The following is a 57,671-nucleotide window of genomic DNA, read 5'->3' as shown; positions in this document are numbered from 1 at the left end:
CCTGTGCCAGTTGTCCCATGCAGTCAGGGGTAAGATCAGGGCGACTGGCAATGGCACGGCGCACGGCATCTGAGGTATCTTGTGCAAGCTTGGCCACCAGCGCTGCTGGCAAGGCCGGATGTGCGGCAATCGCGGCACGCACTGCATTGTCTGGATAACCGGCCAGTTTACGTATGCGGGCCACCGACAGTTCCGGACGCTTGGCTACTGCACGCAATAACAGGCGTTCATGCGCATGCGCGGCCAGCTCTAGACAAGCCCGTGGACAATGGGGATTGGCAATGATCGCTGCCCTCACCACCGTACCACTCGCAGTATCGGTATGCGCGGCATAGATATCAGCCAGCATCCCGGCAGATGCTGCAGGATGCATGGACAGCTCCTTGTCGAAGCTACCAGGAAAGCGCTGATGCAATCTCTCCAGCGCCTGCGCTGGCGTATGCTGGTTACGCACCAGGCACTTGAGTACCACGTGGTCTTGCTCTTCCGATGCCATGCGCAACAGCAATGCCTGCGGTGCATGAGGATGTTGGGCCAGCAGGCCGGGCAATGCTGGGTCTTGTTGCGATGAATAATGCTGGGACAAGGTTTCGCCTGCGGTATTGCGATGCCTGACCACGCGCCGGGTCAACGGCATGTGAGGTAGTTGTGACAAGGCATCCAATACTTCCGCAGGCGTATATTCCCAGCGCGCCAGCATCAACACATCGCGACGTGTAGAGAAAATGCGTGCCCCCAATGAATTAGCCACGGGGTACAACGCCACAGCCGCATGAAAGTCATCGCCCGCCAGCACATGCTGCACCAGCTCAGGCAGCGTCGCGGGCACCATGGCCTCAGGCTTGCAGAGATAATGCAGCTGGCTCATCGTACTCCACACATTCTTCTATCAACTCGATCAGTTCGCGCACAACGAATTTACCTTCATAACCAGCAGTTTTCAGCGCATCCTCATACATGGTGAGATCCTTGGGGCAAGACACCACAAACACTTGCAAGCCCTCAATGCGTGCTGCCTCATGCATGCGGTTCTGCGATGGCTTTTCCGTGCCCGGCGGATCAGGAATCCAGATCCGGCCACCACCAGCGCCACAACAGAAAGAGTTGTCGCGGTTGCGCTCCATTTCCACCAGTTCGCAGCCCAGCATCTGCAAAATGTCGCGCGGGGCATCAAAACCGCGGTTGTAACGCCCTAGGTGACAAGGGTCGTGGAAAGTCACGCGACAATCCAGCGTCTTGCGCAAGCGCAAGCGGCCTTGTTGCAATAGCTCGCGCACCAGCGTGGTGTAATGCTGTATCTCGAACTCGCCACCAAAATCCGGGTATTCATTGCGGATGGTGTTGTAGGAATGCGGGTCCGTCGTCACTACGGAATTGAATTCGCAATCAGCTAGCGAAGTGATATTGGCAGTGGCAAGAAACTCATACAGCCCCTCCTCGCCAACACGGCGCACGTCGTTGCCGGCATTAAGCTCGCCCTCGAACAGCAGGCCGAAATCAACCCCGGCCTGATTCATCAACCTGGCGAAGCCGCGGGTGACTTTCTGGTTGCGCGGGTCGAACGAGGCATAGTCGCCGACGAACCACAGCAGGTCTACCAGCTCCTTGCGCGCATCCTTGATGGTGAAAGGTAAGTCCTTGGCCCAGGAGGCACGCTTGCGCTTGGATTCGCCAAATGAATTGCCGGTCTTATGGATGGTTTGCAGGGTTTTCTCCAGCAACGGCTCCATATTGCCGTCCTCCACCAGCTTGCGGCGCATCTGCACGATGATGGGCACATGCTCCACAGCCACCGGGCAGATTTCGACACAGGCCAGGCAGGTGCGGCAAGACCATAAGGTTTCCATGAACACTTGCCCTGGCCCCTTGCCATGCACGTCCAGCTTGGCCTCTTCTGGCAGGGTCTTGGCCTCCAGTGCCTGGTTGGCAAACTCCCGCAGCGAGAGGATCACGTCGCGCGGCGACAGCGGCGCACTCACAGCATTGGCAGGGCAGGCCTCATGGCAGCGGCCACACTTGGTGCAGGCATCCAGGTGCAAGAGCTCCTTCCACTTGAAATCGGTGATGTATTGGTAGCCCGCGCTTTTTTGCTCTTCTGGCACCTTGGGCAGGCGACGGCCAGCCAGGGGGTCGCGCAGCATGAGTGAGGTCGGCGCGGTGAAGATATGCTTGACCTTGCTGTAGGGAATCAAAGCGATGAACGTCAGCGCCAGCAATCCATGGAACCACCACAGGCCGCTACGGAGCATGGCGGCGGCATCCGCACCCATGCCCAGCCCCTGCATGCCATGGGCGAGCACAGCGCCCACCGGTGACCAAAAACGCACTGACCAGACCTCAGGCTGATCCGCCAACCACACCAGGCGCACGGCTTCCAGCACATAGCCGGTAATACCGATGATGATCAGGGTCCAGAGAAAAGCCCAATCCTCGCGCTTGTAGTCACTACGGTTGTAATCCGGGTCTTCCGGGCTGCGGTCTGGACGGGCATAGTCCAGCTTGGGCGGCTTGATCCAGCCGCGGCGCACCATCATGAACAGCAGGCCGGCAATCAGGCCGACGCCAGCCAGGTCTAGCACGAGGGAAAACCACAGGTAGAAATCACCATGCCAGAAGCGCCAGCCGAATAAAGGTGCCAGGATGTCGTATTCCAGGGTGATGGTAGCAGTGCCGATAAACAGCAGCACGAAGCCGAAAAAAATCAGGCCATGAGCGCGCCCAGCAGAGCGATCACGGCGCACCAGGGTGCGATGACTGGACAGGTCTTTCAACATGCGCTGCACGCCTGCCTTCAGGCTGGCCATGGCAAATGGCTTGCCGCGCCTGTATTTGCGCACCTGCACATAAACACCGTGCATGAACACGCCAATGGCGGTATAGCCCAGTAGATAAAACAGCGTAATCGACCAGGAGGCAAAGTCCTGGAACAAAATACGGGTGACGAGAGAAGAATCCAGCATAGCAGTCTCGATGAAGAAAAAGGTGATGGGCAAATGCCGGAGAGGGTGACCTCCCCGGCGCGCGTTATCAGACCTTGTACTCGATCTTGAACTCACCGCCCGGCATGTGGGCAGCGCCCCATACCGCTACCTCACGCTTGTAGGGCAATGGGTATTGCGGGTTAGCTTCCTCGATTTCACGGGCCAGGCGATGGCCGGTGAAGGTGGCATCCGCGATCAGGCGTGGCGCTTCTGCATCACCGATGAGGTAGACGGACTTGATGCCATTTTCCTCCCACTCAGATTCACGCGCTTTCAGCTCATTGAACAATCCACACTCTGAGTGACGGCCTGTGACCAGGATCAGCGAATCGAACTCCAGCCAGCGATGGGTCTTGTTGGCATCACGCGGAGAAACGCCAGGGCCACGATAGGTACGACGTGAGCCATCACCCCAGATGTTGTAGATTTCCAGGCGGCCAGGCTCAATACGCGAACAGAAATGGTCGCCCAGCTCTTCCACGCCCAGTTCGTGCAAGCGACGCATCATGTTCGGGTACTCCAGCGTGAAGTGCATGTAGTTGGCCAGGTGCACTCCAGAGACAAGCGTCACCTCATGCCCGGCTACAGCGAGCTTCTCGGCCAGGCTGGGGGCCATGAAGTAAGTATCCGCATTGAGGATGACCACGCGCTTGCCGATCGGCTTATTGCCCGCGAATACCTGTTCTGGCGTGAGCTGGTCGGCACGCGAGGCATCGGCACCGGGAATGGCTTCGTGGCTCAGGCAGTTGGTGCCGTCAGTATTCCAGCTAGCCCCGGTCGCGATCACTACCTTGTCCGCGCCATATTGCAGGATGTCATCTGCAGTCAGGCGTTTCTGCCCCAGGGCGATGACGGAATCCTTGTTCTTTTTCACCAGCTTGTTGAGCTGGGTTTCGCGGTAATCGCGGTGATAGCTCCACTCGCCCAGGCCTGGCAGGGTGGAAATGGTATTCAGGTGCCCGCCTATTTTCTCGGCGCTGTCGTACAAGTGCACGGTATAGCCGCTTTCCATCAGCACACGTGCGCATTCGGAGCCGGAAGGCCCGGCACCGACCACCAGCACGGCATCGCTGGACTTGGTCTTGCGGAATTTCTCCGGGTGCCAGCCACGACGGTACTCTTCGCCAGCGGTGGCGTTCTGGGTGCAGATCATGGGAGGCCCACCGATTTCCCAGCGCGAGATGCAGACGTTGCAGCCTATGCAGACGCGGATATCGTCGTAGCGGCCTTCTTCAATCTTCTGCGGCAGGAAGGGGTCGGCGATCGAGGGACGCGCTGCGCCTATGATGTCGGCATAGCCCTTGGTAACAATCTCGGTCATTTTCTCGGGGTCGGTAAAGCGGCCCACGCCCAGCACCGGCTTCTTTGACACCTGCTTGACGAACTTGGTCCAGGGCACTTGGTGGCCTTGCTGGTAAAAACGCGATGGGCCAGCATCCTCACCCCATTCGGCAATATCGCCGACATCGACGTCCCACAGGTCGACTAATGGATCAGCCAGCTCGATGAACTTCATGCCATCGACTTCCACCTCGATCTGGCCTGGGCCATAGACGGTATCCACGGCAAAGCGTGTGGCAATGGCACAATCATCGCCCACGGCACGGCGGACTTTTTCCAGGGTTTCCAGCCAGAAACGTGCGCGGTTTTCCAGCGAGCCGCCGTATTTATCGGTGCGCTTGTTGTAGTAAGGGTTGAGGAATTGCAGCGGCAGGTAAGAGTGGGCGCCATAGACGTAGACGATGTCAAAACCCGCATCACGTGCACGTTGGGCAGCTTCCACATAGTATTGCTGCACCATGTTGATGTCGGTCTGGTCCATTTCCTTACAGTAGCTCAGCGTTTCAAACTCGGAAGCATATTGGCTGGGGCCGCGCGGCGTCGCTCGGGACTCCATGCACGGCGCATGTGCACCGCCGTACCACATCTCGATACCAGCCAAGGCACCGTATTTATGCACCTCGTCGGTCATGGCACGCAGGTTGCGTACGTCGCCTTCATCCCAGATACGGGCAGACAAACGGTGCGTATCATCGGATTCAGGGTGGATGGAGCAGTATTCGGTATTCATCGCCGCCCAGCCACCTTCCGCCTTGACGGAACGATGGGCAGCCTGGAACCCGGGCTTGTCAGAACCAGCACCTATACAGTGTGGCACTTGATAAAAACGGTTACGCAGGGTTTTGGGGCCGATCTGGATCGGCTCAAACAGGATATTGTGTTTAGGATCTCGTGCCATTCTGACTTCCTCTCTTTAAACATGGGTTATGTCTTGTTGTAGGTTGAATTCTTCATGAGCGGCAGGATGGCTACAATTCTCCTTAGGGCTTACCACCTACGGAGTACCAAAATAAATTAAGCCATTGAATTAAATAAAAAACGGGCCGCAATAATGCGGCCCGCACTGGTCAAGTTATCAGTAAGATCGTGGTTTAGAGGCTATGGAAGAAGGCCACCACCAGCACACCTGCAATCAATGCTAGGTAAGGCAACACACCCGCACGCTTACCACCACCATCGTCATTGGCGATATACATATCCTCCAACATGGCTTTGGGGAACTGTCCCTTATCCTGGAAGTAATGCCGGAAGATAAAGACCGGGATGATGAGTGAGGCAAAGAACAAGCCTGTCTTCAATGTGCCATCACCCCAGATATCAGCTCCAAGGCCCATCAGCGCCAGGTTGACGAAGCTCAGCATGGTGCCCAGTGCCAGCAGAATGGTAGGTGCCTTGTAGGGGCGTAGCCAATCTGGCCGATCCAGACGGTGTATCCAGCCAGAATTGAGGTTGAGGAAGTTGAAGATGATGTAGCCCACATTGGATGCGGCCAGCACGAACACATAGTCTGACATCAGCAGTAATACCAGGTTAAAGCACAGGTCTGTCCACATGGCTGGCGTTGGTGCGCCATGCTCGTTAACGCGGGACAGGTACTTGGGCAACCAACCATCGACAGAAGCCTGGTACAAGGTGCGTGAAGAACCCGCCATGGAGGTCATGATGGAGAGCATCAGCGCCAGCACCAGCATGATCATGAGGATATTACCGATGACCTTGCCACCACCAATCATGTCGGAAAGCGCAGCAGCCACGCCCATACCACTGTAGATTTCCGGGGCCAGCATGCCATCATAGACAGCCGGCGTCACCACATTCCCTGCTGCATCCAACACGGCGGGCGTCACCAAGTGGCCCAACCCAAGGTGAGCCTGGAACGCAATCGGCACAAGAGTAAAGACGGCAATACATAACAGGCCTGAATAGAAAATGGCTTTGAAGGTATCGCTCTTGGGATTCTTGAATTCGCGTGTATAGCACACTGATGTCTCGAAGCCATAGGTTGACCAGGCAGCAATGAACAAGCCACCAGCCATCAGCTTCCAGCCCTCTATGCCCCACAAGCCGTCCACCACGTTGCCTGCATCGTCATAGGACAATGGTGCGATAGGCAGGAAATTCAGCTGGGCAACATCACCAGTGATGATGGGAATCAGCCCGATCAGCATCAATGGGATCAAGGCAGTAATACCCAAGACCATGGTCACACGTGCAGAACGCAGAATGCCTCCGTGCTGTACCCCAAACACTGACAGCAACACCGCAGCACCGACAATGAAGGTGGCATTGATACGCAAGGCCAGGTCGGACTTGATGAAGCTGAGATCAAGCAAGGTGATCTGCCAGGTATTGATCACGGCATCTGGCGGGAACATAGCATTGAGGATATAACCCGCTGCCAGCCCCGAGCCTATCGCCAGCACCGGCGACCAGGCAAACCAGTTACACCACACCGACACCGGCGCAATAAATTTGCTGTAGCGCACCCAGGCCACTGCGCCATACACCGATGCACCACCAGACTTGTGCGGAAACAGGCCGGCAATCTCGGCATAGGTAAACGCCTGGATAAAACCGAAACTAATCGACAACATCCACACCAGCCACGATGGCTTGCCCACCGTGGCCGCAATCGCCCCGATGGAGAACAACACCAGGGCAGGCACCCCACTCGCCACCCAGAATGCCCCCTGCCAGCCGATCTTGCGCAGCAGGGTGGAATTCTGGGCGGCTACCACATCGCCGGATAAATCGGCGGAAATAGCATCTACAGATGGATTACTGTTCACTTTGATTCCCCTTAGTCAAATGTCCTGTCGCTTGCCCATGCGATTCCAGCATGGCATACCAAGCCACAATGGAATGCATTTCATCCTGTTGAGCCATCGCCCACAATTCTCCCTACGGATTACTCCATAGTGGGTAGTCACTCACACCCAGCCACTCTCACCAGACTCACCGGTATTTTCTTGATACATCAGCAACCTGGAGTACTCCACAAGGAGTATGGCAACTCACCCACATAGCTGATTACCATGGCCAACATCTGCCATCGCCACCCTGGATACTGAACACTCACCCATGGAATACACTGCCTCACACCTGCCAGATGCCCTGCACAGGCATTACGCACGCAACCAGCGCTGGGGATTTATGTGGGCCTTGTGGACAGCCGTTCTATGGGGTGCATGGTATGTGCCGGGTACTGCGCTATGGTATGAAACGCCATATGCCGACATTGGTGAACACCAGCTTGCCCTCAGGCTGACAGCCACATCGGTCATGACCTGGATACACGCTATCGCCGTCTTCATATTCCTGCTCGTGTGGAATCTGGTGTTGGGCAAAGTGCGTGATTATGGACGCACCATCGTGCGCTTTCGCAGGATTTCAAAATGGTATGCCCTGGCCTCCCTGTGCGGCGGCCCCATGGCCATTTTTGGTTCCTATATGGCAATGGGCTTTGTCGGGCCAGTATTTGCCGCCGTCAGCTCTTTGTTTTACCCAGTGATCGGCGCGGTGGTGGCACGCTTGTGGTACCGCGAAAAGATTTCTGGCCGCACGGCACTGGGCATGGCCGTCATCATGATGGGTGGCTTGGTGGTCTATGGCCCTGGTTTGTTCACTGAAGTGGGAGCGGATAACAACCAACTGTGGTTGGGCTATCTGGGTGGCGTAATGTCGGCCATTGGCTGGGGCACGGAAGGCGCAGTTGCCGCCAGGGCGATGGACGTCACCGACCCGGACGTAGGCATCCACTGCCGTTTCACGTTTGAAATCCTGTTTTGGGGAGCGTTGATATTGCCAGCGCTGGCGCTGTTTACCTCGTTGCCAATCATGAGCCTGTTGCACGATACGCTCACCAACCCGGCGGCGCTATTGTGGATTACCCTGGCCTCGGCCTGCCATGCCTATTGCTACACTGCGTTTTATAAGAGCTTTAGCCTGATTGGCGTTGGGCGGGGCGAGGCCATTGGCAACCTCTATGCCGTGTTTGCGCTGATATTCATTGCCATGTTTACCTTGCAGATCCCGCCCTGGTATTTCCTGCTGGGGCTAGTGCTCACGGTCGGAGGCAGCTTTGTGATGTTCAGCGAATCGGCAGAAAGCGTGGCAAAACTACGTGAACATTAAACCAATCGCCATACCCAGCAAAACCAAACCATGAAACTATACCTCAAGGGATTTCTCCTGACGCAACTGCATCATCTCGGCGGCATGCGCGATACCCACTTGCTGGCGCTCACCATGCAAAGCTATTCGCTCAGCGACCAGTTCGCCCGCAATAGCCTGCGCATTGCCCTGGATGAACTATCATCGGCAGGCCTGGTACAGCGACAACACCCCGCGTTGATGAGTGAACACGGGCAGGAGATATTATCGTTTCACTACCAGCTCAGCGCTTTTGGGCTAGAACGCATGCACGATACCGGCTTGATCACCACCTCTTGAAACAAGGAAGAAGCAATGCAGACTTTTTGGGGATACGCAGGCGCAGACCTATTAGCGGTGGTAATTATCGGGCTAGCTAGCCTGGCCTGCCTAGTGTCTGCCAGGATCTTTGTCAGCCATATGTTCAAGCAACGCTAAGTAACTGAGCAAAACACACCTAACAGACACTAAGTCACCTGGTAAAGCTCGCGATCAATAAACCATAGCAAGGCTGCCGGATAGCGTGTAAACAGCTTGTGGTCATAGCCACGGTGTGCCGCCAAAATTTCATATAGCCGCACACCGTTGACTTTGGGATTAGCCTCCGTGATCACGATGGCTACCTTCTGCTCCAGAGAAACCCCCAGTGCCTGATTAATCTCCGGCAGGCTGACCGTTTCTTGCATACTCATGCCTAGGCTGGCATGACGCAGGTCAACGATGAGTTGAGCAGTGCCGTGCACTTGCATATCAGCCAAGGCTGCCATGATCATGGGCTGATATGCTTCATGGTTCAATACACCATATACCTGTAACCGGGTAACACCATGCTCCTGGAGATAATCCAGTTCAAACCGCATGCATCACCCTTACATCGTGCCAATCACGTTGATGAAGAAGCCACGGCTGCGGTAAGACAGGTTAGTCAGGTCATCAGAGTAGTTGGTGAAGTTGTAACCCACACCCGCCTTGACGCCCTCTGCCATATGCCTATACACCGCCAGCAATGCACCAGCCCGCGAATCCTTTGCCTCGGTTGCACGCAGGTTGCGCAACTCGACCACGGCATCCCACTCTTTCACAAAATGCCAATCGGCACGCAAGATCATGAGGTCAGCACGACTGGAGAACCATTGGCCATCTACCTTGCTATCCTTCAGCTCGCCAATGCGGAAGGCATACTTGGCACCCAGAGATAACCATGGCTTGACGTCATAGATGGTATCCACCGACAACACTTGGCTACGCTGCGCGTAATCCGCAGTAAAGCCAGAGGGTGATACTTGACCAGGAGACGGCAAGTTGTAAAAGTTGGTGTACTTGAACAAGGTGTTCCAGCGATCATTGTCGATCGGGCGATATGCCGCACCGGTGACAATTTCGTGGTAATCGCCGTCATAGAATGCCCCACGGCTGTTGTTGGACACCGACCAGTTGAGCTTACCCAGCAAGCGCCACTCTGGCGTGGCCTGATGGCCAAAGGTATTGCGGATCAGCCAGGTGTCGCGGTCGCCCGTGACATTGCTGGTTTCATCGCGGAACTCCAGGTTGCCGCTGTATTTGGTGTTGTCACGCTTGTAGGCCACCGAGAAGCTCACTGCCTTGCGCTTGATGTCGCCCGATAATGGATGTGACACCTTGCCTGCCTCGCCCTTGACGCCAAAATTCCAGAAATCGTTGGCGGCATAATCCAGGCCAAAGGCATTGACCAGGCTTTGCACACCAGAGCCATCCATGGTGCGGGTTTCGCCAAATACGCGCACTTCATCGCTGACGCGATATGAGCTACCCGTCACCCAGCTACCCTGACGGCCACGCCAGGCATTGTCCGGACGTTCATTTTCCACCAGATAATTGGTGTAGGCGTTGCTGCGATCAGACAAGCGGTAATCCGCGCCTATCTTCACACCGGGGCCGAGATTACCCTGCGAGCCTTCGGCAATCAGCTTCAGGCGGTCATTCACGCGCCAGCTCATCCCCATCCCGGCACGGTTGTTGTCTTCGCGCTCACCATCTCGCGCCACAGTACCCTGGACATAGCCATAGGCAGCCCAATCCTTCTTTGGCAATGGCTGACCGTCTTCCACCTCGGCATCGTGATCCACAGGGGTGTAATCCATGCGCACCTGCACATCGGTACGGTTACCATTGCGCGAAAGCACGCTGCTGGCGTTGGTGACATGCACGTTGCGATCGTCCTGACGCACGGCAACACCAGCCTGCCATTCAGAGTTAAGCTGCTGACGCACCCCGACTTCAACCGCTGTGCTGTCTATCGTATCGGCCTTGCGTACATCGCCCTTGGCATCGACAAAGGTATTGTCGGAGACTTGCACGTTAGCCTTGAAGCCATGCTGCTCAACTGCCTCGCCTGTCGTGGTGATCTGGCCTGGGCCGGAGAAACCACGCTCACGGTTTTGCATGTATGCCGTCACCTTACCCTTGGCCTTATCGGTCACATCGGCAAAATCAACCGAAGCCTCGACACGATATGCCTTGGCTGGCTCACCACTGGTGGTGAGGCCATTGAAGGCAAAGCCGCCATCCAGCGAGGTCTGTGCCCCAGCGCCAGCACCTTCGGAATGTGCAGCCTCCAGCTTGATGAAGGTGCCCGGGGTATAGCGCACTGTTGCATCCAGGCCGTTGAGCTTCTGCTCCAGCAAGCCCTGGCCCTGCTTGAAGCCAGTGATACCGATTTGCAGGTAATCATTCACCCAGTGCGAGACGCGGCCACCGGTGGAGAAATTATCCACGCGGGTCAGGCCAGGTACATATTCATAGTTCGCCACCAGGTAGAGCTCATTGCCGTTAATGGCGGCAGTGCTGATCATGCTGGGTGCAGCGCCGGTTGAACTCAACGCCTCGTTCAAGACGATGCGGCCTTGCAGGTAGTTGATTTCATAATCCTGCGCAGGTGTCAGCAATTTACGCTCAATCACCAGACCAGAATCACGGTCACGCACTTCCACCCAGACACGCTCAGAACCCATGGTCAGGGCCTGGTTGCGCAAGTAGTAGAGCGAACCGCCAGTGCCGCGGAACTCGTCACGCGCACCCAGGGTACCTGGGTCAGCCGCAAACGCATCTACCGTGGTGGCTTTCTCGCCATACTTGGTGGTGCTGTCAGAACGATACTTGGCATTGGCACCATAGAGGCCTCGCGAGTATTGCAATAGCTCGGTGCCGCTCCAGCTGGTCTTGAAGTTACCCCACATCACGTGCGAGTCGCCACGTGCCAACTTGACGTAGAACTTGCCTTGCGTTGGCGCATCATCCACGGTGGTGCTGTCATCGCCATACACCGGGTAATACAGGTCGGGGTTGATATTGCGCAACAGGTAGCGCGGATCCTTAGACGAGAAATTGGAGAACAAGTGCTCCAGTGGCTGCTCGCGCGTATCGGCCGCTGCCGTCAGCAGGTATTCTCCCTTGACCTTTCCCTTGACGTAAAACGCACCACGACCATCAATATGGCTGGAGCCGTCGTAATGCTGAGTATCGCCAGTCACCAGTTGCGCTGGGCCACGCACATTGTTCTTGCCTGCGGTGATGTCACCAACCGCAATATAGAACCAGTCGTCATCGGCAATGTTCAGATTACGGCGGAAGCTGGTGAACTCGCCATCAGCCTCCACCAACTTGACCTCAACGCTGTTAGGGCCGGGTGGCATGATCTGCTTGATGGCAAAGCGACCATTAGCATCCACTGGCACGTTAAGACCCAAGGTCTCGATACGCTGGCCAGGCTGAATGAAGCGGCCATTGACCGTCACCGTGCCACCCTTGACCGGGATATTGCGCAGGCTCAGGCTGTTTTCGCCATAACCTATCAGCTCTTCCTTGCCGGGTTGCAGGTCGCTCTCGATACGCGGCGTGGCATGGGAAAGGATTTCCAGCGGTTTCATCACCGTTTCATCGTAGCGCTCCTGGGCATCATAGACACGCAGCAGATACATCACCTGCCCGGTGCCTTCGACCTTGGCCTGCCATTTGGTTACGCCATTCCAATCCACGGGCAACACTGCCAGCGGTTTTTCCTGTGGCTGCTGGCCCGGCATGAACACGCGGATTTCAGCTCGCTTGATCCAGGGTAAGTAATTCGCCCAGGTGCGGAATTGCGCTTCGTCACCGCGCACCACGCCACGCGTGGTGTTCCACACGTTCATCTGTGGCAGGGTGGCGAGGTTATCGTAACGCACCTGGATATCAGCCTTTTCCAGCGCAACATCGGTACAACGCTGGCGATCAGCCTCCAGCGGGCCATCTTCAAGGCTCACTGGCTCACCATCAATACTGATGCGGAACGGCGCACCCGGCTTGGCAACAGTTGTTGCCTCGCAAGCACTGCGCACCGGTGGCGCAACAGCCACTGGTGCTGCCGGGATGATCTCCTGCTCGTCAAACCAGACGCGAATAATCACGCGACGATTTTGCGCCATACCTGCCGGGTTATCATTACTGGCAACCGGCTGGCTTTCGCCATAGCCGCGGATACTGAACTGACTATCTTCCAGCCCGAGCTTTTGCTTGAGGAATGCAGCGACTGCCAACGAGCGCGCCTCAGACAAGCCCTGGTTATCAACAAAAATCTTCTTGGCATTTAGTGACAACCGCTGGCTATCGGTATGCCCGGCAATGTCGATACGCACATTCTGCTTGCCCTGCAATTGTCCGGCCAATTGTTCCAGTTCAGCCATTGAGCTGCTGGTGAGATCGGCCTTGCCGGATTCAAAGCGTGCAGCGCCATTATCTTCCACCAGTCGGCTGAACACCTGTGGCTCTACCTGCGGCACATTAGCCGCAGCAGCCCGCATGCGTTCCAACGCACTACTGCTGATGCCGGAGGGCAATGGATATGATGTCGGCCCCTGACGTTCACTTGGTGCAGGCATACCATGAAAATCCACACGGCTGTTATCGATACGTTTGCCGGTTTCCTGCTCAAAGTCAGGCGTAGGCCTGTCTTTGGTTGGCAACATGGTCGCAGCGTAGCCTCTATCACTGATCAATAACGACTCTGCATACGCTCCACCACTCATCATCACGCTTACGGCGATAGCAATTGCTCGCTTCTTCATCATGGCTGACCCTCCACTGCTGTCTCGATGATCAGCGGGAAGGCTGCTTCATCCTTATTGTTGTTATGTGTGTCTTTCCAGAGCTTGCGTGCAGCCTTGGCAACGCTTTCCAAGCGCTTCTTGGCAAGGTTTTCCCCGCCACCGCCCGGGTCATAAGCCACTCTCAATACCGAAGGGCGACCATCCAGCTGCTTGACCATGTCGGCGAATGCCTGCTGCCATTGGACCTGTAGATCAGTACCACCGGGCACGAATGCCTCGTCATTCAGGTCCAGGCGTACTACGCGATGCACGGTGGCACCGAAGTTCAGCTTGACCATCTTGCCTCGCGTGACACGCACATCCCGCGGGTTTTCAGTCGTGACGCGATAACCGGATGGCAAGGTGCGCTCATCCAGCTTCATGACGAAGTTGGCACCTCTATCCATATTGGGAATGTCGGCACAAGTGACATGGAAGCGACCTTCAGCATCGGTGGTGACCAGCAAGCCACGTGCTGTTACAACGCGCACATTGGCAATGCCTGGCTCACCTTGATCTTGGTAGCCGTTGGCATTCTTGTCGTCAAACACCTTGCCGATAATGTCGGAACAATCGAAGGTTGGGTCTGGCGTAACCTTGACCGTGGCAGAGCCGATATTGGACAGGATGCCACCAGTGTTCTGCGCCCAGGCCTGGTTAACGTACTGGCCTTCTCCCACACCGGTACCCACCACCAGGATCAGCTTGTAAACACGGGGTACATTGGCCTTGAAGAGCTGGCCCTTCCAGGTAATGTCACGGCCATTCACTTCAGGCTCGATACGCACGCCATCCGACGAGGCAGAACCGCCTCGGTACTTGAAGCCTGGCGGCAAACGGTCGGTCACATCCACACCGGCCGGGATGTCAATCGAGCTGGTGGCGGTAACGGTATAAGGTACCAGGTCGCCGCGCACGACATTCACTAGCGGCGTGACTTTTACAATCCTGATCAGGCCGCTACTACCAGGGTCCAGCGGGATATGGTTATTGATAACGTTGGCAGAAGCGCTATTCAGGTTAAAACTGTAGTAATACCTGGTGGCCGCATTTGCCAATGCACTACTGGCGTTGGCAAATGAGCCATCCGCACTAGTCACCGCACATGTTGCTGGATCATGCGGCGGGATAGTCGTCGCTGGCGCAGCATCATTCTGCTGCACCATGGCCGGATCAGGCGTAGCACCCACCTGCAGGGTGGCATTACACACCGGGATAATGCTGGATGACTGGTTCAGGTATCCAATCGGGGCAGTGATCGACAAGGTATACACACCTGCTGGTGAACCAGGGTTAAGCAGGAACTGGTAAGCACCATCATCTCCTGTCGTCTGCGAACCATTGCCGCTCACCACATGGATGGCTGGATTAAAGCCCGCAGGGCCGCTGATGGTTACAACAGCACCACGCACCGGCAAGCGCGTCACGGCATCATAGACAACACCAGCTGGGTCTAAAGGCAAACTGTGCTCGGTAACATTGTCACCAGCTTGCAGCGTAATGCCGCCCAAGCCACCTTCTGTCCTGATTGCACCCTTGGGGTTGGCTGTAGCATGCACGGTTTCATCGCTGAAGGGCTCGCCACGCTCGTTGGGACGCGCTTGCCCCCAGAGCAGGTTACCGACGGGATCGCGGAAGCGAACCTGGTAACCAGAGCCAGGCTGCAAACCGATAAAGCTGTAGGCACCGGCGCTATTCGTGGTGGTTTCAGCTATCTTGTCACCATTACGCAACAGCTCAACCGTCCAGCCAGCCTTGGGCTGGTCAGCAGTCGCAGGACTACTGCTATTAAATTGGCGGTCATGATCGCCATCCAGCCAGACATGCCCACTGATGCTTGCCGTACCAGCGGAGGTAGGAATTTCACCAAAGTTGTAGCCACTGCCGCTAGAGGTCAACACCACATTGAAGTTATCGGTACCGGCAGGCAGGATAGTGCCTACCGCATAGCCCACTGCACCCTGGCTACCCACCTGATCCTTGCCATCGTTATATCCCGTTGGCTGGGTTTCGGTAATCGTATAGCCAGCACTATTGGAACGCGGCAGGCTGGTAAAGATGTAACGACCATCGGCGTCTGTGGTCACCACGCAACTGGGTAAGGTACCGCCGCCGTTCTGGGTGCGAATATTCTGCAATACGGTACAAATATCCTCACCGGCCTCGGTCGTCCCTGACAGGGTGATGGTCACACCCGCGATGCCAGCCTCAAGATTGCCAGCGCTGCGGTCAAACAACCCATTATTATTGCTATCGACAAAGACATTGCCGGATAGCGAGAGGTTATTCGGTGCAGAGAGGTTGACCGTGGTCGTTTCACTCTCGCTGTTGTTGCTATTGTTGTTGTCATTCTCGTTCGCCATCACCGTCGCGATACTGTTGTACACATCCCCTGAAGATGGAGGTGCACTCAACATGCGTATAGTGAGGTAACGGTTACGGCTTTCAGCATTGTCGAACTCGGCCTCTGCACCACTATACGTACAGGTGATAGTCAGCGTGCTGGGGCCAGTCACACTGCTGCCAATGTTGTTACAAATACTATTGCTCAAGCTGCCGCCCATCGTCGCACTATCACCGATGAAGCGAATCGTCTTGCCCGCTGGCGGTGTAATGGCATAGGTAAATCGCACACCCGTTGCCACTGACGGTCCGTTGTTGACTGTGTTGATGGTGTAGATCACGTCATTTTGCGCATTATCACCACCATTGGAGCTGTCATATCCCAACGGATCAACGTTATCGATATTGTTCACCAGCAGGTCCACTGCTGCTGCCTGAATGGTCAGGGTGGCATTCTGGCTGTTATTGCCGCCATCGTTGTCATTGACGTTTTCTTTTGTAGTCGTCGTGATGCGGGCGATATTGTTGATTGCCCAGCTTTGACCTTCCGACTGGCCGGCCTTCCAGTTGGGCCTGACCAATACGGTGATCGTACGCTGCTCACCATTATTAAGGTTACCGCCCTGGCAAGACAGGGTAGGGTTGGAGCCGGCACCATAAGTCTGGCCAACGACCAGGCCGCTACATACCGGTGCACCCGAGGTCCAGCCAATTGGCGTAATACGCAATACGGTAAAACCAGGATCACCAGCCGCAATCGTAAATGTATCGCTTACCAGCACATTCGCCGCAGTGGAGGGTCCGTTGTTGCGGAAGGTTAATACATAGCTGACATCAGTACCGGCTCGTGCATTATCCGGCGTGACTATCTTTGAGACCATTTGCACATCGGCGATCGGGTCGATAATGACATCGACACCGGCAGTATTATTACTGGTGTTGGTATCACCCTGGGTTGTGGAAGACACTGTCGCGGTATTGCGATGGTTACCTGCACTCAACGGACGGCTGACCGGAATAACAAACCTGGCCACATCACCTTGCTTCAGCACCCCGGCACTCTGGGTACACTGCAACACAGAAGTGTCCACCAGCACACAATTAAACGTGGCGTCCGAACCATTGGTACTACTGACAGTAGCGATAGTCGCAAGTGTGGCTGTAGTATCCGCGCCTAGCGTAGTGCCTGTGTGCCAGCCAGGAATAGGATCGCGGACAACAATATCCACAGCATCCACGGAGTTGTTGTTGCGCACTTCCAAGGTATAGGTGAGTGTGGATTCGTTGAACTCCAGCCTCGTCACCTCATCCCCTGCTGTTGCAGCTGTTTTTGTGATCACGAGATCCACAGAGTTGCTTGGTGCCGTGACGTTTACAGAAGCCACTAACGCTGCAACTGGGAAGCAAGATGCACCTGACGTACAAGACACGGCAGCCTGATTACTTGTTGTGCCACTGGCTTTTGCACGCGTCACGATCACCAGATCCCGGCTGACGGCACCGACTGCGAGCGCTTGCGCATAGGTACAAGAGACTGAAGTGACCGTACTATCCAATGCAGGTATGGCAGCAGAGCCTCCGGCGACAGCATTGCTACAACTCCATGCACCACCATTGGTCTCGTAGCGAACAAACTCCTCATTGGCAGGTGTCTGTAGCGTATCTGTTGCAATAATCGTACTGCCTGCGGCAGCTACCGGGCCATCATTCGTCACACGGATAACATTCCTGATCAATGCGCCTTCTGCGACCACAGTTCCTGGATCTCGCTGCTTGGCAATGCGCAGCACCGAGCCATCTGGACCCACGCGCACATTGAGCGTTGATTGGTTATTTGAAAGATCAGGATCTGCTATCGCACCACCGGTTGCAGCAATCGTTGCAGTGGCAGGCAAATCGGCAGTAATCGCTGAATTTTCTGTCGGCGCCTTGGCGACAATCGTCAAACTGCTGGATGCTCCCACCGCATACTCACTTGGGTGCAAACAAGTCACCAGCCCTGCAGACTCGCTACAACTCCATCCGGCAGGCTGGGTAGAAGTGACAAAAGTGAACCCTGCTGGCAATTGATGCGTGACCGTCACACCACCACTAGCACCATTACTCGCTGGTACAGGACTAGGGCCTGCATTGCGTGCCTGCAAAGTAAATGTGACATTTTGCTCAGAGATCACCAGCAGGGTATTGGCAGTCTGGGTAATCTGTAAATCAGCCCCCGGGCTGATGGTCACTGGCGGATTGGCTGGCAATTGGTTGTTGTTGACATCCGGGTCAGCCGTGGAAGATGAAATACGCGGCGTGATCATGACATTGCCAGAAGTAACATCGACGACCTTAGTGACCAGGCTCAACCCACTAAATGTCGCACCAGAAGCCATGCTCCCAGCATAACGACAGCTCACGACCTGACCGCTGATCGTACAATTATTGAATCCACCGCCACTGCCTGAGACAAACTGCAGCGAAGGCGGCAAAGTCACCGTGACGATAGGATTCACCGCATCATTGGGACCGGCATTGTCACCGTCAATCGTCCAGGCAAAACTGCTACCTCCCACCACAGGGGTAGATGGCCCGGTCACACTGGTGATACGGACATCGGCGCCATTATTAATGGTGGTGTTTTGAGTAGAAGTATTATTGCTGGTACTGCTACCGGCGCTCTCATTCGTTGCCGAAATCGTGGCAGTCAATGCAATAGTGCTGGGCGTCGAGGCCCCGGTCGCCACTTGCAGTACGATATTAGAAGCGGCAGCGGCAGGGAAATTGCCCGTATACGTACACTCCATGTCGCTACCATTCAGCGCACAGGTGCCTCCTGCCATCGTCGCGCTTGGGATTGTTACCCCATTAGCAGAGGGGAAGCTCATCGTGACCACAACCCCGGTGGCAGCCTCACTGCCATTATTATTCACCTGGATCTTGTACTCGATGACTGCGCCACGCGGCGATGGGTCATACGCCGAATCATCAATACTGGACACCAGTACATCGACATCCGCCAATGCTGGCAGCGCCATCAGCGCCAGAATAATGAATAACATCTTCTGCCACATGAAATGGGCGGCCACAGATAAGCGCCTCAAGGCGCGACTGTCCGCTGCCGCCATCCAGGCAAATATATTGATCCACGATGAGTTTGCAGCCGACGCGACGGTAGGCTGCCATTGATTGTTGTCTTGCACAGATTTCTCCCAGATACCGCATATCTGTTGTTGTTTGCAGGCGTCTTGGCGACACCTTTTAAGGCTGGGAGAATTTATCGCTATTTAAAACAGGGTTCATTGACATTAACTCACACAAACTCACATTTTCTTGCTATTAGTCATGATGAAAAATTCATCAAATCCCTTTAAATTCAGCACTACTGCAGGGAATGAGCACAACAAGATACTGCGAATGCAATGTGAGGAAAGATTGTCAACAATAGTCAACGCACAAAATAGGCGAATTTATCCGCCTGGATCGGCGGATGGAAGGAGCTAGAAAAAGATATGGATCAGGTCAGCGTGCAGTCTGCGGTAAAAGAAAAACCGAAGCCTGGCAAAGCCTTTATAGGTAGTAACTCACCGGTAATGGCCTTGCCTTTGCGGCGAAGGCGCGAAATCATGACTTCCACGCGATGAAAATCAAAGTCATCCAGGTCACCGCCAAATGCATGAATAATATGGGCCTTGGGCACCGGCTGACCGCACTTTTCTACCAACCGACTCAAGAAAGCATATTCCTTGGGAGTAAGCGGGATAGAGGCATTGTCAGGAGATACCAGTGTCCAGTGTGTTTTACATAGTTTCCATGTAGGCAATGACTGTGCCGTTGTGAGCTCCACTGATGGTTGTGGTTGCCTTCTACGCTCGACCATCTTGGCCTGTAGACGTCGTGCCAGCGAGTTCACAACAGACGCCAACTCTTTCAGATCAACAGGCTTGACCATATACGCATCTGCACCATCGTTTAAACCTTGCACTCTATCATCGATCGCGCCACGCGCAGTCACCATCACAATGCCAATCTGAACTGAATTCCGCAAATGCTTGAGGATAGAAAATCCATCCTCACCAGGTAATCCCACATCGAGAATCACGATATCGTATTTTTTATTGATCAATTCACGATAAAGCGCTGTTGCATCTGCTACCCCCGTAACATCTATGCCGAGCGCACGGAGCCCCAACTCAGTCTCCTCTCGGAGATCAAGATCATCCTCTACAATAATGACGCGTAAATGGCTAGAGTAAGTCAATTGCGTATAAAATCCATCAATGTGCCTGTATGCAAACCAGAGTATCTAGACTCTTGATCAAGCTGTTATTACGACTGTTCATCACCCTGCTACTGATGCACTCATCAGTGGGCTTTGCCTTTCAGGTGCCGCACCCCATGCAAAAAGGTATCAACCTGGAAACAACAGGAGCGATATCTTATTTCCGTGATGCCTCTGGCAGTCTTACTTTGCAGGACATCATTGCCAAAGACAAAGCAGGCTCTTTCAAGCCATTGCCTCAGTATTGGAATGCAGGGTATACCGCAGACACTATCTGGATGAAGTTTACCCTGGATTTTCCTGCCACCGATAATAAATACTGGCTTGAGATTTCCCCTGCCACCCTTGATGATATTGTGCTGTACTCCCCACAGCAGAGTCATGGTTACTCCCGTATCCAAATGGGTGACCATTACCCAGCAAGTGAACGCCCCATTCTGCATCACAATTTCATTTTCCCGCTATCGCCAGATCCTGCGCACTCTGCGCAAACGTATTATGTCCGACTCAAGTCCACAAACACCATAACGTTTCAAGCCACATTGTGGCAGCCGCATATTTTTGTCAGCGATCACAGCCGTCCTGACAATCTCGTGGGTGCATATTATGGTGTGCGCCTTTTCCTGGCATTGTTTGCGTTCATTTTGTGGCTATGGCTGCGACATAATAGTATTTTCATACTCTATGCGCTGTATCAATGCATTGTCTGCTCTTCACAAGCATTTATTGGAGGGATGGCACAAATCACGCTACCAATCGCCCCTTTAACCATTGATGCATTACAAAAATCCACGAACTTCCTGCTCATGGCCACTGTATTATTCTTTTATGCTTCATTGTTTCAGCTTAAGCAGTTTCTTCCGGGCATATTCCGCTTGATACAAGGGCTCACTATTCTTGAGCTAGTGATCTTTACAGGCATCGCGACCCAAATCCTGCCCTTTAGTGGCCTCATGGCCAATATCTTGGCGCTGCTCAATATTGCCATTCTGATTTATTGCAGTATATGGCTGATCTACCATAAACATTTTGATTTCCTACTGTATGTCCTGGCTTTATGGGCAGGATTTGGTGCTTATGTTTTCATCATCCTGCAAAACTTCGGCATTGACATCGGCCCGCCCACCACCATGGTCAACCTGCCTATTGCCTGGTCTCTTCTATCCCTCATTCTGGTTACACTCGGCATTATCAATATTGCAAAAAAAGAGACGGAGAAAAAGCTGCAGGCAAAGGAACTCGCCCTTGAGCTATCTCAGGAGAGCAAACGAATACTTGATCAGCGGGTACATGAACGAACCCAGCAACTGGCACTCATCAATAGCAAGCTGAATGAAGAAATTACAGAAAGACAGGCCTTGCAAACGATGCTCGAAGACTCCCTACAGAAAAAACGGGAGCTGATACAGGCACAACATGATTTCTTTGCCATGGCATCCCATGAGTTCCGCACACCACTTGCAATTATTGACACCACATCGCAGCGACTTGCATTACTACAATCCCAACCAGGATTAGATACAAGCAACATTCTAGCCCCGGCACTACGCAAGATCCGGCGCTCCAGCCAACGCATGAGCCGTATCATTGATAACTTTCTCAGCACAGACAAAATTGAAGCAATCCAAGCCAACGATGGTTTTAGCCAGAAAATCCTCAACCTAGCCCAACTGGCCAAAATCTCAGTAGAACATTACCAAGACTTTAGTGACCGTCATATCACTCTGGAGCTTATCTCAGATCCTGCGAATGTACTGGTTGATCAGTATCTGATCAACCTGGTCATTTCCAACCTGATTGATAATGCACTTAAATACTCTCCCAGCGATAGCAATGTGATTGTGCGAGTGTTTCAAGGCCAACATTACTGCCACCTTGAAGTACAAGATTTTGGCGAGGGCATTGCGCCAGAATTACAAAACAAGATTTTTGAAAAATATGTCAGGATCAATGACAACACAACCGTTCATGGCACAGGCCTGGGCTTGCATGTTGCGCGCAGCATTGCAGAAAATCATCGGGGACAATTGATAGTACGCAGTACAGTGGAGGATGGCTCCTGCTTCCGCCTGACATTGCCACGCTATAACGACGAGATCACTTCAAAGAAAAACGGCGCTCAATGAGCGCCGTTTTAAACCACTTCAGACTACTAGCAATTACAGCTTGGTCTTGCGACGACGTGCAACAGCACCCAGAGCAGCAAAGCCGATCATCAGCATAGCAACACTGCTTGGCTCAGGTACAGCAGCCACAGCGATGGAGCCGCTATACAGACCACCAACAGCACCGTTAGCCACACCACTGACAGTCAGGTAATAGTTACCAGCAGCCAAGCTCGCGAAAGAGAACTCGCCACCAGCAACAGCACCAGCTAACCAGTTGTTGGATGCATCATACAGCTGGTAATTCAAATTGCTGATGTTGAACACGGAAACACCACTATTGCTAAGTGGAGAATTGGTCAACGAAAAATTCGCGGTGCTCAAATCAGCCAGAGAGAAAGTGTAGGTATTGGAGAAAGAACCAACAACAACACTGTCTACATAGGTGTTAAGACCATTGTTTAACTCACCAAGGTCAACCGTTGCTGCATAAGAACTAGAAGCTGCAACTAAGAACGCTGCAGGAACCAGGACGTTTTTGAGAATATTCATACAAACTCCTTTTTATGATTCATGTTGATGATATTCCCCCCAACACCAATTATACATTGATCAAGCAAATTTGAAAGAATTTATAGTTATTTTTATATGCACTATACATATGATTTATAAAATAAAAATGGCGCCATTGGCGCCATTTTTATTCTTCAGAACTCTAAAAACTGATCTGCAGAATTACAGAGTCTTGCGACGACGTGCAACAGCACCCAGAGCAGCAAAACCGATCAGCAACATTGCAGCGCTGCTTGGTTCTGGTACTGGAGTAACATTAACAGCAAAGCTGTAGCTTCCTCCAAAGTTACCAGCAGTAGTTCCCGTAACTTTCAGACTATAAGAACCAGCAGCTAACGCAGCCAAAGAGAAAGTTTCACCAGGATTAGCACTAGCCAACTCACCAGCAGTATTCCAAAGGCTAAATTTTGCGTCCTTGATATCTAATACAACAGCGTAAGGAAATGCCAAGTAAATATTATTGAGCGTTACATCAGTATCACTCAGACTTGGTAATGTGAAATTGAAAACATGATTAAACAAACCAACATCATTCACGCCCACATTGTACAGATTTACACCTTCTGTAATGGTAATATCTGTAGTGTTATTAGCACCTACACCCTGAAAATTACCCGTAGCAGCATTTGCACTGGCGGCCGCAACTATGAGCGCTACGGAAGCCAGAAAGGTCTTGATAAACTTCATGGTAAATCCCCTATTAATGGTCAGAGAGAAAATTTATTGTTCTACAACGTGAGCAAATTATATCAAGCTCATTTTTTTTGTCTTGGGCCCGAATGGACTAATCCAGGCAATATCCTGGAATAAGCTTATACAACTCAAACATATACAAAACAAAAACGGCACCTTGCGATGCCGTTTCAATTCATCCGAAAATGAATTACAGGCTCTTGCGGCGACGTGCAGCTACACCCAAAGCAGCAAAACCAACCAACAACATTGCGATGCTGCTTGGTTCTGGTACAGCAGCGATGGTAATGCCACCTGCATACTGACCACCAAAGTCACCATCAACAATGCCAGAAATACGGATTTGATAGATACCAGCGCTCAAAGAACTCAAGCTAAAATTATTACCAGCTTGTAAAACTGTACCTTCCTGCAACAATTCATGTTTGAACTCGCTGATATGCAAGAAATTATCGACACCCACTGTATAGTTGAGCACACCAGCACCTACAGCAGCGCTGTAGTCACCACTCAATTCAAATGTAATCAAATTGGTGAAGAAGCCAGGAGTATCAATAACACCTGAATGATAAGCTGTCTTACCAACTGCTAACACACCAAGGTCTTTATCAGCAGCCTGTACACTGGAAGCCGCAACTATGAGCGCCACGGAAGCCAGCAAAGTCTTAATGAACTTCATAAAATCCCCTAAAAGTGAACAATTAAATTATTGCTTTAAAACTGTGCTCATTATAAATGATGCACTTGCTTGAAAGCACCGTATATTGGTGCTTTCACGATAGTCCATTAGGACTAATCCTCTCAACTACGATCCAGATTAGAGCTTGAACTTATCCCTGCGACGGCGATAACTGACAAAGCCCATCAGGATGAAGCCTGCCATGAGCATGGCGTAAGTCGATGGCTCAGGCACTGCCGCAATTGCCAGGCGATACAAGGATGTGGTTGCCGTCCCTTCACTGGCAATCACGAGATAGTATTGTCCATCATGAAAATACCCCTTGAGCCCTTCCGGTGCCACATCGCCATCAGTGATGATCATGTCTAGATAGCTCACCTTGAGCGGATCGGTAATGTCATAAATGGCTATCGCTGATTTGAGTGTGCGTTCCAGGCCAATGAATGCAATCGTACGGCCATTGATCTCGAGCAACTCGACACCCTCAGGCTCCACGCCCTTGTCATCGCTGCGACCATCGTCATACAAACCAAGCTCAATCGCCTTGGCATCCAGTTGATTTCCACTATCAAATACCAGGTTGCCGTATTGATCACGGATCGAGAAAGAACGCGCGCCGAAGGTTACGACATCATCTGACTTGGTATCTGGAACGGCAATATTCAGCCGACTGGCATCTGTTGAACCTCCTAGACGCTTCTTGTCGGCTTCATCCTCACGTGTATCACCTTCATTTGCCAATACCACAAAGGTTGTCCCATTTGCGTCGTAGGTGGCAATGCCATCAGGTTGATATAGCCCTCGCGCATTGACTGGGCGTAATTCAACCCGTCCGTCACGATCTGATGGATCAATGTAATTGCCTGGCGCACTGAAATCTTTGGTGCCCAAGCCGATCACATGCTCAGCCTGATTGGTATTGAGGTTAATCACGCCTAGGCCATTCGCCTCCTGCAAGGAGACAAATGCCTTGGTGCCATCGCGACTTACTGCAATGTACTCAGGCTCATAATCCATTCCAGCAATCGACTTAGGTCGCAGATCACTACCGGATACCGGTGCCGTATTGAAATTAACGGTAGCGGCAACTGTACGATTGTTCACATCAATGATGCTGACGCTACCAACCGGATCATAACCCTTGTAGTTGGTAGGTGTGCCTTCATTTGCTACCAGAAGTCGCTTACCATCAGGGGTAAATGTCACCATATCGGGCAAGGCACCTACGGTGATGGAGTTCACACCACTGCTCAATGCTCGTGTAGTGGTATCAAATAACTTCACTGTGCCAGGCTGAGTGCGGTCAGCCGTATTTTCGATTGCAAAGGCTGCGAGACCATTATGGATAGCGACGCTGTTGATGCTACCGTAAATACTGGTATTGATATGTTGTAGCAAGCTACCAGTAGTCGCATTGAGCACGTCGACTCCCTTGACGCCTGCGACCCAGACCGAATTGGTCAAATGATCAAAAGCAACGATTTCGGACGACTGACCAGCGACACCAGTATTGGCATGGTTGTATGTCCAGAGTTTTTCCAATGCATTCAACGGACTTGCGGCACTGCCAATTGATGGCAACAATGCCAGCGCAATCGCTGCGGATATCATGCTTTTCTTCATTTTTGGTTCCCTATCATTGACTTGAATAGCTGCGCAGGCAGCACCGATTTCTTGCCAAGTATTCTAGAAACTCAATATGACAGTTGAATGTGGCGCCATAGTCCGATTGGACAGGATAGATACTCCACGCCTACAGATGCCACCATGCTGATGATCGATGGCAAAAAAATCCCGGTCAACGCCGGGACAACGCGTTTGCTCTGAAATCTTGCTTGATTATGGCGCTAGATCAGCGTGGCCCAATTTGGCTTCATCAATCTTATCTTTGTAGTCTTGCAGGATATTCTCGATTTCCACACGTTTAAGCTGAGTAAAAGGCTCGTCACGCATCACCTTCTGGTAAAGGCTGGGCTTTTCATAAATCTTGATCAATTGCAGCCCAAAGTCATACAACTTGTCATTTTTCTCTCGACTGGCAGTCAATTGCTGCTGCTTTTTCACAATCACGGCCTGCATATTGCTGCGTTCAGCCTCTCCCTTGCGGATCACGTCTTGCGCACTGGAAAGTTGTTGTTGAATATCCTCCAGCTTAGCCTGCAAGGCTTGGTTCTGTGATTGTGCCTCTACCTTTTCCTTACGCAGCGTCTCTAGTTCGCTACTCAATTGTGAATTGCGTCGGTTAGCACTCGCCACACTGCCTTTCAACTCATTGCTTTTAGCCTGCTCGGCTTCAGCTTCTTGCTTAAGCTTGATCTTTTCCTGCTCAAACTGAGTTTGCAACTGCTCTTTTTCCGCCTGCACCTGCTGCATCATCTGGCGCATGCGACGCTCTTGTTGCTTAGCAGCCTTATCTTTGTCGGCTGCCATCACTGGTAAAGCCATAAGCACCAATAGGAACAAGGCAAGCCAGCGGGTATATGGTGACTTCATTAAACTAAGCATGATCAGAACCTGGCTGTCAGGTCAAAGAGGAACACATCAATGGACAGCGGCAAACCGCTTACCTCACGGGTGCTGTACCAGCGCGCTGTAAACGAAGTGTTCTTGTCTAGGCCATAGCTGCCACCCAGAATAGTACCCTTGGCATTGGTACCGCCCAGGTTGAAGTCGGAGTCGTTGAAGGAGTCCATCACTGCATCGGCCTCGATGCGCTTATAAGCACCAAACACTTGCCAATCGTGACGGTTAGCCACATCCGGCATACCCACCGTCAGCTTGACTTGATAAGCATCGGTTTCCTTGTCATACAGCCTGCCGGTACGGTTGTAGATCTCCTGACGGTCAAACGCGATGTTGCGAGCATAATCACCTTGCAGGATGACATGCACGGGATCAAAGGTTGCAAGGTCAACCTGACCAGTCAGGTTAAGCACCTTGAACTTGGATGCCAGGCCACAACCACTACCACTGTAGCCTTGACCACCATTGGCAAGGTCTACCAGGCCGCAACTGGCATCGCCATTCTGCAGCACATCAAAGGTGTTGTTACCCTTCTGGCGCCAGGGCATTACGCTGGCGTTGTAACGCGTATCCACACCATCCTGGTTATTGCGTATGCCCTGCACTTCCTTAAAGTCATACAGTGCCAAGCCAGCCTTGACGCTGGACTTGTTAGGGCTAATCCACTCCAGACCAGCTTGGGCACCCATGAACCATTTATCCTTGGCCTTATTGAAGGAATTCTTGTGCACCTGGTCAATCGGGAAAGCACCAATAGTACCGAAGCCTGTCACACTGTCATTCAGCTTGGGCGTAAAAGTCACGGCCGCACCATCAAACGCCAGCGAGCGATCCCACACCATATCGGTTGAGAAGAAAGGATTGGCAAAACGGCCAGCGGTAGCCGTCAACCAGGAATATGGCTTGGCCGTGACGAATACCCGATCCAGGCCCCAGTCGAGCTTGGCCTGACGAATCTCGATAGACTGGTTGGGAGACAGCGGGTTATCCATGTGACCAGTCGTCATGCGGATACCGGCCGTGAAAGTATCACTCAGCTTGGCATTGATGCCAAAACGCGCACGCACACGGTAGCGGTTCTGGTCGTCAGTACTGTTGGCAATCATGGCCTGGCGACCCGTATTAAGGCCATACTGAAACTCCGGCAAGTTACGTGCAGAGAACCTGTCAGGCTCATAACGCAGGCGCACATCACCCTCGAAAGAAATGCGATCCAGCCAGCTTGGCAGTGCCAGGCGTTCGCTTTCTACATGATAGTTGAGCTTGGCCATCACATCCTTCTCGATGTCGGCGCGCAACTGCTGTTTTACAAACTCCGGCACATACTGCACACGCACTACGCTACCATCCTGCGCCGTGGCATCAGCCACCCCTGCCACGGCTGGCTGAGCGTTCGACTCTGCCGGAGCCTGCTTGGCTGCCTCAGCCTTGCGGATCAGCTCATTCGCTTTTTCCTTGGAAAGTATGCCCTCCTGTACCAACGCCTCAATCAGCCCTACCGTGGTACTACGCAACTGTTCCAGAGATTCGCGCTCCCCCGCGCCTGCATTCGATGCCAGCAGCATCAAGCTCAAGGCCATGGCTACCGGCTTCATCATACGTACTTCTGTTTTCATCTTGTTTGCCTCAATCTAAGCCTGTATGGCTTGTCAATTCCCTAGTTGCTGCCTCAACCCATGTTCTTGGCAGTAATCCGCAACTTCACTGGCTGCGGCATATCTTCCGGCGGTGCCTCTGGCATGCGTTTGATCGACTGCAAGGCTTTGCGCAACAATCCATCCTTCTTTTCCTCGCCACTGCCGTTCAGCAACTCGATCTTTTCCACGCGACCATCCTTGGCCAGCCATAGCTCAACCACGATGCGGTACTGCTCCTTGGCCAGCTCAGGCTGTTCGGCAATGGCATTCTCGATGCTCGACTTGATCTGGTTGGTATACCAGGCATAGGCCGACAATCCCTTGCTGCCGCCGATCTTCACACCCACATCGCCACCGCTGTAATCACTGGTGACCTTGCCCGCACCGAAGGCACTGGGCGCATCACCCGCCTCCCCTTCCATCTTGAGGTTTTGCGGCTCAGGCGGTGCTTCCACCGGCTTGGGCTGCTCCACCTTAATTTCCTTCGGCTCTTCCTTGGGTTGTTCCTTCGGTGGTTCCTTGGGCGGTGGTGGCGGTGGCGGAGGGGTATCCGGCAATAATTTCACCGTGGTAACGGGTGGCTTCTTCGGGCCAGGCTTGCTCGATAACAGGCTGTAAATCCCGTAACCCAAGGCCAACATCACCATCACCCCAACAACGATCCACACCCAATTGGCCTTGCCCTGCTTTTTCATCTCAGCCATCAGGTACCTATCCTCGAGGTCACTAGGCCTACGTTCTGTATTTCCATACGCGTGACCAAATCCACCACCGAGACAATGCCGGCATATGGTGCACGCGCATCGCCCTTGATCATCACCGAGAACTTGGGGTCACGGGCACGTGCGGCGTTAAGCTGGCTTTCCAGCTCAGTCAGGTTGACGCCTATGCCATTGAGCAACAGCGTGCCACCCTCCTGCACCTGCACGATCTTGACCTCGTGCTGCTCGGTACTCGGCTTGTTCGAGGGCTTGGGCAGGTTCATGGTCAGCCCCTGCACCGAGGCCGTGGTCATCAAAATAAAGATCACCAGCAGCACATAGGCCAAATCCAGCATCGGCGTAATATTGATGGAGTCGTAGGGTTTGCTGTCGTCTTGAACCTGCATGGCTAACCCTCGGCTTTCTTGGTCACCAGGCCCACTTCCGTGATGCCCAGCTTCTTGCATATTTCCAGCACGGCGGAAACCTTTTCGTAATGCGCAGCGGCATCGCCCTTGAGTACCACGGGCAATTCCGGATTGTTGGCCTTGTACTCACCCAGTCGCTGTTCCAGCGTCGCCAGGTCAACCGGGTAGGCATCCAGGTATACATCGCCCTCACCGGTGATGGTGATGCCACGTATATCCGGCTTGGCTAGATTGCCAGTGGCGCTGGTCTGCGGAATTTCCACCTTGACGCCCTGTACCGAAGCTGTGGTCATGATGATGAAGATCACCAGTAGCACATAGGCGAGATCAAGCATGGGCGTGATGTTGATCTCGTCATAGGGCTGGTTGTCTTCCTTGATATCGGCCATGTGCGCTCCGCTTACTTGCCGTAGAGCTCAGCCACGCGGGTGATGTATTCATCCACGAAGATCTGCATGTCGGTATTGATGTTCTTGATGCGGCTGGAGAGATAGTTGTAGCCAAACAGCGCTGGAATCGCCACCGCCAGACCAGCAACCGTTGCCATCAACGCTGCAGCAATACCCGGCGCAATGGCGTTGACGTTCACGTCACCCGCAGCGGCAATTTCCGCAAAGGTGATCATCACACCGATCACGGTACCGAGCAGGCCCAAGAAAGGACCGCCGGAAATCGCGATGGTCAGCAGCACGATATTGCTGTTGAGTTTTTTGTTCTCGCGGATCAAGTCAGCATCCACCGCAGCCTTGATCGCATCCAGCGAAGCACCACTCAGGGACAGTTGACCGGCTGCATCATAACGCTTGCGGATCTCACGCAGGCCAGCAAGATAGAGCCGCACGACCGTAGAATTTTGCGTATCGGCGCCCTGATCAAGCTGCAGCAATTCAGCATGGCTCGCATCATTGAAACGCTCAATAAAGGCACGGTTGGCTTTGTCATTACGCGTAACCTGGCGTGCCTTGGCTACCATCACGGCAGCACTGATCGCAAACATGACCGCAAGGATAATAATGACGACCCAGGCATCCACCGTCAGGCTGTGGAAAAGCACCATAAAGTGCGAGCTACCGCCCTCTTCTTCCTCGTCACCTTCGGCGGCACTGACCTTGATCAGCTGACCATCCATGCTCTGGCCGCTGGCAGCTGCTTTGATCCAGGCGGCGCTACGTGCAGCCGAGGCCAGCTCCAACTCGTCCAGTTCACCCTGATAGCCATTGCCTATATTCACAGCATCCTGCACTGCTGGCAGGGCAGCCGCACCGTTGGCAACTTCAGTACCATCGATATACAGGACAGCCTTGCCGCCAGCCACAGTTACAGCAACATGTTGCCAAGTCCCAGGCTTGAGTTCACCACCCGCCACGACGGCGCTACCATTGTTGAATTGCAACTTGCCAGCCGCCAGGCTGATGGTCACAGCACCTTGCTGATACAACGTACCTTCAGCCGCACCAGGCTTGAGCCAGGCGCTAAAGGTAAAACCTTGCGTATCATTGAGCGCGAGCGCCGGATTGGCAGCCAGCACCAACTGCTCGCCATTCAATATGGCTGCTTCACCGATCAGGGCAGCCTTCTGCACCGCCACATTGCCTGTCGCCACCAGCGCACGCTTGCTATCCTGCAGCAAAGTGCTTTCGGCAAAATGGAATATGGCAGCGGTCACAGCATCGAAACTACCCGCCGCATCAGCAGCCGAAGTTGCGGTTTCGTTACCGGAGTAAAGCCAGATATGCGCATCCTTGGCGGCAGGATCAAGCTTGGGCAGCAAGACCCAGATCACAGCCAGTTCATTCACTGAATCGAACTTCTCGATATGGAATTTCAGTTCGGTCTTATCATCACCTGCCACTACACGCAGATCGGAACCATCAAGATTGGCACTAGAGAAATCGAAATTGCCGGAGTGCAGGCGCAAAACCACAGGCACTTCGGATTCGGCTGCAGGGATGCCTACAGCATTGATCGTGACTTTGGCGCGGCTGCCCCATGCTTCATTCCCGCCTTCATTCCAAGCGGCATAGACCATGCCAGGCAGCAACATCAGCAGAACTACTAACTTTCTCAACATCGAACCGCGCTCCAGGACAAAGCGCGTAATATAAATTTCATGTGTGACTTGCTAGTGACTTGTACGTTAAATTGCTGTGTCACAAGAATGTAAAAAGGACTAGGAAAACCTAGTCCTTTTGACTTGCTCCATCGCTTAACTACTTCACGATATTGCCAAGGCCGAGCACTTCAACCGACACAAAGGATGGCAATATATTCTTTGGCGAGAAGTCCTGGTTTTGCGGCAGATTCACCATATCTCCCAAGGAGGCGGTTGTAGCAGAGGCCACATTAGAAGTACCTGTCAACGAGCCTGCCAGCGTTCCCATCGAAGCCAACGGTACACCTACAGTCGTGGTACCGACGATATTGCCGGCATTCAGCACGCGATCAGCCACCGCCAGGATACGACCACCGGCAATACCCGCTTCACCGGCATCCAGCGTACCGCGCGGTGTAATCAGCGCAGTGGTGACATTCTCCAGGCTAGGCGCTTCCAGCGGGCCGCTTGGGCCATCCGGGTCATACGATTGCACCTGGATACCGCTACCGGCAGAAGCCCCCTTCATGCGGCGCGTCATGTTGCCCCATGCATCGGTGAAGATTTCCTGTTCCGGCACCGCCACCGCACTACGCGAACCCTTACCTGCATCGATATTGCCGTTGTTGACCCATATCGTCATATCGTTGGCAAACTGGGTAACCACGCGCGACTGGTTGACCTGGAAATTGGTCTCGGCGAAGGCGCGTATCTCGCCACCATTCTCGGTGACGATACCGTTGCCCGCACGCACCGCACGGCCCGGGATACCCACGTTGACCATGCCACCCGGCACCAAGATGTCGATGCTGCCATCGCGCAGGGTGTTGATCTTGCTGTCGAACAGCGTGAGGTCACCCTGGTATTCAATATCCCGCGGGAACAGCATAGCGACTGCATCATCGCCACGCTTGTGGCGCACCACGCCAGCCAGGCTTTCGCCAGATGCCTTCAGTGCCGCATCGGCCTCACCGGATGCCAGCAACTCGGAGGAGTAATGGCGGTAGGCAAAGATGGCCTGCTTGTCGTGATCCAGCGCCAGGTATTTCGTCATGGCCTGTTCTTCGGTCATGCCAGGGGTGTTGTCACCCAGATCGCGTACATACTTGGCCACGGCCTTCAATGTCGCTTCACGATAGGCTGCCATGCCTTCAGCATTACCTGCCAGTACCGCAGGGCCATCACCATTCGGGTTAATGTAGGCATTGATATAGTCTGCCAGTTTCGGCCCGCTGCCCACGCCAGCCAATACGGTAATAGAAGCACCAGTGTCAGGCAGATAGCTATTGATGGTGTTAGCCACACTATTAAGACCACCGCTGGCACCCAGATTGAAATGACGCCCAGCCTGGAACAGGAAGTTACCCGGGCCAGCCAGGTTGTAGCTGGATTTCACCTGTGAGGTTTGCAATATGTCGCGCCCTGCCTTGACGATGGTCAGGTCGCCAGCTGACAGGTTCTGTAGCTGCCCCTGGAAAGTCAGGGTGGTACCAGTATTCGTCATGATCTCGCCAGCGCTAAGGTTGAGGATATCCAAGCCAGCAATAATGGAGGCAGCCTTGGGCAGGCTGATGTGGGTCGCCACATCTTGCTTGCCGATAGTGCCATCCCTGGCCACGATGACCACTTCCTCACGGTTGTTGGTATGCAACGGGATTGTCGCGTGATTGAGTTGTACATAATCGGTCAGCTTGCCAAAACTGTTGGTAGCATCATTGAGCGCCCTAACAGGTGAAAGCACCCCAGGCAACTTGGCAGGATCTGCATCCGACATGATGATGAACTTGGATTGAATGTCGTTGGCCGCCAGCAAGCTGAGATTACCCAGGGACGATGGCATGAGGATGAGGCCCGAATCAGTGAACGCAGAGATTCCACCATTGTAGGCTGTCACACCCAATGTTCCCGGCAACAAGCCTAGACTGGCACGGGCGGATGCCATATTGGTGGAATTCAAGGCCGTGCCGGTTGCAGTCGTTGCAATACGACTGGTGATCGCGGTTCCCACGAAGAAGTTGCCAAAGCTGACATTACCGGTCAATGCAGTAATGTCCAGTGCAGCACGATCAGAGTACGTATTGAAGAAGGCATTGAGGCCAGTATCAGAACCTACCTGGGTGCCAGGCGCGTTCAGGTTGGCCTGGACAAACAGCGTGGGATTGAACACAGACTCGATGAAGACATTGCCAGCTGCTGCTACCGTCGCCGTTGCATCCTGCAAAGCAATCACCGTACCAAAGGTGTTGCCGGTATTGGCAATATCTCCACCAGCTTCCAGCGTGATGTCACCACGGCCTGCGTAGTACATACCATTATTGATATTGCCTGCGGCACGGACATTGATGTCACCACCGCCATCAATGCGGTAATGCGTAGCGTCCACGTAGCGGCCAGTCGTGGGGACGGAGACCGAGAGGTTAGTGATATTGCCACCCGCATTGACGTTGACATTACCACCACCCAGTGCCGCCACACCCTGCCTGAACTGGTCAGGGCGCAGCCACCAGCTGGATTGCAGGTTGTTGATGCCGCCGCCCTGACGGAATAGCCAGTTATTGACCATCTGTTGCTTGCCCATGGCATCTAGCAAGGCACCGGTAATATCGCCACCGGTGTTGATGGAGATATCACCACCATTGGTGAGATAGGCATTGCTTGCAGTATACTCTTCGCCCGCTCTCGGAGGAGTGAAAGTGAATCCGGTAAGTGTGGGTGCTTGCTGACCAGCGGTATAAATCACCGAGGTAGCATTGGCCAAGGTCAGGTTGCCTGATGCAGCAATCTGAATATCACCAGTCCCATTACGTATCATTTTGCCGCTGGCCAGATTGATGTTGCCAATACTGCTGTCAGTCAGCGTCGTCATGTGATTGACAGCATTCATGTCGGCACCCGCCACCAGGTTGATACTCCAGGATTGCCCGGTTCCCACTGTGCTAGTTGTTGCCACACCATTGAAGCCATCGCTGATCGTGCCATTCACGTTAAGATTACCAGTGCTGCGTATGGTCAGGCTGCCATCGCGCCCTTGCGACAATGTAGCCAGGTTCAGGTCACTGCCTATCGTCGTGGTACCAGTGGTCCGGATCTCGGTATGCGGCGCGACAATCACCGCCAGCCCATCGCTGGTCGCCTGGTAGGTATCTGCGGTAGTGGCTGCCCCACTGTAGAATGCAGTGGTGTCCGCACCCACTGTAGCCAGCGTGGCGGCATTGATCGTGCTGCCACTATTGATAACCTTGAGCGACTCCAGCACCACCTTGCTGGCACCGGTAATGGCCGCAGGAGCATCGGTCGCCACTTTGAGGCCGGATGCACCTACACGCTCGGCGCGCATGGTGACTTCACCCTTGGTATTGCCGCTGACATCAATCACGGCGGCATCCGCCAGGCGCTGGCCGCCGGAGAAGACTTCAGCATTGATGGTGCCGGTATCGGATGAGAGCAGCACATCGCCGCCCTTGCCATCGCTGGCTTCAGCCTTCGCCAGCACCTTGCTGCCAGCCTTCAGGTTAAGGTCATTGTGCGCAAACACCTTGACCTTGCCACCCTGCTGACCGCTGGCATCCAGTGTGCCGTGCAGGTTGAAGCTGCCATTGTCGGCGCTGAGGATGATGTTCTGCGCTTTCACCACATCGGCTGCGGCAATGTTGAAATCACCATCGCGCAGGCGCAGGCTGCGGGTAGCATCAAAGCCACCCGCATTCAGTGCTGCATTTAGGGTGGAGAAATCGGTAATGCTCTTGCTATCCAGCAGGAAGCTGCCGCCCGTATTGCCCTCGGCAGCCTGGCCCTTGAGGCTGTTGGCTGCCACTTCCACGCTGCCGTTCCTGGCGGTCATGGAGATCGTACCGGCATTACCGCCGCTACCGCCGCTCACATTCACGACCGCACCATCCATGACACGGATATTGCCCTGGTCGGATTGCAGTGCCACCAGCCCGCTCGGTGTATGCGCAGTGTACTTGTCAAAGGCCACGGCCTTGGAACCGGCATTGATATTGGCACCTGCCACTACATCCAGGTTACCCTGCGTGGCCTTGGCCTTCAGCTGGCCTGCCAGCAGCTCGATATTGCCGCCCAGTTCCATCTCTCGCGCCGTGAGGTCCAGCTTGGCACCTATGCCGTTGCTGGCCTGGGTAGGCTGGCTGCCGTTACCCGCAAGGCTGAGGCTGCCCTGGCTGGCATTGACGGCATAGTTCGTACCGGTTGCCGCTGTTACACGCTGGCTGGACAGGCTGACCTGTTGTGCCGAGATCGCCAGTGCACCGTTACCGGAAAACACGGTATCGCCCTCGCTATTCATCGCCACCTGCTCGAAGCCACCGATATTGAAATTGCCGGCCCCGGCTGGCGAGGCTGCACCCTTGCCCTCGATGGCAATGCTCTCTGCATTGATGTTGAGCTTGCTACCCGCGACATCGCTGGCTGGCGTATAAACCGCACCCGTGGAGTTTCTCAGGGTCAGCTGGCCGGTGGTCAGGGTAACATCGGCGTTGCCTGCCACTGCATGGCCGCTGATGCCGGCGGCATTGATGGTGATATCCAAGTTTGCGTTACCCAGGCTGACATCACCATAGAAGTTGAGGTTCTGGCGGCTGTTGAGCGTCACGCGCCTGAGATTTCCGAAGCTGGACAGTAGGCTATCATCCACGCGCAAACCATCAAGGGCGGGATCAGCATCCCCTACTAGGATATTGTTGGCACCCAGTGTCAGGCTACCATGCGGTACCGGCTGACCATTCACTTCATGTGCAAAGAAGCCCAGATTGCCTTCCACATCGGCAGTGCCTGTGGCATCCAGTACCAGCGATTCATGCGCTGTGATCTGGCTACCGGCGGCAATGTCCAGCGTACCGCCCAGCGTAGAACCGGAAGTCGCTACGCGGTCATACACCAGGTTATGCTTGCCCGAGATACCCAGCAGGGCACCATCGCCACTCACGCGCACCACGCTATCAGTCACCTGCCCCGATGACTTGGTGCTGATGCGTACATCACTGGCAACACTGACCTTGTCGGTGGCGGTTGCCAGCAGCTCTTCCACCTTGAGTTCGTGCTCTGCACCCGTGTTGGCAAAATTCACCTCGCTCGCCACGGTGGTGATCTCCAGGCCTTCCTGGCCCTGGTTGCGTCGGCCACCGAGCAGCAGGCTTTCGGCATTGAGTTTGTTCAGTGCATCAGCAGTCACCTGCAGGGCACCGTTATCCGGCCCCACGCTGGAGACCACATTGATACGGCTGGAGACAATATCCACCAGTGCGCCGCGTCCATTCAGGCCTACATCGGTCTTCACCGTGCTGCCCAGGCTCAGGCGCTCACTGGCCGCAAGCACCAGTTGCCCGGCATCCACTGCCAGGCGCGGTACTGCGGTGCCATTCTTCTTGGCTTCATTGGTAAAGAATTCATTGCCGCTCGACAACAGGTATTCAGCGGGTACCTTGATGCCGGAGTTTTCCGGGTCGCGGAATACCGCACCACTGGTCAGGCGGAAGGTGCTCCAGTTGGTGGCGCGGCTGCTCTGGTTGACGTTGCTGAAAAAGCCGCTGCTGAGGATGGATCCATCAAACGTGGTGGTCGATACACCGGGTAACAGGCCCTTGCCGGATTGCAGTTCCACCATGTATGCCCCTTCCAGCAGGGCATAACGTGCTGGCATCAGGGTGTAGTAGCCAGCGGCAATACCATTGCCGCCAGAGATATAGATGCTGGAACCAACAGCCGGGGCTGCTCCACCGCGCTCCACATAGTTGTAGTAATTGTAGTCATACGGGGCGTAGTCGCCCTGCAATGACGGCAGGATGGCATAGGTGTTCGGCTTATCAATCAGGATATCCTTTGAGCCACCCAGGCCATCGATGAATTCATAGGCGAAGGTATCGCCGCTGCCGGAAATATCCACCACGGCATTCGAGGCCGACATATCTACATTCGGTGCACTCAGGGTAATGCGCTTCTCCATGGGCTTGCCGCCTATGGTGGCGCCACCCGGCAAGTCCCACAGCGAACCGCCATCGCGTGTCACGCCATAGGGGATCAGCAAGCCTGCTGCCGAGGTGGACGTCAGGCTGCCTGCACCCAGGGTCAGGGTATCAGTGGCTTCCAGCGCCAGCTCACCCAGTGGGGCCAGCACCACGCCATCCTGCTCAATATCCTCGGCCTGGATGGTGAGCTTGCCGCCTGCACTGAACACCGGCTTGTACTTCTCGCCACTAGATTTCACCGTGACGGTGCTGCCTGCACCATCGGCCTTGATCGTATATTCACTGTTGGTGACGGGATACAGCTGCCTGCCGGTCATCACCAGCGAACCAGGGGTGACCAGTGAGCCCTTGTTATCATCAATATGGCCACGCATACGGATATCCAGGCGGCTGGTCAGCTCGGCACGGTTGATACCGGAGAAATTGAGGTGACCGCTGAGGTCTATCCAGTCTGCTGTCGCGCGCAGCAGGCCATTGCCAGCCACGATGTCGTTACTGATGCTGGGCGAACTCATCATAATGTGCGAGGCCTGTAGGTCAACCGTACCATCGTTCATCACGCTGAGGCGCGGGGTTTCCAGAGATAACGTCTCACCAGCCTTGAGCCTGACACCATCTTCGAACTGAATACGGTCATGCTGGGAGGAGCTGGGGTCGCGACCCTCGCTCTTACTGGCCAGGCTGACATGGTCAAACTGCGCCTTGTCGAGCTGCTCAGTGGAAATCTGTGCCTTGCCCTCGAACGCAGCCAGGCTGTCACCTGCATTGAGGCTGCCCGCCTGCACCTGCTTCTGGCTGGTCACCGTCAGTACACGTTCGCCAGTAGGTGGTGCAGGGTTGATCGCGATGGGAGTAGCGTTGGATTCAAGACTGAGGCTGAACGAGCCACGCTGGCCCGTGCCCTGTACATCGGCAATGAAGTCACCATCCAGCAGCGCACCTTCACGCGCTCTGACGATGATGTCACCTGCCGCGCCGTATAGCGTGGAGCTGATATAGCGACCCTGTGCATTCGCACCCAGATCAACCTGGCCGGAAACACCTGAGACATTGATCTTGCTGCCCTCCTTGGTCACTACGAAACCGAGGTTGGCATTGAAGGTAACGCTGCCCGCATCATAGACACGCGCCATCAGCAGGTTATTGGTTTGTACTGGCGGGCGCAGGTAATAGCCGGAAACATCAATCACCGAGCGCTCACCCAGCCAGATGGCCTGGGTGTTGTCGTAACCAACTGCACCCGGATTGCCGTTGAGGTTTAACTCCACATTACCTGCCGGGGTGATGATGCTGCCCAGCATGTGCAGGCCCTTGCCTGCGGTCAGCGTCACCTTGCCCACATTGCCAGCCGCATCAGGAATGTCGGTGCGTATCGTGGTGTTCTCCAGCACCGTCAGGGTGCCGAAGCTGAATTCATTGTTGTAGGCCGCGAATGCCAGGGTAGCCGGGGCGCGCAGACCCTCGGCCTTCATGACCGGGGCCGCGACAGTACCCGTCAGGTTATTGGTAGAAGCCTGTGCGGCATAACCCGGCGTAATTTGCAGTGTCTGCATCTTGGGATGAATCACACTGGCCTTGCCCGAGGTATCACCCACCACGAACTCGCTGTTGCTGCCAGTCGAGGTAATCGCATAGTGCGAGAAGCCACCCTGCTCGAAGAAGTCGGCGCCCAGCCAGAAGCCGCTACCGCTATCCTGCCCACCGATATGGACATTCTTCAGGGTACTGATCGCAAGTTGGCCACCCTTGGTGAAACCATAAGCCTGCATCTGCGTCGGCAATACAATCTCGCTGCCACTATGCAGGGTAATATTGCCGCCGTCCCCGGTTGCCAGTTCACCCTTGCTGTTGAGCCATGCACCTGCACTGGTATCCAGTTTCGTATTCTGGCCAAAAGTCAGGTGGTTGCCTTCCAGCGAGATATTACCGCCATCGAGGGCCACCGGCATCTGCTGTGCACCCTGCATGCCACGCGTGTCATTGGCCCAGGTACCGGCAGTGCTCAGCGTCACGTTATCGGCCACGTGCACATTACCGTTGGCTGTCTGCGTGGTTGCGGTGATGTCACCACCCGGTGTGGTGATGTTCCTGTTGATGCTGACGTTGTCACCCTTGAGGCCCACAGAACCGTTGGCCGCGGTGGAGATGACCTTGTCGACAATCACATCCCCCATGCTGGTGAGCTGCACATGGTTGAAACCATTGTCCAGCATCTTGGTATCAACCACCGCCTCGGTGGCGGTATTGTTGCTGCCGAGCTGGAAGCTGGCATCCAGGGTATTGGCACGATCTGCCACACGCAGTGTCTGGGTACCTACGGTCAGGTTGAACTTGCCACCGTCAGGCAACTGGCTGCGCTGGGTAATGTCATGGCGCGTATTCGCCACCATGCTGCCTTCCAGCACGGGCGCGCCGCCACTGCTGGTGATGTTGACCGTGCCAGCATCCTTGCCCTGGCGATAAGCCTGCTGGTACTTGCCGCCCATGCCGAGGTCAAAGCTCTCGCTCATCCCGGTTTTCGGGTCGGTAATGGTGAGTACATCAGCGATGGAGTTATACGGTGTGTTGCGGTCTGCCTTGGAGATCGCCACGATCTTGTTGTTGTAGACCAGGTTGCTCTCGCGGATCACGCCTGCGGCATAGTCGATCACGCCACCGGAGACATCAATCACCGAGCCACTCTTGGTGATGACATCACCCGCCGAGGTGATGTTGACCGTACCACCAGCACTCATGCGCTGGGCGATGGTCTGGGTCTGGCCTTCAAGGTAAGGGGTAATATCAAACAGGTCGGTACCCTTGCGCGCGTCTACATACAGGGTCTGGCCCAGCAACGGCGATCCCTTGAGCAGTGGGGTATCCTTGGACTCCTCGGAATAGAAGCGGATCACCAACTGATTCTGGTCCATGGTGCCTGTAGTATCCACGCCGGAAACATCAATACGCGCGGTATCACCCAGCAGCACGCGGATAGGCAGGCCACCACCCACCGGGTTGGCATCAGCCAGTGCGTTGATGTTCACCACGCCGCCCTTGGCGAGTAGTTTGCCCTGCACGTCTATGCTACGGCCCTGCACCGTGATATTGGAGGCGGGCAAGGTCACCTTATTGCTGATTTTTTCGGGGTTGCCGGTTTCCACCTCCACTTCGGTCACGCTGTTGGCACCGATATTGACGGTACCAAAACGCTCGGCCTGGAACACGGCGCGAGTACCACCGCCCTCATTCGCAGGGATGGATACCTGGCTGGTGCGCACGGAATCACGCGCCAGCAGGTGGATGGAGCCATTGGCCCGCACCGAGGTAGTGGCCTTGATGGTGCCCATCTGGTTCACTGCCAGGCCGATCAGGGTGACATTGCCGCGCTCTGCCAGGATCTCGCCGAGGTTGGTGGCAGTACCACCGCCATCCACTTCCACCAGCATGTTCGCCGTGTTGTCCTGTGATTTCAGGTAGACCTTCTCGCCGGCCGCGAGAATGGTCTGGCCTTCCGGCGTGACGATAATGCCGTGGTTTTCCACATCCTTGGCCAGCAGCACTACCTTGCCACCTGTGGCAGCCGTGAGCTTAGCACCGGCTTCCACCTTGATGAAACCACCAGTATTGCTGAAGGTCTCGCCTGCCAGGTTATTGATGAAACCCTGCGTGAACAGGGTATCGGTCATGCTGCTGGATGTCATCGCCCAGATCGAGCCCAGGTTGACCTGGGCCGTGCCGGCAAAAATGATGCCGTTATTGTTCAGGAAGTAATTGTTACCCTTGCCGGTAATCGTACCGGCAATGATGCTGGGATCATTGTCATGAATGCGGTGCAGCATGCTCCAGCCAGCCTGCTGGTTGATGTCCAGCGTATGGCCTGCCGCCAGGTTGAACTTGAGCCAGTTGGCAATCGCCTGCGGCGCGCTTTGCTGGATGGTGGTCAGTACCGGGGTTGCCCCGACAATCTCGGCGCCAACCCAGTTACCGCCGCCAGGCACCAGGCCAGAAGATGGCAGCGGAATGATCTCGGCCACCACCTCGCCAGAGACCAGCATCGCCATGATCATGGCCAGCAGTGCCCGGCGCCGGCTGCGTGCGCTTGAGGCGCTACCTGCGGTTTGCGCAGTCGCCACTTCCGGTGCAGGCACGAACATGCCCAGATGCTTGCTGAAAACGAGACGGAACAGACCTTGATTCATTTTGATACCCCTTCAACTACCAGTCATAACCCAGGCGGAAATGCACCAGCGAATCGCCCTTGTCGATAAAGCCAGCCGAGCCTTCCTTGCCCTTGGTTTCCTTCAGTGCCCAGGCCAGGTCGAGGTTGGCATATACACCGCGCCATTTCTTCAATTGCAGCCCCATGCCCACCGAGGCGAGGTCCAGTCGCTCGCGCTCACTCGGGCCGGGGTAATACACCGAGGTATAACCCGCGCTGTAGAACAGCGAGGCATACAGTTCACCCGTGCTCATGCCCAGCCACGGTGCCAGTGAGGGAGTACGTACTTCGGCCACGCCATACAGGCCCTTGTCGCCCACTGCGGTGGCTTCGTAGTAGCCACGGACAGAATCGGCACCACCGAGGAAGAACTGTTCATTCGAGATCAGCTGCCCGGTGGCAGCCTGGCCTGCCAGCTTGCCGAACAATTGCCAATCCTTGGGCAGGCGGTAGGTATGCTTTAGCTCGCCGCGCAGGTAGGCAAAGCTGCTTTCGGTATGCAGGCGATTCTTCTTGTTGAAGAAATCCTCTTCATCCGACATCACGCCGCGAATGGCAAAGGTCAGCCCCAGGTTCATCTGCGTAGTGGTCTTGGTAGTTTGCAGCGTGCTGTCATAGGCCATGCTGAATGGCATATAGCTGATCGGCATGCTGTCGACGTTGTTGCCATTGAGGCCGATCACCTCGTCGAAATCCTTGTAATCGACGCCCACGCTCAGGTTGTGGAAGTAGCCGGAAAGCAAGGGAGCAGGCAGAGGATGGATATAACGCACACCGAAGATATTGCCGTTACCCACCACATTGACACCGCCCACACCGCTGACCACATTCACATCACTGCGGGAAATCACGCCATACATGGCCCAATAATCGCCTTCCTGCGTGGGGATCAAGTAATTGGCGGACAGCACGCGGGTTTCGTCCGTACTTTCCGGCGTGACCTGAAAACTCAGCGACAGGCTGTGATCGAGCTGCCACAGATTGTCATAGCGCACCGATCCCACCAGTCGCGACTTGGTGGTATTGGCCATGTAGCGGTTATTCACTTCGAGGTTGGCATGCAGTGGCAGCTTGTCCTCCACCTTGAGGTCGATCTCCACCATGCCTGGCGTCTTACCCGCGCGCATGACCGGGGCCACCTGCCTGTCCTGCTGTCCATTCAGGCTGGCCAGCTGGCGTTGCACATTGGGGAAGTAAGGCACCTTGCCCTCGGCCAACTCGGGTGCGCGAGACTTGATGACGCCCAGCGAGTAGTACTTGGCACCCACCACACGTAGTTTCTCGATACGTCCTTCCAGCACTTCCAGGCGCACGGTCTTGTTGAGGATTTCCTGTTCGGGCGTGTTGACGAATACCGTGGGGTAACCCAGATCATGGAAGGCCTTTTCCAGTGCAGCGCGTGCACCTTCTACATCATCCACGGTCTTGCCCTCGCCAAGGAAGGGATAGATCGCCTGCTCGATGCTTGCAGCTGGCAAGACGGTATTACCCTTTACCTGGAATTCCATGATGTCGAAGGTTTCGCCAGGCCCGGCTTCTGCACCAAGCTCCGTCGCTGCATCGGCAGGCGTGGCTGTTCCAGGAGCGACTGTCTCCGGTGTGGCATCGTCAGCGACGGTGCCTACCTGTGGTTCAGCCGCCAGCACAGGTGACAGGCCAGTCACCACCATCCAGGTGAAAATCAGTAAAGAGGTTACACGCACGCTTGATACTTTCATGAACTCAAAATGCACATAAAAAAATGGCAAATAAAACAAGCGGAGCATCATTGATGATTTCCCCATGTTTTACTGGCCACTCTCGGTGAGGGTTCTTGGTGTTTCATTACCCCAACCGTAGTGGGGCATATCATAGAAATGACTTATGACATGTCCATGACGAATGAGAGTAAAAAGCACTTTCCTGCTTACGCAGGAAAGTGCGAGTGCATCACAGGGTATTCACCCTTGTTATTGCTGTATTAGTTGAACAGTTGCTGTGCAGCGCAGTTGTTACCGAAGCGTGTACCCTTGGCAACAACAGCCAGCTCGCTAGAGCTACCTGTGCTGCAGCTGGAGCCGCCCAGTGGGTTCAGTGTCAGACCACGTGGTACGTCAGCGCAGTTATTAGGGTTACCCAGTGCGGAAGTGATCGCTGGGATCAGGTTGCGACCGAAGGTATCGGCAGTGTTAGCCACGAAAGAACGCATTTCGATGTGGAAACCGTAGTTGCCGTTGATGGCGGATTCGCGAGCGAATTCCAGGCCATCAGCAGTACCGTTGGCGTTAACGTCAACTGTACCGGCTTCTGGGTGAACGCCATCCAGCTTCAGGTAACGGTAACCAGCGTTAGCAGCAGACTCAGTGCGCCAGTTGTTTTCCATGGACAGAACACCGATAGCGAACTGGTTGTTGGTACCACGAGTTGTCAAAGCAGTCTTCACGTTACCGGAACCGCTGTGCTCAGTGACGAAGAAGCTACCGCCGCTATCAGCCGCTGCAGCTGGCTCCAGACCTGCTGTGGAGCATGGGTTCTTCAGGAAGTAAGCATTGGAGCTAGCTTGTGTACCGGAGCTGGCAACACGACGCTCCAGGTAAACAGCCTTGCCTGCACCTGCATCACCAACCAGTGGGGACCAGTCGGACTGGTAACCAGAGAACTGAGCCACGATGGATGTGTACTGAGAGGAAGAGATGTTAGGGGCATTGGCCGGGCTGAAAGCAGCGTCAGCAGCGTTGGCAGCAGCTGTAGAAGCGTAGATGCCTTGTGCAACCTGCAGGGCACGGTACAGAGGAATAGTCACGGCCACACCGAAGGTTTGACCTACGTTGGCTTCAACTTCAGTACCAGCTGTAGAAACGTCAAAACCGAACAGGGAAGCTTCAACGTCGGAGAAACCACCAGCTGGCTTGGCAACAGCACCGTCAGGAGTAGCAGCTGGGTTTACCAGTGTGCAGCTCTTGTAGTTAACGTGACCAGGGAAAGCGCTGGTTGCAATTGCGCAGTTAGCGTTTTCCAGGCGACGCAGACGTTGCAGTTGAGTGCCATTGATGTGTGGAGCGTAGGCATTCAGGGAACCGTCGAATACCGTGTGGTAAACCACGGAAACGCGGCCGCCACGTGTACAGGCGTAAGCAGCGTAGTTACCCAGGGAACCAGGGCGAACGCTGGTGTCGGAGCTGGAGTTGGAGAACAGGGATACGGAGTTTGCATCGCAACCCAGTTCAAAACCACGGAAGATGTTGAAAGTAGGAGCAGAAGCGCCAGAGATCCATGTCTCTTGCAGGGTACCAGCTGTACGAGCAGCACCGATCTGCGCAGGGGTTACAGGGGCAGCCAGTACGGAACCAGCAGCTAGGGTGGCCGCAACAGCCAGAATCATTTGTTTTACTTGCATTTGAAACTCCCAGTGATCAATCTTTATTGGATATTTCCAAGGAATGGTTCCCACCCTTGTGGGATGGGAACCGACTGCTATTAAGCAGCCTTGCGACGACGTGCAGCAGCACCTACCAAGCCAAGACCTGCCAACAACAAGGCATAAGTTTCTGGCTCAGGTACAGCAGCAACGGCATAAGTTAGAACACCATTGGCATCCAGCTTGAATGAAGCATCGTATTCAGCGAATGTCAGCTTACCCAGGGAACCAACTGCGCTGTAGTACTGAACGACACCCAGTTCGTCACCGATAGCGCCAGTTACCAGAGGGCCAATGCCGTAGAACTTGTTACCAACGTAGAACTGACCACCGTAGGAATTTAAGGCACCACCACCAATGCTGGCACCGTTTTCAACGGAACCGTGGTTACCCAGAGCGTTGTTGGCGTTAATGTAACGGTCAAATTGAGCTTGAGGAGCGCCGAATTGAGCCATGCGCAGGCTGTCTGGCAGAGTTTGGCCTTCACGGAAAGTCGTGATGAAACCCATGGAGCCAGCTTCACTGATGCTACCTACATAGTCAGTTGCACCAATCGCCCAGGAAAGACTGCTGCCGGAGCTAGTGATCGCATTCCATGCATCAGCATAATCCCCGGAGGCCAGGTTCCAGCTGAAGCTGGAAGCAGAGGAAGCACCACCTACAGAGAAGCCAGCGTAGTCAAAGCCCAGATCAAAAGCAGCAGAAACATTGTTACTAGCATCAATAATGGTCAGCACCAAGCTACTACTGCCAGTCTTACCATCCACCATTGCAGCACTTGCAACACCAGAAACACCCATCACTGCAACAGCGGCAGCTACCAAAGCCTTCATCTTGAAATTCATGGTTATTACTCCCGAAAAAATTTAAAAGCAGAACACTTACGAAACATCTTTGAGCCGCTACATTCGTCACGCTGCACACTACCGAACGTACCCAACTGCGCCTTCTCAAAATTCGCGACTGGGAGCATCTTAGAAATGGAATATGAAGTAGGTATGGTCTCGTTCTAGTTCTTTAGGACTAGGTTGAGCGGGTGTTGAGTTGGCAAGACTCATAGAGAGACAAGCAGGCAGGTACGCCGCTTGTCTAAGGCAAGGAAAACTCAGGCTTAATGGCGAATCAGGCCGAGACGCGAGGCCTTGGCTGCCGCATGACTGCGGTTTTGTACATCCAGCTTGCGCAGGATGTTTTGCATGTGGTTTTTTACCGTCAATGGGCTAATTTCGAGGATGGTGGCAATTTCCCAATTGCTCTTGCCGGTATGCACCCATTGCAGGATTTCTTTTTCGCGAGCGGTGATTAAGCCTGCTGTCGCACCATCGCCCAACACCTCATTGATATTGGCCATCCCTTCACTCACACGCATGAGTACAGAGTGCAAATAAGGCACCAGCAACTCCAACATGTAGGCATGATTGGCACTAAGCTCACCAGCCACGCGTGAAAAACAGAAGAAAGAGGAAATACTGCCATCAGCGGAAGACAAGCCGTAGGCAGCCAGATTACGCAACTCACTTTCCTGCAGATTGCCAGCATCGATTTTAGGCACGGTAAAACTGCCGAAATGACCATCCTTCAGATAAGGATCTACCAACACCGGCTGCGCAGTATGCTGCCAAGACTGAATTGCCTTCATCAGCACGCCTGACTCTTCATCCATCGCGATGGTCACATGCGCATCCGTCACATAGCGCGTGCTGCTGAATGTCTCCAGCGAAAATACGCGCCCCGCACCAATGGCAAAACCGCAGAGTAATACTTCGTGCGGTAGCAAAAACTGAAAATGTCCCTGCAACCAAGAAAAAAACTGTGCCTTCTTCTTGATCCGCAATGATGCATCAACCACCTCCAGAAAAGCACTAGCCTGGTCTGGCGTGAGATCCTTGTTATAGTTATCCATAACCCCGAATGATTGTTGTTGCAGCAAATGACCGTCCTCCCCTGTGCACATTGTCTGGCACTCAGGTTTCAATCCCATGAAAACGGTGTGGCATTATCATTGCAATAGCGAGCAATATTCGCTCGAATCGCAGGTTTCGTTTGTTCCCATAGTGTTATAGCAACAACACATGACAAAAGATCGCCTTACCCTAGTCCCAAAGAACTAGTCCTGCACTTTCCAGCCTTCATGCGCACGTCATACCCATGCGTCACGCTCATGGTCATGACTAAACTTGGTTTGATCTTCATCTTGGCTTTCTGGACCTGGCTGTCACTGATCCCGGAATCGCGTGCCGATATTTGCCTGCACGATGACGGCGACGAAGTAATGCATATTTCCAATACCAGCACCGCACCTGAGTGCGCCTGGCGCATCATTGAAGCTGGGGCTTCACCCTCGTCCCCAGGCACCCGCACATTGCCTTTCCATGAGGTAGTCACCACCGCGGCACAGGCCAACCAGCTAGACCCTGCCCTGCTGCATGCCGTCATCAAGACTGAGTCAGGCTACCAAGTGCATGCGGTTTCCCCACGTGGTGCCGCCGGGTTGATGCAACTCATGCCCGCCACCGCGCGCCAGCTAGGTGTTAGCGATGCTTATGACCCCGTGCAAAACATCATGGCTGGCGCACGTTACCTCGGCCAACTGCAACGCACTTTTGATGGCAACCTCAGCCTGACCCTTGCTGCCTATAATGCCGGGCCGGGTGCGGTGAAGCGTCATGGCAATGTTATCCCGCCATTTGCGGAAACTCGGGCTTACGTTCCCAAGGTATTACAGACATACCAACGTATCAGTAGCACCTATTAAACCCACTGCATAACATCAGCTGCTCTTGTGTTGTTTAGCGCAAGCACTGTCGATAACTATTGAACGCCGAGCCTAAGCAACTCTGGCAAGCTGGCGAGGTTAACGCGCCACACCCGCTATGACAGGCCAGATTGGCAGCATCTAGTGCAGCGCCACAACTGGCATATTTCTCTGGGTTACCCGTGCTTCCACTCTCTGCAACGGCAGTGGGGATAGATGAGGCAGCAGGTGCCGATAATGCTGTTGGAGACTGGGAGGTATTGGACGGGGTGCCAACATTGGCACGGCTGACACCGCTATCCGCACCCTGCTTGGCCGAGAACTGCCAATCCTCGTAGCGCTCAGCGCCTGCAAACCCCTGATACGCCTCGCTGAAACCATCCTGCTTGAACGGCCTGGCAGTGGAACGACTATACACCCCCACAATACGTTCCTGCTCCTTGATCAGCCCCCACTCCTTGCTGGCCGTCATCGGGTCGATGTAGATTCTGCGCAAATGATGTTGTGGCTTGGGGCCGCGTTTATCTAGCAACAGGGCTTGCAGGGTAGCGGGGTATTCCTTGATCGGGCTGGGTGTTTGCTGATAATACTGTTTGATGGCAGCCTGCATTTGTGCCCCAACGAAAAGTAGCTCTTGCTCTTTGTCACGCTGCGAAGCTGTATGCCAGGCCTCCCCCAACGCCGCGAGGCCGATGCCGCTGACAGCAATCATCATCAACAAGCCGATGTAGGTAAAGCCGCCTTGTGCTTTACCACTCGGCATAGAGCGAGCCATCCGCTGCCTGGCCTTCTGCACCACTGTGCAGGTCATATAGCTCGCCTGGCATATCTTCCTCAGGCGCCACAATCTGCCATGTTTCACTACTTTCGGTGATCGGGTCCTGCGGCACGGTGCGAATATACTTGCGCTCGGCCAGCTCTTCCAGCGACTCGGGGTAGCGCGCATTGTCGGCGTGGAATTTATCGATGGCATCACGCACCACCGTCAGCGTCTGCTTCAAGGCCGATTCCTTGGCGCGCTCTACACCATTGAAATACCGTGGCGCAGCAACGGTAATCAACAGCATGAGAATCGCCATGACCACCAGCAACTCCACCAGAGTAAATCCTTGCATACGTTGACGCTGCATCACCACTCCCGGTAGGCAATGCCATTTAGGCCAGTGCCATTGCTGAGGGAATACACATCGAATACATCTGCGCCCGCCTGCGGCACATCGGGCGGGCTGGCATAGCTGCGCTTGCCCCAGGTATCCTGCGCAGCGACATCTTTTTCCGGAAACATCGGGTCGCGGGGCAAGCGACGCAGGAAGCGTATCAGGCGCTTCTTGTCACTGCTGGCATCCGGTACACCATTCGCGAGCACGCCAAGGCTAGGTGGGTAACCCGACGATTCAGCACTGCCGATCACCTTGCCATCTTCCACCGCCTTCTTGTAGGCATCTATCGCCGTGCGGATATCACGTAACGCCTGCCGCAACTCGGCCTCCTGCTGGCGCTTGACGCTCCATTGCCCAAGCGGGATCAAGGCGCTGGCGAGGATACTGACGATGGTCAGCGTCACCACCAGTTCAATCAGCGTAAACCCAAGCTGGTATTGCCTCACGTGACTGGCCTTATTGCGTACTGGTCTTGGGCACCACGACTTCCGGTGTCACCAGTGGTACTACAGGCTTGGGCTGCGATGACATGAAGTTATCCTGCGCAGGCTGGCTCTCCTCGGCTGGGGTTGCTACAGGCTCTGGCTCAGGTGTCACCGCCTCAGCAGGCCGCAAACGTTGCAGCATCATATCCCGCATACTCATATTGCCTGCCACGCCAGTCCCCGGCACATTGATCTGTGGATGGTCACTGATACCGCTTTCGGTGCCTGACCAATACTCCATCACTTCGGATTCAGGGCGGCTGATGTTATTGACCACACGTGGCGTAATCGCCAGCACGATTTCTGTTTTCTTGCGATTGTCTGTTTGATTAGAAAATAACCGACCTAAAAGAGGAATGTCACCTAAACCAGGAAGGCGACTAGTAGTTTTACGCTCCTCATCATTAATCAAACCCGCAAGAATCTGAGTTTCACCGTTTCGAAGTCGCAACAGCGTACTCGCATTCCGAGTGCCAATTTGATATACGACACCCCCGCTTTGACCATTCGAGGTTAATGGGGTTTCTTTACCTAAAGAAGATACCTCTAAAGCTATTTTAATATTAACGAAATCATCTAATGTAATTCGTGGTTCTGCCTCTAGCTTCAAGCCAACATCAAGATACTGTACAGTTTGAGAGGATCCCACCCCTGCTGTCGCAACCGTAGTAATCACCGGCACTTTATCGCCCACCAGTACCTGGGCTTTTTCGTTGTTGCGCACACGTATGCGTGGATTGGCAAGGATATTGATATCACCGGTAGTTTTCTTAAATCTTAAGCTGGGATTAGTGTTAAACAAATACGTACTAGAGTTATTACTACGCATTGCCTCAATAGATAGTCCAGCCGAGGCAGTCAGTGAAGTGGGATATTCAATTCCCAGCTCCTGCAAACGCTCTCGTGCCACCTCCATCACCTCAATCTCCAGCATGACTTCTGGATCAGCCAGGTCATTGGCCGCAATCAGCTTTTCAGCGATACGTACCACTTCCGGCGTATCACGGATCACGATCATATTGAGCCGCTCATCGGTGTGTATATCCTTGGTCTTGAGCATGGTCTTCACCATCGCCGAGACATCCTTGGCCTTGGCGTTGGTAAGGTAGAAATTGCGGATCACCAGATCCTGGTAATCCTTGAGCTTGGCCGTGGTATTGGGGAACACCAGTGCGGTGTTCTCGGACAATACTTTTTTCTGCAAGCCGTTGGTGGCCAGCACCATCTCTATCGCTTCATCGATAGGCGATTTCTTGATAAAGACCGTCGCCTTGGTCTCAGGCTTGATGTCTTTATCGAGGATAAAATTAATGCCCGTGGCACGTGCCAAGGCCTCGAATACCATCTTGATATTGGCATCGCGCAACTCCAGGCTCACCGGCTTGTTGAACGCAGGCTTCAGCTTGGGCGGTTCCATCCGCACATGGCTACGCTGCTGTCGGATTTCGCGTTGCAGCCTCAGCGCATCCTCGTCCTGAGGCGCTTCCAGCAGCACTTGGTGCAATACCTCACGTGCGGCATCGGCATCACCCTTTTCCAGCAGTTGCCGGGCATGCTCCACCTGCTCGGCATGTTTGCGTGTGCTCTCGATCAGCAATTGCCCGGATTGCGCCCGGGGATTATCAGGCTCGATGGCGAGCACGCGGCGGAACAACTCCCCAGCATCTCCCATACGCCTATCGCGCAAAGCTGCTTCCGCTTCCGCTAATAATTGACTGACCCCTTGCTCGGCCGCGACACGTGCCCGCTGGCGCTCGCTCACACCTTCAGGCTTTTTTGTGCGCTCGGCCTGTGTGTTGGCAATCTTCTCTTCCGGCGTATCACCCGGAAATCCAGGCTTGGGCCAGGGTGTCAGTGCACAAGAAGACAGCACCAGTAACGCAGCAAGCAGGCTGCTCATGCGCCATGCAGAACTCAACAACATTTAGAGATTCCCCTGTAAATCATCCGGGTCTACCGGCAAATGGCTGGCAGGATTCATGGTCGCCGCCAGCTTGCTTTTCTTGAGCAAGGTTTTGGGCAAGTTAAGCGGTAAATAGGTCAGGTAGAGGTTTTGCTCATCTTCCTTGTCCAGACGCCAGCTACGGTCGACATTGTCGCCAACGGCAATGGAATACACCTGGCTGGCACTGGCAAGCAAGATCACGGTCCCCTGGGGGCCATCTTCCAGCTTGCCGATATAAGCAAAGCTTGGCTGCGGTGCGACTGGAGGTGGTGGTGCCAACTCGGCTGCAGTTTTCACGGGTGGCACATACCAATGCTGTGGTTTAAATAAATCAGCCTGGGCATGTTGAGCCTCGGCATCCACATGGCGGCCTTGCAGCAAGCCCCAATCCAGATAGTGCTGACTTGCCTCTGCATCAGCAGCAGCGCCCGTCACGGCTTTGGTAGCAGCCACGGAGCGAGTGCGTGCTGGATGGGAAGCCGCCAATAGCTCGTCATCTTCCTCATCCTCCATGCTGAATACCAGCGCCAATGTCAGCAATAAGCCCAGTACCAGCAGCCATGGCCGGGTTTTCCCCGCAGAAGTTGAAGGCATACTCATACAGCCCGCTTCCTGATAAAGAACACTAGGCGCAACCGTGTCTTGATCTCCGCCTCTACGGCTTCACCACGCTCAAAACCCAGCTCGGCTAGCGCTACGTTAGGCAAGGCATCCAATATATCCAGCACGAGCGCCTTCACCTCCTGGTAATTACCTTGCACCGGCACGCTGGCTTCAAAACGCCTGACATTGCCTTGTCGTTTTTCCGTGAGTGAATACTCGCCTTTCACCACCTGCAAGCCATGCCCTTCTGCCAGGCGGAACAATACGCCCAGCTCATCCGGTAAGCGCTGGATATCAGGAAAACGTGCATCGAATTCAGCCAACTCCTGCGCCAAGACTTGTTCGGGCGAGCTCACAGGCTGCTGTTGTGGCTGTGGGTTGAGGCTTGATGCAGCTTCCTGTGCCTCTACATTCTGCTGTAGCTGCGATAATTCACGTTGCATGGGTAACAGCCACACCACCACCAGATAAACTGTCGTCAGCAACATAGCTACCAGGGCTAGGCCTTGCCAACCCAAGCGGTATTGCACCCGGCGCACAAGCCATTGCAGGCGCTGGAGATCAAGCGAACGCTTCATCATTGCTTGCATCACGCACCTCCCCAACGGACAGTGATACCAAAGCGGATGAAATGTGCCATGCCGCCATCCTGCGGTTTTTCCATCACTTCATGCTCATCCAGGGTCACATCCTGCATTTCTGGTACAGCTTCCAGTCGCTGCATATACGCCAGCAGGGAGGTAATATCCCTGGCTTCCCCCTTGAGGCGTAGCTTGCCCTTGGCCGCGTCCGGCCGTATCGCCAGCAAGGCGATCTCTGGCTGAGCAACTTGCTCCAACCGATTGAGCAAGACAGGCCAAGGGCGGCCTAGTTCACCCAGTATGGTGTTGGCTTCCTTGATTGCTGATTTTTGTGTGGCAGATAGTGCCTGCGGCTGGATAGCAGTGACTTGCACCGGCTTGCGGGCATCTTGCACCTGCTGCAAGCGTTGCTCCAGACTACTGCGCTCAGTATGCATCTGCATGAGTTGCCAGCCACATAGCGAGGCCAGCGCTACCGCTAATACCAAGCCAATCAGGAAGCGTGCCCCCTGATCCCGTGCAGCCACATGATTGAGCGTTAGCTTCATGCACTTACTCCCGCCAGCGTCCAGTTAGCTTGTGGTTGCCAGGAGATCATGCGTGGCTGCATAGCATCACCTGCCAGTTCGTATACTTGCACTGGCGTTGCATCCGCCATGTCGAGCTGTAAACGCAGGCTGCGCACACTGGCCTCCAGCGTTGATTGCCAATCGTCAGTCATCGGTTGCAGTCGTACTGCTGTCCAGCTACGGTTCTGCCAGGCCAACAGGCATAACCGTCCAGCCTCCCGCAGAACAAAAATGCCATCAGCCCCCGACGTGGCTGCATGATGGAAAGCATATGCCAAGGCAGGCGCTACACTGACCAACCTACCTCCTGCCTCAAGTACCTGTTGCCTCAAGGCCGTCAACAGTGCCTGATCCACTGCACTGGCCAACCCATTGCCACCGAGTGTGGCCAGACTGATCTGGATATCCCACTCTGCGACGATGTCACCGTGCACACGCTGAAAGGCATGGCGGCACAGCATGGCCAACTCTTCACGACTGGTCGCGCCATCAGGATTGGGCACAATGGCATAACGCATAAAATCACTGGATAACACTATCTCAACCCGCGCACCGGCGGTACCCGCCTCCTGCATCGCTTGCGGCAGCAGGGCAAGGAGTGAATCATGATGATCGTGCTCAAGCTGCACTCTGCCTTGTGCAAACAAGCTGGGCTTGAATACGCCATGTTGGCGCGACCAGCTAATATGCTGCGGATGGAGATGCATGATGAGCCGGGGCTGCCATGCAGCAGGCAGCAGGCGATCAAGCCACGAACGTGACACGGTTGATCTCCTCCAATGTTGTCTCGCCACGCGCAACCGCTTCGAGGGCGGCTTCACGCAGGCTCTTCATGCCACGGGCGCGGCCAGCCTCCTTGAGCTTGCGCAAAGGCTCACGCGCAATAATCATCTCGCGCAGCTCATCATCCAGCGCCAGCAGTTCGGCAATCGCCTTACGTCCTTTATAGCCACTTCCACGGCAATGACCACAGCCCTTGCCATGCCTGAATTGATAATGCGCCACCTCATCGCGGCTGAGGCGTGATTGTGTCAGAAGTTCATCATCCACCTGCACAGCCTCGGCACAGTGCGGGCATACCAGGCGCACCAGGCGCTGGGCCATCACGCCATTCAGCGCTGCCACCAGGCTATAGGCCTCGACATTCATGTGCAGGAAGCGGCTGATCACATCAAACACATTGTTTGCATGCAGCGTAGTGAACACCAAGTGACCCGTCAGCGCTGACTGCACGGCAATCTGCGCGGTTTCCGGGTCGCGAATTTCGCCGACCATGATCTTGTCCGGGTCATGACGCAAGATGGAACGCAGGCCGCGTGCAAAGGTCAGGCCTTTTTTCTCGTTCACCGGTATTTGCAGCACGCCGGGCAATTGGTATTCCACCGGGTCTTCAATGGTGATGATCTTGTCGTGGCCGTGATTGACCTCGGTGATTGCGGCATATAGCGAGGTGGTCTTGCCGGAACCTGTCGGCCCGGTCACCAACACCATGCCATAGGGCTCGCGCACCAGGCGGCGAAAGTCTTCAATAATGTAGTCGTCAAAACCGAGTTGCTTGAGCGACAAACCCTTGGCCTGGTCGGAGAGTGACTTCCTGTCCAACACCCGCAACACGGCATCCTCGCCATAAATGCTGGGCATGATAGAAACGCGAAAATCAACATCGCGCCCCTGCATCATCACCTTGAAGCGGCCATCCTGCGGCACACGGCGCTCAGCAATATCAAGCTCTGCCAGAATCTTCACCCGGGAAACCGCCTGCTCAGCCATATCTGCGCCCTGCATGCTGCCCACATGCACCAGCACGCCGTCAATGCGGTACTTGATCACCAGCCCCGCAGCCACGCTTTCCATATGAATATCACTCACCCCGGATTTCAAGGCGTCGTACAAGGTGGAATTCACCATCCGAATCACCGGGCTGCTATCGGCATGAATGCTTTGCAGGCTTAAGTGTTCAACATCGGCCTGAGTAATCTCGCTGACTTCCCCCACTGCGGTGAGGTTGCCATCCATGGCACGCAGGTCTTCCTCGTGCCGGCTCAAATAGGCCTGAATATCGCGAAAATGCGCCACGCCAGTATAAAAACTGCCTGGCAGCCACTCTGCCGCCCAATCCAGCGCAGCCTGGTCAAAAGGGTCGGATAACACTAGCCAGAGCGCATCGCCCTCGCGCAAAGGCAGGCATTGCCAGCGACTCGCCATGGTAAAACTCATGAGCTCGAATGCAGGCTGCATGGCATGCAGGGACTCCATGCTGAACAGGCGTAATTGTGTCGCCTTAGCCAAGGCTTGCGCGTAGGCATCATCTTCCACGCCCGCCAAGCCCTGTAAGGCATCCATGATGCCGTGATTGCTGTTGGCCGCAAGACGGCGCGCTTCCGTGATATGCGCCTGGCTGAATATCTCTGCCACGCTCATTGCAGGCTACCCGCAAGTTCAAAGATCGGCATGTACAACATCACCACAACAGCACCAATGATGAGGCCAATAAAAATCATGAGTAGCGGCTCGAACAACCGAGTGAACCACTCCAGCCAGCGTGCAATTTCCTCGTCGTGCAGCGTGGCAATATGCTCCATCATCTTGCCCATCTCGCCGCTTTTCTCACCCACACGCAACATGCGCAGCGATACCGGCGTCACCAGCCCAGCGACTTCCATCGCCTCAGAAATGGAGCGACCCTCACGGATCAAGCTTGAGGCTTGGTCCAGGCTTTGATGCATGGAAGCCGTGAGCAGGCCACGTGCCATCTCTAGCGCCTGCTTGATGGTGATGCCGCCTTCCAGCAGCATGCCCAATGTGCGGTAAAAGCGCGCCAACTGAAATACACGCATCTGTTCACCGATGGTCGGCAAGCGCCAGAGCATGGTCATGATGCGTCCTCGCACCTTGGGGCGCATCAATGCCGCAACCAGCAGGCCTAGTAACAAGACACTACCGAGCAACAGGCTCTGACCATGGGTTTCCATGATATTGGCCCAGCCCAGCACCAGCCTCAGCATCCATGCCTGGTTTTCACCGGCATCAGCATAAATCTGCGAAAAACGTGGCACCACATAACCAAGTAGAAACAGCACCACCAGCCCACCTACCGTGATGAGCAGGAACGGATAAATAGACGAAGCGATCAGCTTCTTGCGCAACACCTCGACTTGTTGCTCATAGCCGATATAGCGCAACAGTGCTTCAGGCAAATCGCCAGTGCGCTCACTGGCCTTGACCATGGAGGTATATAACCCAGGAAAGGCTGCAGGATATGCCGCCAACGCTGCCGAAAATGTCTGCCCGCGATACAGCGCTTCCAGCACGCCTTTGAGCACCTGAGCAATTTCCGGGCGCTGCTCTTTTTCAGCAATGCCTTCCAGCGACTCGACCAACCCCAGGCCAGCCTTGAGTAGCGAGAGCAACTCCTGACTAAATAACAGCAAAGGAAAACGTGTGCGCTTACTTCCAGCCAAGCCCTTGGACTCAGAAGATTTAGTCGCCAGTACTTCATATCCCTGGCTGCGCGCCTTGGCTACGGCCTCCTCGGCATGTTGCGCCTCAAGCTCTAGCGAGACCAAACGGCCTGCACTGATTGCCCGTACCTGGTAGCGCATATCACCAGTTCACGATATCGACGTTGTCATCGCTACCGCCAGGCTGGCCATCCTTGCCTAGTGAATAGAGATCAACGTCGCCATGCTCGCCTGGCGACTTGAATTGATATGGCCGCCCCCAGGGATCATTCGGTACGCTTTTCTGCAAGTAAGGCCCTGCCCACTTGCTTTCGCCCGCAGGGGCACTATTCAAGGCAGGCAAACCCTGCTCTGTTGTGGGATAGTGCCCGACATCAAGCCGGTATTGATCGAGCGCCTTTTCCAGCGAAGCAATCTGGGCACGCGCTGTCTTCACTTCAGACTTGCCAAGTTGGGCAAAATACTTGGGCGCAACATACCCAACCAGCAAGCCCAGGATAACGAGAACCACCAGCAACTCCAGCAGGGTAAAGCCTGCCTGAACGCGGTGTATGGAATAAGGATTATTCATAGCGGCATGCCAGGCTGTCCCTGGCTTTCATACATAAGATTTGCCGCCCAGCATAGCCATGCTTTATGACGTTTTCATTAAACTCAACCCAGCCAACAAGCCTTGCTATCCCGGCCTTGCAACAAGGCTAGATGTCATCATTTTGCAACGTAGGCATGCATAATCAGCGCGACATGTAGCGCTCAACGAAGCGCTTTATTTCACTCTAGAAGGCCTCGGACCTGCCTCATGAATACTTCTACTCACTTCCGCTTCATCCACAGCGACGACAATCCAACGGTCAAACGCTTATTGCGCACAGTTGCCCCCGTGCTCGACGATATGCCTTGCCTGCCAGTGCTGAATATTTTT

40 protein-coding genes (2 of these 40 running past the window's edge) are annotated in these 57,671 nt (G+C 54.5%); 6 read left to right on the top strand and 34 right to left on the bottom strand.

The window, feature by feature from the left end; all coding sequences use genetic code 11:
• The 4 genes from LG202_RS12490 to LG202_RS12475 form a co-directional block, all read right to left on the bottom strand.
• Positions 1-868 carry the 5' portion of a hypothetical protein gene (locus tag LG202_RS12490; protein ID WP_230348698.1) on the bottom strand. It extends 563 nt beyond the left edge of the window, so 868 of the gene's 1,431 nt are visible here — the first part of the coding sequence; the start codon lies at positions 866-868; the stop codon falls past the left edge of the window.
• Positions 837-2,960, bottom strand: coding sequence for a heterodisulfide reductase-related iron-sulfur binding cluster (locus LG202_RS12485; RefSeq protein WP_230348697.1), 2,124 nt, complete (start codon positions 2,958-2,960; stop codon positions 837-839). The genes LG202_RS12490 and LG202_RS12485 overlap by 32 nt, the downstream gene beginning before the upstream one ends.
• A gap of 67 nt (positions 2,961-3,027) precedes the next feature.
• Positions 3,028-5,220 (bottom strand): oxidoreductase, encoded by a 2,193-nt coding sequence (locus LG202_RS12480; RefSeq protein WP_230348696.1) that lies wholly within the window; start codon positions 5,218-5,220, stop codon positions 3,028-3,030.
• Positions 5,221-5,413: 193 nt separating this feature from the next.
• Positions 5,414-7,111, bottom strand: a complete 1,698-nt coding sequence (locus LG202_RS12475; protein ID WP_230348695.1) for an APC family permease — start codon at positions 7,109-7,111, stop codon at positions 5,414-5,416.
• A gap of 292 nt (positions 7,112-7,403) precedes the next feature.
• On the opposite strand from LG202_RS12475, the gene LG202_RS12470 reads away from it, so the two are divergent.
• From LG202_RS12470 to LG202_RS12460, 3 genes are read left to right on the top strand one after another with little or no spacing between them, the layout of a single operon-like run.
• The gene (locus tag LG202_RS12470) at positions 7,404-8,456 is read left to right on the top strand and encodes a DMT family transporter (protein WP_230348694.1); all 1,053 of its coding nucleotides are present in this window, start codon (positions 7,404-7,406) and stop codon (positions 8,454-8,456) included.
• Positions 8,457-8,486: 30 nt separating this feature from the next.
• The gene (locus tag LG202_RS12465; RefSeq protein WP_230348693.1) at positions 8,487-8,774 is read left to right on the top strand and encodes a hypothetical protein; all 288 of its coding nucleotides are present in this window, start codon (positions 8,487-8,489) and stop codon (positions 8,772-8,774) included.
• 15 nt (positions 8,775-8,789) lie between these two features.
• Positions 8,790-8,912, top strand: a complete 123-nt coding sequence (locus tag LG202_RS12460) for a hypothetical protein (protein WP_268867650.1) — start codon at positions 8,790-8,792, stop codon at positions 8,910-8,912.
• A gap of 29 nt (positions 8,913-8,941) precedes the next feature.
• Here the strand turns inward: LG202_RS12460 and LG202_RS12455 are convergent, their stop codons facing one another.
• The 4 genes from LG202_RS12455 to LG202_RS12440 form a co-directional block, all read right to left on the bottom strand.
• Positions 8,942-9,334, bottom strand: coding sequence for a hypothetical protein (locus LG202_RS12455; RefSeq protein WP_230348692.1), 393 nt, complete (start codon positions 9,332-9,334; stop codon positions 8,942-8,944).
• A 9-nt stretch (positions 9,335-9,343) separates the two neighbouring features.
• Positions 9,344-13,555, bottom strand: coding sequence for an OmpA family protein (locus LG202_RS12450; protein ID WP_230348691.1), 4,212 nt, complete (start codon positions 13,553-13,555; stop codon positions 9,344-9,346).
• Complete coding sequence (locus tag LG202_RS12445; RefSeq protein WP_230348690.1) at positions 13,552-19,101, bottom strand: SdrD B-like domain-containing protein; 5,550 nt, start codon at positions 19,099-19,101, stop codon at positions 13,552-13,554. The genes LG202_RS12450 and LG202_RS12445 overlap by 4 nt, the downstream gene beginning before the upstream one ends.
• 314 nt (positions 19,102-19,415) lie before the next feature.
• Positions 19,416-20,159: a response regulator transcription factor gene (locus LG202_RS12440; RefSeq protein ID WP_230348689.1), complete on the bottom strand. Its 744-nt coding sequence runs from the start codon at positions 20,157-20,159 to the stop codon at positions 19,416-19,418.
• A gap of 29 nt (positions 20,160-20,188) precedes the next feature.
• Here LG202_RS12440 and LG202_RS12435 point away from each other — a divergent pair, with 29 nt between their 5' ends.
• Positions 20,189-22,306, top strand: coding sequence for a sensor histidine kinase (locus LG202_RS12435; protein WP_230348688.1), 2,118 nt, complete (start codon positions 20,189-20,191; stop codon positions 22,304-22,306).
• A 33-nt stretch (positions 22,307-22,339) separates the two neighbouring features.
• On the opposite strand, the gene LG202_RS12430 is transcribed toward LG202_RS12435, so the two are convergent.
• The 15 genes from LG202_RS12430 to epsA all read right to left on the bottom strand — a co-directional run bounded on the left by LG202_RS12430 (position 22,340) and on the right by epsA (position 47,093).
• Positions 22,340-22,837 carry an FxDxF family PEP-CTERM protein gene (locus LG202_RS12430; RefSeq protein ID WP_230348687.1) on the bottom strand — a complete coding sequence of 166 codons (498 nt, stop codon included), beginning with the start codon at positions 22,835-22,837 and terminating at the stop codon, positions 22,340-22,342.
• Between the two features lie 183 nt (positions 22,838-23,020).
• Positions 23,021-23,545 (bottom strand): FxDxF family PEP-CTERM protein, encoded by a 525-nt coding sequence (locus LG202_RS12425; protein WP_230348686.1) that lies wholly within the window; start codon positions 23,543-23,545, stop codon positions 23,021-23,023.
• A 196-nt stretch (positions 23,546-23,741) separates the two neighbouring features.
• On the bottom strand, positions 23,742-24,230 hold the full coding sequence (locus tag LG202_RS12420) for an FxDxF family PEP-CTERM protein (RefSeq protein WP_230348685.1): 489 nt from the start codon (positions 24,228-24,230) through the stop codon (positions 23,742-23,744).
• A gap of 138 nt (positions 24,231-24,368) precedes the next feature.
• Positions 24,369-25,853 (bottom strand): choice-of-anchor I family protein, encoded by a 1,485-nt coding sequence (locus LG202_RS12415; RefSeq protein ID WP_230348684.1) that lies wholly within the window; start codon positions 25,851-25,853, stop codon positions 24,369-24,371.
• A gap of 216 nt (positions 25,854-26,069) precedes the next feature.
• Complete coding sequence (locus LG202_RS12410; RefSeq protein ID WP_230348683.1) at positions 26,070-26,735, bottom strand: hypothetical protein; 666 nt, start codon at positions 26,733-26,735, stop codon at positions 26,070-26,072.
• A gap of 2 nt (positions 26,736-26,737) precedes the next feature.
• Positions 26,738-28,369 carry a putative porin gene (locus LG202_RS12405; protein ID WP_230348682.1) on the bottom strand — a complete coding sequence of 544 codons (1,632 nt, stop codon included), beginning with the start codon at positions 28,367-28,369 and terminating at the stop codon, positions 26,738-26,740.
• Between the two features lie 53 nt (positions 28,370-28,422).
• Positions 28,423-29,094: a TonB family protein gene (locus tag LG202_RS12400; protein ID WP_230348681.1), complete on the bottom strand. Its 672-nt coding sequence runs from the start codon at positions 29,092-29,094 to the stop codon at positions 28,423-28,425.
• Positions 29,094-29,498, bottom strand: coding sequence for an ExbD/TolR family protein (locus tag LG202_RS12395; RefSeq protein WP_230348680.1), 405 nt, complete (start codon positions 29,496-29,498; stop codon positions 29,094-29,096). The genes LG202_RS12400 and LG202_RS12395 overlap by 1 nt, the downstream gene beginning before the upstream one ends.
• 2 nt (positions 29,499-29,500) lie before the next feature.
• Entirely contained in the window at positions 29,501-29,908 is a 408-nt protein-coding gene (locus tag LG202_RS12390; protein ID WP_025870063.1) for an ExbD/TolR family protein, read from the bottom strand.
• A gap of 11 nt (positions 29,909-29,919) precedes the next feature.
• A complete protein-coding gene (locus tag LG202_RS12385) occupies positions 29,920-31,590 on the bottom strand; it encodes a DUF2341 domain-containing protein (RefSeq protein ID WP_230348679.1) in 1,671 nt (556 codons plus the stop codon).
• A gap of 139 nt (positions 31,591-31,729) precedes the next feature.
• Positions 31,730-41,773 (bottom strand): filamentous haemagglutinin family protein, encoded by a 10,044-nt coding sequence (locus LG202_RS12380; protein WP_230348678.1) that lies wholly within the window; start codon positions 41,771-41,773, stop codon positions 31,730-31,732.
• 16 nt (positions 41,774-41,789) lie between these two features.
• The gene (locus LG202_RS12375; protein ID WP_230348677.1) at positions 41,790-43,511 is read right to left on the bottom strand and encodes a ShlB/FhaC/HecB family hemolysin secretion/activation protein; all 1,722 of its coding nucleotides are present in this window, start codon (positions 43,509-43,511) and stop codon (positions 41,790-41,792) included.
• Between the two features lie 242 nt (positions 43,512-43,753).
• A complete protein-coding gene (locus LG202_RS12370; RefSeq protein WP_230348676.1) occupies positions 43,754-45,169 on the bottom strand; it encodes a hypothetical protein in 1,416 nt (471 codons plus the stop codon).
• Between the two features lie 80 nt (positions 45,170-45,249).
• Positions 45,250-46,035, bottom strand: a complete 786-nt coding sequence (locus LG202_RS12365) for a PEPxxWA-CTERM sorting domain-containing protein (RefSeq protein WP_230348675.1) — start codon at positions 46,033-46,035, stop codon at positions 45,250-45,252.
• 266 nt (positions 46,036-46,301) lie between these two features.
• Positions 46,302-47,093 (bottom strand): XrtB/PEP-CTERM-associated transcriptional regulator EpsA, encoded by a 792-nt coding sequence (gene epsA, locus LG202_RS12360; RefSeq protein ID WP_459724922.1) that lies wholly within the window; start codon positions 47,091-47,093, stop codon positions 46,302-46,304.
• Between the two features lie 258 nt (positions 47,094-47,351).
• On the opposite strand from epsA, the gene LG202_RS12355 reads away from it, so the two are divergent.
• On the top strand, positions 47,352-47,945 hold the full coding sequence (locus LG202_RS12355; RefSeq protein WP_230348673.1) for a lytic transglycosylase domain-containing protein: 594 nt from the start codon (positions 47,352-47,354) through the stop codon (positions 47,943-47,945).
• 34 nt (positions 47,946-47,979) lie between these two features.
• Here LG202_RS12355 and LG202_RS12350 read toward each other — a convergent pair whose 3' ends face one another.
• Genes LG202_RS12350 through gspG form a run of 11 tightly spaced genes read right to left on the bottom strand, consistent with a single transcriptional unit; the run spans position 47,980 to position 57,320 of the window.
• Positions 47,980-48,708 (bottom strand): type II secretion system protein, encoded by a 729-nt coding sequence (locus LG202_RS12350; protein ID WP_230348672.1) that lies wholly within the window; start codon positions 48,706-48,708, stop codon positions 47,980-47,982.
• Positions 48,695-49,075 carry a type II secretion system protein gene (locus LG202_RS12345; RefSeq protein WP_230348671.1) on the bottom strand — a complete coding sequence of 127 codons (381 nt, stop codon included), beginning with the start codon at positions 49,073-49,075 and terminating at the stop codon, positions 48,695-48,697. The genes LG202_RS12350 and LG202_RS12345 overlap by 14 nt, the downstream gene beginning before the upstream one ends.
• Positions 49,075-49,551, bottom strand: a complete 477-nt coding sequence (locus LG202_RS12340; protein WP_230348670.1) for a type II secretion system protein — start codon at positions 49,549-49,551, stop codon at positions 49,075-49,077. Before LG202_RS12340 ends, LG202_RS12345 begins: the two co-directional genes overlap by 1 nt.
• A 10-nt stretch (positions 49,552-49,561) precedes the next feature.
• Positions 49,562-51,514, bottom strand: coding sequence for a secretin N-terminal domain-containing protein (locus LG202_RS12335; RefSeq protein WP_230348669.1), 1,953 nt, complete (start codon positions 51,512-51,514; stop codon positions 49,562-49,564).
• Positions 51,515-52,135: a hypothetical protein gene (locus tag LG202_RS12330; RefSeq protein ID WP_230348668.1), complete on the bottom strand. Its 621-nt coding sequence runs from the start codon at positions 52,133-52,135 to the stop codon at positions 51,515-51,517. It abuts the gene before it with no gap.
• Positions 52,132-52,728: a hypothetical protein gene (locus LG202_RS12325; RefSeq protein ID WP_230348667.1), complete on the bottom strand. Its 597-nt coding sequence runs from the start codon at positions 52,726-52,728 to the stop codon at positions 52,132-52,134. The genes LG202_RS12330 and LG202_RS12325 overlap by 4 nt, the downstream gene beginning before the upstream one ends.
• A complete protein-coding gene (locus LG202_RS12320; protein ID WP_230348666.1) occupies positions 52,728-53,267 on the bottom strand; it encodes a PilN domain-containing protein in 540 nt (179 codons plus the stop codon). Before LG202_RS12320 ends, LG202_RS12325 begins: the two co-directional genes overlap by 1 nt.
• Positions 53,264-54,052, bottom strand: a complete 789-nt coding sequence (locus LG202_RS12315) for a hypothetical protein (RefSeq protein ID WP_230348665.1) — start codon at positions 54,050-54,052, stop codon at positions 53,264-53,266. Before LG202_RS12315 ends, LG202_RS12320 begins: the two co-directional genes overlap by 4 nt.
• Positions 54,033-55,709 (bottom strand): GspE/PulE family protein, encoded by a 1,677-nt coding sequence (locus tag LG202_RS12310; RefSeq protein WP_230348664.1) that lies wholly within the window; start codon positions 55,707-55,709, stop codon positions 54,033-54,035. Before LG202_RS12310 ends, LG202_RS12315 begins: the two co-directional genes overlap by 20 nt.
• Positions 55,706-56,890, bottom strand: coding sequence for a type II secretion system F family protein (locus LG202_RS12305; protein ID WP_230348663.1), 1,185 nt, complete (start codon positions 56,888-56,890; stop codon positions 55,706-55,708). Before LG202_RS12305 ends, LG202_RS12310 begins: the two co-directional genes overlap by 4 nt.
• Before the next feature lies 1 nt (position 56,891).
• Positions 56,892-57,320, bottom strand: coding sequence for a type II secretion system major pseudopilin GspG (gene gspG, locus LG202_RS12300; protein WP_230348662.1), 429 nt, complete (start codon positions 57,318-57,320; stop codon positions 56,892-56,894).
• Positions 57,321-57,548: 228 nt separating this feature from the next.
• On the opposite strand from gspG, the gene LG202_RS12295 reads away from it, so the two are divergent.
• Positions 57,549-57,671: the 5' portion of an EAL domain-containing protein gene (locus LG202_RS12295; protein WP_230348661.1), read on the top strand. 1,656 nt of this gene lie beyond the right edge of the window; the window shows 123 of its 1,779 coding nt (coding positions 1-123); its start codon is at positions 57,549-57,551; its stop codon lies beyond the right edge, outside the window.

This window comes from Methylobacillus methanolivorans (assembly GCF_054588515.1).
This window is presented reverse-complemented; position numbering and strand designations above follow the sequence as displayed.

Bases quoted from the DNA above. Each gene is read 5' to 3' on its own strand.
- LG202_RS12485 (WP_230348697.1), bottom strand. From the start codon at position 2,960: ATGCTGGATTCTTCTCTCGTCACCCGTATTTTGTTCCAGGACTTTGCC.
- LG202_RS12480 (WP_230348696.1), bottom strand. From the start codon at position 5,220: ATGGCACGAGATCCTAAACACAATATCCTGTTTGAGCCGATCCAGATC.
- LG202_RS12470 (WP_230348694.1), top strand. From the start codon at position 7,404: ATGGAATACACTGCCTCACACCTGCCAGATGCCCTGCACAGGCATTAC.
- LG202_RS12465 (WP_230348693.1), top strand. From the start codon at position 8,487: ATGAAACTATACCTCAAGGGATTTCTCCTGACGCAACTGCATCATCTC.
- LG202_RS12460 (WP_268867650.1), top strand. From the start codon at position 8,790: ATGCAGACTTTTTGGGGATACGCAGGCGCAGACCTATTAGCGGTGGTA.
- LG202_RS12455 (WP_230348692.1), bottom strand. From the start codon at position 9,334: ATGCGGTTTGAACTGGATTATCTCCAGGAGCATGGTGTTACCCGGTTA.
- LG202_RS12450 (WP_230348691.1), bottom strand. From the start codon at position 13,555: ATGATGAAGAAGCGAGCAATTGCTATCGCCGTAAGCGTGATGATGAGT.
- LG202_RS12435 (WP_230348688.1), top strand. From the start codon at position 20,189: ATGCAAACCAGAGTATCTAGACTCTTGATCAAGCTGTTATTACGACTG.
- LG202_RS12430 (WP_230348687.1), bottom strand. From the start codon at position 22,837: ATGAATATTCTCAAAAACGTCCTGGTTCCTGCAGCGTTCTTAGTTGCA.
- LG202_RS12425 (WP_230348686.1), bottom strand. From the start codon at position 23,545: ATGAAGTTTATCAAGACCTTTCTGGCTTCCGTAGCGCTCATAGTTGCG.
- LG202_RS12420 (WP_230348685.1), bottom strand. From the start codon at position 24,230: ATGAAGTTCATTAAGACTTTGCTGGCTTCCGTGGCGCTCATAGTTGCG.
- LG202_RS12415 (WP_230348684.1), bottom strand. From the start codon at position 25,853: ATGAAGAAAAGCATGATATCCGCAGCGATTGCGCTGGCATTGTTGCCA.
- LG202_RS12410 (WP_230348683.1), bottom strand. From the start codon at position 26,735: ATGCTTAGTTTAATGAAGTCACCATATACCCGCTGGCTTGCCTTGTTC.
- LG202_RS12405 (WP_230348682.1), bottom strand. From the start codon at position 28,369: ATGAAAACAGAAGTACGTATGATGAAGCCGGTAGCCATGGCCTTGAGC.
- LG202_RS12400 (WP_230348681.1), bottom strand. From the start codon at position 29,094: ATGGCTGAGATGAAAAAGCAGGGCAAGGCCAATTGGGTGTGGATCGTT.
- LG202_RS12395 (WP_230348680.1), bottom strand. From the start codon at position 29,498: ATGCAGGTTCAAGACGACAGCAAACCCTACGACTCCATCAATATTACG.
- LG202_RS12390 (WP_025870063.1), bottom strand. From the start codon at position 29,908: ATGGCCGATATCAAGGAAGACAACCAGCCCTATGACGAGATCAACATC.
- LG202_RS12385 (WP_230348679.1), bottom strand. From the start codon at position 31,590: ATGTTGAGAAAGTTAGTAGTTCTGCTGATGTTGCTGCCTGGCATGGTC.
- LG202_RS12380 (WP_230348678.1), bottom strand. From the start codon at position 41,773: ATGAATCAAGGTCTGTTCCGTCTCGTTTTCAGCAAGCATCTGGGCATG.
- LG202_RS12375 (WP_230348677.1), bottom strand. From the start codon at position 43,511: ATGAAAGTATCAAGCGTGCGTGTAACCTCTTTACTGATTTTCACCTGG.
- LG202_RS12370 (WP_230348676.1), bottom strand. From the start codon at position 45,169: ATGCAAGTAAAACAAATGATTCTGGCTGTTGCGGCCACCCTAGCTGCT.
- LG202_RS12365 (WP_230348675.1), bottom strand. From the start codon at position 46,035: ATGAATTTCAAGATGAAGGCTTTGGTAGCTGCCGCTGTTGCAGTGATG.
- epsA (WP_459724922.1), bottom strand. From the start codon at position 47,093: ATGGATAACTATAACAAGGATCTCACGCCAGACCAGGCTAGTGCTTTT.
- LG202_RS12355 (WP_230348673.1), top strand. From the start codon at position 47,352: ATGGTCATGACTAAACTTGGTTTGATCTTCATCTTGGCTTTCTGGACC.
- LG202_RS12350 (WP_230348672.1), bottom strand. From the start codon at position 48,708: ATGCCGAGTGGTAAAGCACAAGGCGGCTTTACCTACATCGGCTTGTTG.
- LG202_RS12345 (WP_230348671.1), bottom strand. From the start codon at position 49,075: ATGCAGCGTCAACGTATGCAAGGATTTACTCTGGTGGAGTTGCTGGTG.
- LG202_RS12335 (WP_230348669.1), bottom strand. From the start codon at position 51,514: ATGTTGTTGAGTTCTGCATGGCGCATGAGCAGCCTGCTTGCTGCGTTA.
- LG202_RS12330 (WP_230348668.1), bottom strand. From the start codon at position 52,135: ATGAGTATGCCTTCAACTTCTGCGGGGAAAACCCGGCCATGGCTGCTG.
- LG202_RS12325 (WP_230348667.1), bottom strand. From the start codon at position 52,728: ATGCAAGCAATGATGAAGCGTTCGCTTGATCTCCAGCGCCTGCAATGG.
- LG202_RS12320 (WP_230348666.1), bottom strand. From the start codon at position 53,267: ATGAAGCTAACGCTCAATCATGTGGCTGCACGGGATCAGGGGGCACGC.
- LG202_RS12310 (WP_230348664.1), bottom strand. From the start codon at position 55,709: ATGAGCGTGGCAGAGATATTCAGCCAGGCGCATATCACGGAAGCGCGC.
- LG202_RS12305 (WP_230348663.1), bottom strand. From the start codon at position 56,890: ATGCGCTACCAGGTACGGGCAATCAGTGCAGGCCGTTTGGTCTCGCTA.
- gspG (WP_230348662.1), bottom strand. From the start codon at position 57,320: ATGAATAATCCTTATTCCATACACCGCGTTCAGGCAGGCTTTACCCTG.